Source organism: Faecalimonas nexilis (assembly GCF_059731825.1).
This window is the reverse complement of sequence record NZ_AP029189.1, coordinates 230,687-288,357: the sequence shown is the minus strand read 5'-3', so window position 1 is coordinate 288,357 and position 57,671 is coordinate 230,687. Positions and strand designations below refer to the sequence as shown.

The 57,671-nt window shown below is 41.9% G+C and carries 53 protein-coding genes and 7 pseudogenes (1 of these 60 cut by a window edge); 4 read left to right on the top strand and 56 right to left on the bottom strand.

Annotated elements, in window-relative coordinates; all coding sequences use genetic code 11:
• Positions 1-136 precede the first annotated feature (136 nt).
• The 13 genes and pseudogenes from AC6I5B_RS01380 to AC6I5B_RS01320 all read right to left on the bottom strand — a co-directional run bounded on the left by AC6I5B_RS01380 (position 137) and on the right by AC6I5B_RS01320 (position 7,094).
• Positions 137-655: a ClbS/DfsB family four-helix bundle protein gene (locus AC6I5B_RS01380; protein WP_412364285.1), complete on the bottom strand. Its 519-nt coding sequence runs from the start codon at positions 653-655 to the stop codon at positions 137-139.
• 54 nt (positions 656-709) lie between these two features.
• Positions 710-1,312, bottom strand: coding sequence for a Type 1 glutamine amidotransferase-like domain-containing protein (locus AC6I5B_RS01375; protein WP_117863840.1), 603 nt, complete (start codon positions 1,310-1,312; stop codon positions 710-712).
• A 212-nt stretch (positions 1,313-1,524) separates the two neighbouring features.
• Positions 1,525-1,989, bottom strand: a pseudogene (locus tag AC6I5B_RS01370) (lysine--tRNA ligase); the annotation flags it as partial.
• 270 nt (positions 1,990-2,259) lie between these two features.
• Positions 2,260-3,495, bottom strand: coding sequence for a tyrosine-type recombinase/integrase (locus tag AC6I5B_RS01365; protein ID WP_497773552.1), 1,236 nt, complete (start codon positions 3,493-3,495; stop codon positions 2,260-2,262).
• Positions 3,496-3,527: 32 nt separating this feature from the next.
• Positions 3,528-3,704, bottom strand: coding sequence for a DUF6290 family protein (locus tag AC6I5B_RS01360; RefSeq protein WP_004611640.1), 177 nt, complete (start codon positions 3,702-3,704; stop codon positions 3,528-3,530).
• 134 nt (positions 3,705-3,838) lie between these two features.
• Complete coding sequence (locus tag AC6I5B_RS01355) at positions 3,839-4,051, bottom strand: DUF6462 family protein (protein ID WP_497773551.1); 213 nt, start codon at positions 4,049-4,051, stop codon at positions 3,839-3,841.
• Positions 4,035-4,472 (bottom strand): type II toxin-antitoxin system PemK/MazF family toxin, encoded by a 438-nt coding sequence (locus AC6I5B_RS01350; RefSeq protein ID WP_004611638.1) that lies wholly within the window; start codon positions 4,470-4,472, stop codon positions 4,035-4,037. The genes AC6I5B_RS01355 and AC6I5B_RS01350 overlap by 17 nt, the downstream gene beginning before the upstream one ends.
• Before the next feature lie 2 nt (positions 4,473-4,474).
• Positions 4,475-4,846 carry a recombinase family protein gene (locus AC6I5B_RS01345; protein WP_004611637.1) on the bottom strand — a complete coding sequence of 124 codons (372 nt, stop codon included), beginning with the start codon at positions 4,844-4,846 and terminating at the stop codon, positions 4,475-4,477.
• A gap of 10 nt (positions 4,847-4,856) precedes the next feature.
• Entirely contained in the window at positions 4,857-5,177 is a 321-nt protein-coding gene (locus AC6I5B_RS01340) for a helix-turn-helix domain-containing protein (RefSeq protein WP_004611636.1), read from the bottom strand.
• Positions 5,167-5,388 (bottom strand): terpene synthase, encoded by a 222-nt coding sequence (locus tag AC6I5B_RS01335; protein ID WP_157351020.1) that lies wholly within the window; start codon positions 5,386-5,388, stop codon positions 5,167-5,169. The genes AC6I5B_RS01340 and AC6I5B_RS01335 overlap by 11 nt, the downstream gene beginning before the upstream one ends.
• Entirely contained in the window at positions 5,382-5,789 is a 408-nt protein-coding gene (locus AC6I5B_RS01330) for a recombinase family protein (RefSeq protein ID WP_157351021.1), read from the bottom strand. The genes AC6I5B_RS01335 and AC6I5B_RS01330 overlap by 7 nt, the downstream gene beginning before the upstream one ends.
• Positions 5,790-5,939: 150 nt before the next feature.
• Complete coding sequence (locus tag AC6I5B_RS01325; RefSeq protein ID WP_117582140.1) at positions 5,940-6,287, bottom strand: helix-turn-helix domain-containing protein; 348 nt, start codon at positions 6,285-6,287, stop codon at positions 5,940-5,942.
• Positions 6,288-6,839: 552 nt separating this feature from the next.
• Positions 6,840-7,094, bottom strand: coding sequence for a hypothetical protein (locus AC6I5B_RS01320; RefSeq protein ID WP_077326113.1), 255 nt, complete (start codon positions 7,092-7,094; stop codon positions 6,840-6,842).
• A 292-nt stretch (positions 7,095-7,386) separates the two neighbouring features.
• Between AC6I5B_RS01320 and AC6I5B_RS01315 the strand changes: the two genes are divergently transcribed.
• Positions 7,387-8,562: an IS110 family RNA-guided transposase gene (locus tag AC6I5B_RS01315; RefSeq protein ID WP_117715743.1), complete on the top strand. Its 1,176-nt coding sequence runs from the start codon at positions 7,387-7,389 to the stop codon at positions 8,560-8,562.
• A gap of 171 nt (positions 8,563-8,733) precedes the next feature.
• On the opposite strand, the gene AC6I5B_RS01310 is transcribed toward AC6I5B_RS01315, so the two are convergent.
• Both AC6I5B_RS01310 and dinB read right to left on the bottom strand, forming a co-directional pair.
• The gene (locus tag AC6I5B_RS01310; protein ID WP_077326115.1) at positions 8,734-8,976 is read right to left on the bottom strand and encodes a LexA family protein; all 243 of its coding nucleotides are present in this window, start codon (positions 8,974-8,976) and stop codon (positions 8,734-8,736) included.
• A 42-nt stretch (positions 8,977-9,018) separates the two neighbouring features.
• On the bottom strand, positions 9,019-10,269 hold the full coding sequence (dinB, locus tag AC6I5B_RS01305) for a DNA polymerase IV (RefSeq protein ID WP_497773550.1): 1,251 nt from the start codon (positions 10,267-10,269) through the stop codon (positions 9,019-9,021).
• Between the two features lie 236 nt (positions 10,270-10,505).
• Here dinB and AC6I5B_RS01300 point away from each other — a divergent pair, with 236 nt between their 5' ends.
• Both AC6I5B_RS01300 and AC6I5B_RS01295 read left to right on the top strand, forming a co-directional pair.
• Entirely contained in the window at positions 10,506-11,240 is a 735-nt protein-coding gene (locus AC6I5B_RS01300; RefSeq protein WP_497773549.1) for a helix-turn-helix domain-containing protein, read from the top strand.
• 84 nt (positions 11,241-11,324) lie between these two features.
• Positions 11,325-11,525, top strand: a complete 201-nt coding sequence (locus AC6I5B_RS01295; protein WP_497741023.1) for a helix-turn-helix transcriptional regulator — start codon at positions 11,325-11,327, stop codon at positions 11,523-11,525.
• A gap of 111 nt (positions 11,526-11,636) precedes the next feature.
• On the opposite strand, the pseudogene AC6I5B_RS01290 reads toward AC6I5B_RS01295, so the two are convergent.
• The 12 genes and pseudogenes from AC6I5B_RS01290 to AC6I5B_RS01235 form a co-directional block, all read right to left on the bottom strand.
• Positions 11,637-11,999: pseudogene (locus AC6I5B_RS01290) on the bottom strand (methionyl-tRNA formyltransferase); the annotation flags it as partial.
• 304 nt (positions 12,000-12,303) lie between these two features.
• Positions 12,304-12,822, bottom strand: coding sequence for an O-acetyl-ADP-ribose deacetylase (locus AC6I5B_RS01285; RefSeq protein ID WP_390401473.1), 519 nt, complete (start codon positions 12,820-12,822; stop codon positions 12,304-12,306).
• Between the two features lie 3 nt (positions 12,823-12,825).
• Positions 12,826-12,900, bottom strand: a pseudogene (locus tag AC6I5B_RS01280) (aspartate dehydrogenase); the annotation flags it as partial.
• Between the two features lie 124 nt (positions 12,901-13,024).
• On the bottom strand, positions 13,025-13,189 hold the full coding sequence (locus AC6I5B_RS01275) for a hypothetical protein (RefSeq protein WP_390401476.1): 165 nt from the start codon (positions 13,187-13,189) through the stop codon (positions 13,025-13,027).
• A gap of 15 nt (positions 13,190-13,204) precedes the next feature.
• On the bottom strand, positions 13,205-14,383 hold the full coding sequence (locus AC6I5B_RS01270) for a DEAD/DEAH box helicase (protein WP_497773548.1): 1,179 nt from the start codon (positions 14,381-14,383) through the stop codon (positions 13,205-13,207).
• Positions 14,384-14,873: 490 nt separating this feature from the next.
• Positions 14,874-15,245, bottom strand: a complete 372-nt coding sequence (locus AC6I5B_RS01265) for a metal-dependent transcriptional regulator (protein WP_497773547.1) — start codon at positions 15,243-15,245, stop codon at positions 14,874-14,876.
• A gap of 16 nt (positions 15,246-15,261) precedes the next feature.
• On the bottom strand, positions 15,262-17,010 hold the full coding sequence (locus AC6I5B_RS01260; protein WP_497773546.1) for an ABC transporter ATP-binding protein: 1,749 nt from the start codon (positions 17,008-17,010) through the stop codon (positions 15,262-15,264).
• The gene (locus AC6I5B_RS01255) at positions 17,003-18,811 is read right to left on the bottom strand and encodes an ABC transporter ATP-binding protein (RefSeq protein ID WP_497773545.1); all 1,809 of its coding nucleotides are present in this window, start codon (positions 18,809-18,811) and stop codon (positions 17,003-17,005) included. Before AC6I5B_RS01255 ends, AC6I5B_RS01260 begins: the two co-directional genes overlap by 8 nt.
• A gap of 122 nt (positions 18,812-18,933) precedes the next feature.
• Positions 18,934-20,415 (bottom strand): ABC transporter ATP-binding protein, encoded by a 1,482-nt coding sequence (locus AC6I5B_RS01250; protein ID WP_444342792.1) that lies wholly within the window; start codon positions 20,413-20,415, stop codon positions 18,934-18,936.
• The gene (locus tag AC6I5B_RS01245) at positions 20,415-21,092 is read right to left on the bottom strand and encodes an energy-coupling factor transporter transmembrane component T family protein (protein WP_005423603.1); all 678 of its coding nucleotides are present in this window, start codon (positions 21,090-21,092) and stop codon (positions 20,415-20,417) included. The genes AC6I5B_RS01250 and AC6I5B_RS01245 overlap by 1 nt, the downstream gene beginning before the upstream one ends.
• A 3-nt stretch (positions 21,093-21,095) precedes the next feature.
• Positions 21,096-21,701 carry an MptD family putative ECF transporter S component gene (locus AC6I5B_RS01240; RefSeq protein WP_005423602.1) on the bottom strand — a complete coding sequence of 202 codons (606 nt, stop codon included), beginning with the start codon at positions 21,699-21,701 and terminating at the stop codon, positions 21,096-21,098.
• Positions 21,702-21,818: 117 nt separating this feature from the next.
• On the bottom strand, positions 21,819-22,874 hold the full coding sequence (locus AC6I5B_RS01235; protein ID WP_497773544.1) for a helix-turn-helix domain-containing protein: 1,056 nt from the start codon (positions 22,872-22,874) through the stop codon (positions 21,819-21,821).
• Positions 22,875-22,965: 91 nt separating this feature from the next.
• On the opposite strand from AC6I5B_RS01235, the pseudogene AC6I5B_RS01230 reads away from it, so the two are divergent.
• A pseudogene (locus AC6I5B_RS01230) lies at positions 22,966-23,487 on the top strand (IS110 family transposase); the annotation flags it as partial.
• 275 nt (positions 23,488-23,762) lie between these two features.
• Here the strand turns inward: AC6I5B_RS01230 and AC6I5B_RS01225 are convergent.
• From AC6I5B_RS01225 to AC6I5B_RS01085, 29 genes and pseudogenes are all read right to left on the bottom strand, one after another.
• Positions 23,763-24,686, bottom strand: coding sequence for a DUF6674 family protein (locus tag AC6I5B_RS01225; protein WP_390401497.1), 924 nt, complete (start codon positions 24,684-24,686; stop codon positions 23,763-23,765).
• Between the two features lie 60 nt (positions 24,687-24,746).
• Positions 24,747-25,436, bottom strand: coding sequence for a SpoVG family protein (locus AC6I5B_RS01220; RefSeq protein ID WP_055196149.1), 690 nt, complete (start codon positions 25,434-25,436; stop codon positions 24,747-24,749).
• Positions 25,437-25,439: 3 nt separating this feature from the next.
• A complete protein-coding gene (locus AC6I5B_RS01215) occupies positions 25,440-25,838 on the bottom strand; it encodes a hypothetical protein (protein ID WP_055262767.1) in 399 nt (132 codons plus the stop codon).
• Positions 25,831-26,448: a class D sortase gene (locus AC6I5B_RS01210; protein WP_497773543.1), complete on the bottom strand. Its 618-nt coding sequence runs from the start codon at positions 26,446-26,448 to the stop codon at positions 25,831-25,833. The genes AC6I5B_RS01215 and AC6I5B_RS01210 overlap by 8 nt, the downstream gene beginning before the upstream one ends.
• Before the next feature lie 13 nt (positions 26,449-26,461).
• On the bottom strand, positions 26,462-34,114 hold the full coding sequence (locus tag AC6I5B_RS01205) for a helicase-like domain-containing protein (RefSeq protein WP_497773542.1): 7,653 nt from the start codon (positions 34,112-34,114) through the stop codon (positions 26,462-26,464).
• Between the two features lie 14 nt (positions 34,115-34,128).
• A complete protein-coding gene (locus AC6I5B_RS01200) occupies positions 34,129-34,497 on the bottom strand; it encodes a hypothetical protein (protein ID WP_497773541.1) in 369 nt (122 codons plus the stop codon).
• The gene (locus AC6I5B_RS01195) at positions 34,494-34,712 is read right to left on the bottom strand and encodes a DpnD/PcfM family protein (RefSeq protein WP_119224701.1); all 219 of its coding nucleotides are present in this window, start codon (positions 34,710-34,712) and stop codon (positions 34,494-34,496) included. The genes AC6I5B_RS01200 and AC6I5B_RS01195 overlap by 4 nt, the downstream gene beginning before the upstream one ends.
• A 27-nt stretch (positions 34,713-34,739) precedes the next feature.
• Positions 34,740-35,636: a hypothetical protein gene (locus AC6I5B_RS01190; RefSeq protein ID WP_487077778.1), complete on the bottom strand. Its 897-nt coding sequence runs from the start codon at positions 35,634-35,636 to the stop codon at positions 34,740-34,742.
• Positions 35,637-35,686: 50 nt separating this feature from the next.
• Positions 35,687-37,579, bottom strand: coding sequence for a C40 family peptidase (locus AC6I5B_RS01185; protein ID WP_497773760.1), 1,893 nt, complete (start codon positions 37,577-37,579; stop codon positions 35,687-35,689).
• Between the two features lie 123 nt (positions 37,580-37,702).
• Positions 37,703-40,084 carry a VirB4-like conjugal transfer ATPase, CD1110 family gene (locus AC6I5B_RS01180; RefSeq protein WP_497773540.1) on the bottom strand — a complete coding sequence of 794 codons (2,382 nt, stop codon included), beginning with the start codon at positions 40,082-40,084 and terminating at the stop codon, positions 37,703-37,705.
• A gap of 92 nt (positions 40,085-40,176) precedes the next feature.
• Positions 40,177-40,689, bottom strand: coding sequence for a PrgI family protein (locus AC6I5B_RS01175; protein WP_497773539.1), 513 nt, complete (start codon positions 40,687-40,689; stop codon positions 40,177-40,179).
• A 12-nt stretch (positions 40,690-40,701) separates the two neighbouring features.
• On the bottom strand, positions 40,702-41,112 hold the full coding sequence (locus tag AC6I5B_RS01170) for a DUF4313 domain-containing protein (protein ID WP_006858871.1): 411 nt from the start codon (positions 41,110-41,112) through the stop codon (positions 40,702-40,704).
• Between the two features lie 12 nt (positions 41,113-41,124).
• Entirely contained in the window at positions 41,125-41,967 is an 843-nt protein-coding gene (locus AC6I5B_RS01165; protein ID WP_004611540.1) for a VirB6/TrbL-like conjugal transfer protein, CD1112 family, read from the bottom strand.
• Between the two features lie 54 nt (positions 41,968-42,021).
• The gene (locus AC6I5B_RS01160) at positions 42,022-42,402 is read right to left on the bottom strand and encodes an electron transporter RnfA (RefSeq protein ID WP_173783923.1); all 381 of its coding nucleotides are present in this window, start codon (positions 42,400-42,402) and stop codon (positions 42,022-42,024) included.
• A 267-nt stretch (positions 42,403-42,669) separates the two neighbouring features.
• The gene (locus tag AC6I5B_RS01155) at positions 42,670-43,122 is read right to left on the bottom strand and encodes a VOC family protein (protein WP_147592047.1); all 453 of its coding nucleotides are present in this window, start codon (positions 43,120-43,122) and stop codon (positions 42,670-42,672) included.
• Between the two features lie 93 nt (positions 43,123-43,215).
• Positions 43,216-44,160: pseudogene (locus AC6I5B_RS01150) on the bottom strand (type IV secretory system conjugative DNA transfer family protein); the annotation flags it as partial.
• A gap of 102 nt (positions 44,161-44,262) precedes the next feature.
• Positions 44,263-45,450 carry an RNA-dependent RNA polymerase family protein gene (locus AC6I5B_RS01145; RefSeq protein WP_243097876.1) on the bottom strand — a complete coding sequence of 396 codons (1,188 nt, stop codon included), beginning with the start codon at positions 45,448-45,450 and terminating at the stop codon, positions 44,263-44,265.
• Positions 45,447-46,172, bottom strand: a complete 726-nt coding sequence (locus tag AC6I5B_RS01140; RefSeq protein ID WP_201885414.1) for a reverse transcriptase domain-containing protein — start codon at positions 46,170-46,172, stop codon at positions 45,447-45,449. The genes AC6I5B_RS01145 and AC6I5B_RS01140 overlap by 4 nt, the downstream gene beginning before the upstream one ends.
• 814 nt (positions 46,173-46,986) lie before the next feature.
• Positions 46,987-47,718 (bottom strand): annotated as a pseudogene (locus tag AC6I5B_RS01135) (type IV secretory system conjugative DNA transfer family protein); the annotation flags it as partial.
• Positions 47,719-47,830: 112 nt separating this feature from the next.
• Entirely contained in the window at positions 47,831-49,678 is a 1,848-nt protein-coding gene (gene ltrA, locus AC6I5B_RS01130; protein WP_062807359.1) for a group II intron reverse transcriptase/maturase, read from the bottom strand.
• A 744-nt stretch (positions 49,679-50,422) separates the two neighbouring features.
• A pseudogene (locus AC6I5B_RS01125) lies at positions 50,423-50,950 on the bottom strand (type IV secretory system conjugative DNA transfer family protein); the annotation flags it as partial.
• A gap of 6 nt (positions 50,951-50,956) precedes the next feature.
• On the bottom strand, positions 50,957-52,075 hold the full coding sequence (locus AC6I5B_RS01120) for a PcfB family protein (RefSeq protein WP_118726443.1): 1,119 nt from the start codon (positions 52,073-52,075) through the stop codon (positions 50,957-50,959).
• Positions 52,075-52,479: a hypothetical protein gene (locus AC6I5B_RS01115; protein WP_006858865.1), complete on the bottom strand. Its 405-nt coding sequence runs from the start codon at positions 52,477-52,479 to the stop codon at positions 52,075-52,077. The genes AC6I5B_RS01120 and AC6I5B_RS01115 overlap by 1 nt, the downstream gene beginning before the upstream one ends.
• A gap of 9 nt (positions 52,480-52,488) precedes the next feature.
• On the bottom strand, positions 52,489-53,673 hold the full coding sequence (locus AC6I5B_RS01110) for a hypothetical protein (RefSeq protein WP_497773538.1): 1,185 nt from the start codon (positions 53,671-53,673) through the stop codon (positions 52,489-52,491).
• Positions 53,674-53,702: 29 nt separating this feature from the next.
• A complete protein-coding gene (locus AC6I5B_RS01105; RefSeq protein ID WP_497773537.1) occupies positions 53,703-55,145 on the bottom strand; it encodes a relaxase/mobilization nuclease domain-containing protein in 1,443 nt (480 codons plus the stop codon).
• Positions 55,132-55,464: a plasmid mobilization protein gene (locus AC6I5B_RS01100; protein WP_497773536.1), complete on the bottom strand. Its 333-nt coding sequence runs from the start codon at positions 55,462-55,464 to the stop codon at positions 55,132-55,134. The genes AC6I5B_RS01105 and AC6I5B_RS01100 overlap by 14 nt, the downstream gene beginning before the upstream one ends.
• A 4-nt stretch (positions 55,465-55,468) precedes the next feature.
• Positions 55,469-55,990 carry a multidrug transporter gene (locus tag AC6I5B_RS01095; RefSeq protein ID WP_497773535.1) on the bottom strand — a complete coding sequence of 174 codons (522 nt, stop codon included), beginning with the start codon at positions 55,988-55,990 and terminating at the stop codon, positions 55,469-55,471.
• Positions 55,991-56,383: 393 nt separating this feature from the next.
• A complete protein-coding gene (locus AC6I5B_RS01090; protein WP_497773534.1) occupies positions 56,384-57,361 on the bottom strand; it encodes a DUF3991 domain-containing protein in 978 nt (325 codons plus the stop codon).
• Positions 57,362-57,365: 4 nt separating this feature from the next.
• Positions 57,366-57,671: the 3' portion of a JAB domain-containing protein gene (locus AC6I5B_RS01085; RefSeq protein WP_004611525.1), read on the bottom strand. 234 nt of this gene lie beyond the right edge of the window; only the last 306 of its 540 coding nucleotides appear in the window; its start codon lies off the right edge, out of view; the stop codon is at positions 57,366-57,368.

Here is a 57,671-nt window from a genome sequence, read left to right as displayed (position 1 = left end):
CAAAACCTCCACTTCCTCTGTGATTAAAGTATATGAGGTTTCGGCTTTTTCTTGTAGTTTGCGAATATCCGTAAAAATAGAAAAAGCCCTTTGAGAAAAGATTTCTCCTCTCTCAAAGGGCTTGATAAATGGGAAGTTATAGTGCAATCTTTTTCCATTTTCTAATCTTGGTTCTAAAGGTTCCGAACGGAGCAACTGTATTAACATGTATGAATTTGTATACTTCCCAGACAGCTGTTTTAGTTGCTTCGTCAGCCCATTTTCTCATATGTGGTTTAAATAATTCTTCATCACTCAGAGAATCAATCATTGCATAAATAGAGTTGATATTCTCATTCAATCTGTCTTTCAATTCTTGCAGTGACAGCTGAGCATATGTATCTGTAAACCATTGATATAATTCGCCAAGCTGATTCCACTTAAAATTATCCGAAGGAGTATTGACAGGAATACCCTTTCTTTCGTCTGATTCCCATTTAATAACAAGAGTTGTCCAGCCAACCTGATAAGCAAGATTTTCTGCCGGAGTTCGATCGACCTCATCAATTCTCTTATCTTTTAAATGCTCCAGAATATCATTAAATTCTGAAATATACTTTGCAAAGCTTTTATTTATCTCGTTTTTAAGCTCGTCTTTATTCTCATATGTTCTCAATAGTCTATCTCCTCAGCTTCCGATTTTCCAGTTTCAAAAAAAGGATTTTTCAAATTAGTCTTTGCAAATAACCCTTGAACCTTCACCATCAATTACAATTCCCTGATGGTTGTTAATAGGGCATAGATTCAAATCCGAAAACTCAGTCATTATTTTCTCGGTAACTTTCTTAAATGGTGCTGTAAGATAATGCGGAAGAACATAGAAATCAATCAAATCAAGCCCTGCATCATCTTCTTGTGAGTAGTCCTCTGGCTTTTCATCCATTTGCTCGATATATTGGATGCTTGGAGCGCATATAATTGCGCCTGCCGACTCGCCGATCATCAATTTTCCATTTGCCAATTCCTTTTTCAGTAGCCCATCAGTTCCCGTTTTACGGAGCTGGTCCATAAGAAAGAAAGAATTTCCGCCGGTAAAATATATCACATCTGCTTCTTCAAAAACAGACTGTATCGTTGAATAAGCCTCCGTTGAAATATCAATTTCAGTTACGATTGCTCCCAACTTTTTGAATAATTTTCGAGCCGAGCCGACATAACCGGTGTAGCCTTCACGCAGTGAAGCTGTTGGAATAAATGCGACTTTCTTATTTTCAATTTCTTCCTTTATCAGACTTCCCACACTTGAAAAGTGCGAACATAAAAATAGTTTCATCAATATTCTCCTTTATAAATACCAATTTATCTTTTTCTTTCTGAAAATGGGCAATTCCGCAATGGAACTGCCCATATATCTTTAAAATATGCGATTTTTAAGGCTCTGCACCGTTTCAAGCACCATTTGGTGTAAATTTGGTGTATTTGTGTATTTTCAGAGCTTTTTCGCAAATGAAGTACATCCCGTTTTGTAAGGTAAAACGGTACTTCTTAATAGAGCTTTGCACCTGCCGGAATATGGTCATCTACCATAAGGAGATGAAGCTTTTCTTCGCCTTCTTCTTCGTGTACTGCACTGAGAAGCATACCACAAGAGTCAATGCCCATCATTGCTCTTGGAGGAAGATTTGTGATTGCGATAAGTGTCTTACCAACAAGTTCTTCCGGCTCGTAATATGCGTGAATACCGCTTAAAATGGTTCTATCTGTGCCTGTTCCGTCATCAAGAGTGAACTGAAGGAGTTTCTTTGACTTCGGTACAGCAACGCATTCTTTAACCTTAACTGCTCTGAAATCTGACTTTGAGAATGTATCAAAATCAACATCTTCTTCAAACAAAGGCTCGACCTTTACCTTAGAAAAATCAATTTTTTCCGGCTCTGAATTTGGTGTAGAAACCTCTTTAGAACTTACACCATTTTCGGATTTTACACCACCGAGGGTCTTCATTGTCGGGAGCTTTTTTGATTGCTAAGCCAACTCTTGTATATCCTTGTAAGCCCTTGGAAAATGGGCTTTCCCGGATTCTATATACCTGGATACTCTTGGACGTTTTTTTGACTTTTGTGCGTCCAAAAGATGTCATTCGCCTTAAAATACGTCTTTTTATTTTATGCATGTACTGCTGTGTCAAACACAACAATATTTAGCAAGTATAACATATTTGTCACAGTATGAATAGGTATATTTTTCAATCTTCAAAGAGTTCAATCGCAGGACTCTTTTCTAAAAAATATCCATATTTTTTGATAATTTCTCAATTACTGATTTGGTAACATCTGGGTTTGCTTCTGCATATATGTTCATGGTAGTCGATACATCAGCATGTCCCATTACCTCTTGAATTACTTTGATGTTGGTTTCATTCTCGCAAAATCTTGATGCAAACGTATGTCTGAAGATATGGCAGGAGAATCTTGGAATCATAACAAGTTCTCTCTTCTCCTTTTTAGCAGCCACCTCTTCTTCTGAATTATGTGTATCTACAATTCTCTTGATTGCCCGGTTTACTGCTGCTGGGTTATGTGGCATCCCAAATCGGTTTGTAAATACAAAATTGGTCATTCCGTCCACATTCTCAACACAAAAGCCTTCCTGCTTCTGTCTCTCATATTCTTCCTGAAGCACATCATATACCTGCTGCATCATAGGTATTCTACGATTACCTGCTTCCGTCTTTGGCAAAGATACTCTAAACTCACATTTATATGAATCATCCGCTCTCTGGTAATAGGTCAAGCTATGATTGATATCAATGATTCGATTTTCCAAATCAATATCATCCCAGCGTATCCCAATTGCTTCTCCTATTCTGCATCCAGTTCCTAACAAAAATACAAAGAACGGATACCAGTGATAAAAGAACGGATTCTTTGCTACATACTCCATGAATTTTCTCTGCTGATCCACAGTCAACGCTCGCCTTGTTTTTCTGGCACCACCATTACGCTTTTTTACTTCACAGTATGCTCCGTCTACCGGATTCTTCCTTATGATATCATCTCTGACAGCAAGTTGAAATGTAGGTCTTAGTACTGTGTTAATTGTCTCAAGCGTATTAATCTGTAATCCCTGATTATTAATCAAGTCTGTATAAAAGAACAACACGTCTGAGTATTTCACATCTCTTACTTTCTTCTTGCCAAATGTATCACGAATAAAATGATTCCATGTATACAAATAATTACTGTAAGTAGTGCTACGCAATTCTGTTTTAGTTGATATGTACCTGTCAAACAAAAAGTTCACATCAGCCTTTCCTGCGACATAGACATCAAGTCCATCCAACTGATCTTTTTGTAACTGTTCTTCTCTTTCTCGAAGTTTTACCAAAGACTTTGCATAAATGGTCCTTTTCTTGCCTAATGGATCAATATATACATATGAGTATCTTCCGTCGCCTTTTCTGTAACCCTCACCCTTTCTTAATACTCTGCCTTTACCATCTTTTCTACAAGCCATTATTCTCTCCTTTCTGGAGAAAAGAGCCTGTTCTACTGATTAGCCTGTTGCTTCATTTGTAATTCAACACCCATTCTAATCAATTGCGAAATGGATAGATTATGAGTCTCCGCATACTCAACCATTATCTGGTATTCCTCTTCTTTGAATTTAACAGTCACCTTATGATCAAAAGGTTTATCTGCTTTTGGTCTTCCAGTTCTAGCCATCTGTATGCCTCCTTCATATCTTAGTCATATTATACTTTTGGTCTGACCAAAAGTCAATACATTTTTTCTCTCTTGGCTCATTTTTCTCCATACTTGTTTGTATTTCTTCTATATTAATGCGTCATTTCTCATAATTACTTATAAAACTCGCCATCTACAATATGGAAAGTCTCCAGATATTCATCAATAATATCCAGATTAACCAACACCAGCTGATTCACTTTATAACATGCCTTTGCATCCTTCGCTAACTGCATAAACTTTGACACACTCATTGAATACATCTCTGCTCCTTCTGAATATCTGACAAATCTTTTATTATTAGTCTTTTTAGTTCTGCTGTCCATTTGCTAACTCCTCCATTACCATTTTGCGAGCTACAGGTAACAGATCAAACTGTCGTATCAATGCTCTGTCTATTTCTTCTCTCACGCCGGAATCCTCAATGACAGTTCCACTTTTTGCTCTAATGCAGCCTTTTGAAATTGTCTGTGCATCTTCAGGCATAAAATCAGAGATCTTACTTAATCCAAATCCACTCACATCCTTCGGATTTAAAATCACATGTACCGGAATATCCTTTAACTTACTGCTCAAAGGGACTACTGACACCTGCGGTGCACCATCATGATTACTGGCATCACATGAAATAATTATTCCTGGTCTGATTCCTCCCTGGATGCCATGTGGATTTTTTCCAAAATCTGCATACACGACATCAAATTTATTATACTTACCATATCTTCTTTTTTCTGTTCGTCTGCTCATATCTATGCTCCCTTCTTGATGTGCATATCCAATCTGCCCTCATCTACAGTCACCACAATGCCGCCTGCTTCAATAACCAGTCCTACCTTAAAATAAGCATCCGCAACACTGCTGGATATAGCTGCCATATTCGCAACAACTACTCCACTGATTTGCTTTTTGCGGATCATATTCACAATCTGATTCCACTGGCGATCAACATCTCTCTGCGAAAAGCCATTGCGTCTTATCTTTCCCACGATTGAATATTCTTTTCTCTTTACAAATTCATGTATATATTTGCTCTGCTTGTCTTCAAGCATATTTACTTTTTCCAATGGAGCCTGCACTGAAAGATATTCTATGCAATCCATCTTTTTAATCTTTCTTCTCATTCTCTGCCTCCTATGCTGACTTCAAAGCCTGCTCTATCATAAAATCAAATGTCTTTTTCAAATAATCCTGCTTATCTGCAGGTAACCGCTTTAGCCTCGAATCTAATGAATCCGGTGTACAGTCTATTGCAAGTAAGCTATTTGCGTCTGTTTCATAAACTTCCATAAGCATATACAAATTTTTCATGCTCAGGTTTCTTCCTCCTTGCTCCACCTGTCCAAGTGTCGAAACACTTATTCCAGTTTTAGCAGCAACCTCTTCAATGAGAAGTCCCTTGTCCTTACGGATATCACGAATCACCGGACCAATTTTATATCCTTCATATTTCATCGTCGTACCCTCCAATGTCCTGTGCCATTTCTCTAATCATCTCTACAGCTGCATCTTCTGTCTCGTACTGACCACGCCACTTCCCACTTGAATCATGTACTACTGTTCCGAATGCAGTCTGTGTAAATCTGCAATCCTTCACAGCCGGGACTTGTTTGTCCCGACCGGAATGATTTTCTGTTGTCGCTCTGCCAAAGGATTCCGTTAGCATCCAAAATCCTCTGCATGAGATACAGTAATTGGCACCGGACCGACTTCAAGAGAATAGAGCCATATGCCCATATCTGTGATGGTCTTAACAAATTCTTCCAGATCATAAATGTCATCGGTGATCTCATTCAGGCTTCTGACTACTACAACCTCAAAATCTTCCTCTTTAAGTGTTGCAAAGAAAGCATTGAGTGCTTCTCTGTCATAGTCCCTTGTCATTGAGCGATCACAATACACATCATTGATGATTACTCCATTAGGCATTGCCTGATCACGCATACTTTCAACCATTTGAACTACATTGAGTTCCGCTCTGCGGGACTTTACAAATGCAATTCCCTTAGCGAACTCCTGATTATCTGTACCTTCGTTTCCTACTACGCTAAAATCTCTTTTATTCATTTTGTTGTCTCCTTTACGTTTTCGTATTGGAGAGTTTTGGCGCCTCCACTCTCGTGGTGTGCTGTATCTCAAGCACATGTTCATTCTAGTCTCTTACTGCTTTATTGCCGACCGTGTACAGGCGACAATTATGTCGTGTAAACACGACAATCACTTTCCAACTGACACGCTTTTCATCGCTTTCATCATTGCAAGGCACTGTCTTATCTGCAATTCATCCATATCTGAAAGAACATCCATTGCCTCAGATAATAGTTCTGAATTTTCTTCATTCTTTCCATACATTATGAAATCAACAGATACACCAAGTACGATTGCCAGATTATCTAATGTCTGTGTCTTAAAATCTCCACCATTTTCAATCGCAGATATTGCTTGTCTGCCTATACCTACTCTATGAGCTAACTCATCCTGTGATAATCCTATCGCCTTTCTACTGTCAGCAATTCGTAATCCTCTCTCATAATCCTTTTCTCTTGTCTGTGCTTTACTGCTCATAAATCCTCCTTGCCGCCCTTGGAAACGAACAAGTCGGATTACCTTTACAGCACTAAAAAAGACGCACGAGGAAACCAGTATCATAAATACTGTTCGTTTCCCCTGCGTCTCTGGTGCTTCCATCTTTCGATGTGCCCTTATCAGGTGGGCTGTAATTTAATTGTCAATCATTATATTCTGAAAGTCCCATTCTCAGAATGTTCCTTCATCATTCCCTCGGAATACTTCTTGAGTATCATCACTCGCTTACATCTGTCACACTTAATTCCAATATTCTGAAGTGCTACAGCGGAATCATCACCGCATACAAAGTATTCCATCATTAACTTGTTGCATTTTTTACATCTAATTTCTATAACATTTCCTTTGTTCAATTCAGTTCGCTCCTTATTCATACAAAATCATCACTATCTACAACTTTGTACTCGTAAAGGAAAGGGAAATCACCTTTGCAAGCCTTTTGCCGGGAGTTCCGATGAATGTCTGCACATTCCCCGGCTTTGCTGATCTAAAGCCAACTGACATGTTGTGTGCTGTCAGCACACAATCATATCAGGCTCCGGCTCTTTCCATAAACCACATATTGTTATCTTCATAGAAAAGGAATATTTCCTTTCCATCTACCACACAGGTATAACGCTCTCCAACTCCACCAGCCCTTGTACTGGCTGCTCTGCGCTTGTCTTTTACTCGTGTAATCTCATACTTTCTGCCATCTTCCCATGTTATCTCTTTTGGAATGAGCAGTCCGTCCCTTGAAAACTCTGCAAGTACATCAACATATACCTTATTGCTCAATGTAATCACCTCGTATTATAAAGTAGTAGTTTTTATAGCCCCTCTCCAAGGTCTTCATAACTATTAAGGTCATAGTCTATTCTTTACCTCTTCTGCAGGTTCGACTATGATATATAAGATGCTGTGGATTGGTTTCAATCACCTACCACTTGATGGTTTTAGGAAGGCTCCAACCACAGTCTCTTTGTTCATTTGTTAATCAGTTAGATACCGCATGACGGTTTATTTAGAACGAGGATACAATCGCAAGGAGCACCCTGTGGTTCTAAAACAGCATTAATACATTTCAAAGGAGATTATTATGATTTATGTAGGAATTGATGTCGCTAAGGATAAGCATGATTGCTTTATCACCAACTCTGATGGAGAAGTGTTGTTTAAACCATTTACCATTACTAACAACCTAGATGGTTTCAATGAACTTTATCAAAAAATTGAATCTGTTACGGAAGATGCAACAAAAGTAAAAGTAGGACTGGAAGCCACTGGACACTATAGTTACAATCTTCTCGGATATCTCATTGATAAAGGTTTGGCCGCCTATGTTATCAATCCGTTACATACCAATCTGTACAGAAAAAGTCTAAGCCTTAGACAGACGAAAACGGATAAAGTAGATGCCCGCACGATTGCTTCCATGCTCATGTCTGATGTGAACTTAAAGTCCTACTCAGACATATCTTACCATAACGAAGAGCTAAAGTCATTAACTCGTTATCGTTTTGATAAAGTAAAAGAACGTGCCAAGCTAAAGTCTTCCGTCTCAAGACTTGTCTGTATCTTATTCCCTGAATTAGAAAAGCTTGTGCCAACACTTCATATGGCATCTGTTTATTCAATGCTTTCTGAATTTCCCGGTGCTAAGCACGTAGCCAGCGCACATCTTACCAGACTTACAAATCTTCTTTCGGAAGCTTCAAAAGGTCGATATAGTAAAGATACTGCCATTACTTTCAGAGAAGCTGCAAGGGCTTCTATTGGCTCAAATATGCCAGCTAAATCACTTGAACTAAAACACACCATCAAGTTGATTCAGGAACTTGATTCCGAGATTGATGAAATCGAAAATGAAATCAAAGTCATCATGGATGAAATCAACTCACCGATTCTTAGTATTCCTGGAATTAATTATCGCATGGGTGCTATGATCATTGCCGAGATTGGTGACTTCAGTCGTTTTGATTCTCCTGATAAAATCTTAGCTTATGCTGGATTCTCACCATCAACATATCAATCCGGACAACTGGATGGTGCTTACGCACATATGGAAAAACGTGGTTCCAGATACCTGCGATACGCTTTGTACAATGCCGCCAAGTATGTCTGCCACTGGGATCCAACATTTGCAGGGTATCTTGCCAAGAAACGAGCTGAAGGCAAGCACTATAACGTTGCCATATCACATGCTGTAAAAAAGCTGGTTCGAGTGATTTATCATCTTGAAAAAACAAAGCAACAATACATCAAAGTAGCTTAATCAATTTTAATTCGATACTCCTTTTTGAGCACCTGTCACGATGCTCTTTTTGTCATGCAGTTTTCAAGGTTCATGGAACTCTAACTGAGTTCAAAATATATCTAAAATACATTTCTGTATTTTATTCAAAAAATATCATTTTAAGGCTTGACTTTTAATAGTTAGTCTTCCTTACAAGATTGCTATTGCTCTGGAAGCATCCATCTTCCTTGCTATATAGCCTTTTTCTTCTAATATTTTCAGATGTGCATAAACACTTGAAGTCGATGCCACCCCTACCATCTTGCATATCTCCCTGATAGTAGGAGCATAGCCATTCACACGCTGATATTGCATAATGCTTTCATACACATTCTGCTGCTTCTCCGTCAATGGTGCTCTGTCTACCAGATTAATTCTTGCTGCTTCGCTCATGTTCCGCCTCCCTCTTCTTTACTCTATTGGCACTTCTCGTTGCTAACCTGAAAAGTACCCATGTGGATGTACTGTTTGTTCTTCTTTTGCATTGACTGCCGACAGAATCCTGTCCCGGTACATGAGTCCTCTCTGGATACTGTAAAATCCAAATCTTCTGCGTATATCATCCACCGCTGAATCCATCTTCATCTGCTTTTCACGCTTCTCCACACTTGAGAACAAATCAATCTGTTCCCAATAATTATCTGTTACTAAGTCTGCACCTCGGACACCAACACTGCGGATTGGTTTGCTCCAGTTATAGTTTTCCTTAAATATCTGATAAGCATATGCAGCTATCTCTCCGGTTATATTCGTTGCATGGTCGATTTTTTTCTGACGGGTAAAAGAGAATAACTCATTATCCCTGACACTTATCTCAACCACTCTGCACCGGAATCCATTCTCACGAAGTCTTGCTGCAACACTCTCAGCCAGAATATAAAGAACAATCTTTACATCCTCATCGCATACTAAATCCTTTGGTGTCGTTGTGCTGTTTCCCACCGATTTGATTGGAGCGTGGGTATTCTCCAACTTGACAGGTGAATCATCATAGCCATTAGCAAACGACCATAAGATACTGCCCATCTTTCCAAGATGACTGTTAAGCACATCTTCATCTGCCCTTGCAAGATCACCTATGGTTTTAATACCAAATAATGCAAGCTTTCTGTTCGTACTTTTGCCAACATATAGAAGATCTGCCACCGGAAGTAACCAAGCCTTCTGCTTAAACTCACTCTTATACATAGTTGTGATTGCATCAGGCTTCTTATAGTCTGAACCAAGCTTTGCAAATATCTTATTGAAAGAAACACCAACACTTACTGTGATACCAAGCTCTGACTTCATTCTCCTGCTGATTTCCTGTGCAATAAGCAATCCATCCCCTTTAAGGGAGCTGCTCCCTGTCACATCAAGCCAGCACTCATCAATTCCATATGGCTCCTGCCTGTCCGTATATTCTGCATATATCTCATGTGCCATTCTTGAGAATCGAAGATATAAGTCCATTCTTGGTGAAACAAACGTTATGTCAGGACAGACCTGCTTTGCCTGCCAGAGTGCCATTCCTGTTTTCACACCGTACTTCTTGGCAATATAGTCGGCTGTTAAGACAATCCCATGTCTTGCCTCTGGGTCGCCGCCTACTGCCAATGGCTTTCCTGCAAGCTCAGGATGATGCAGATGTTCAATCGAAGCATAACAACAGTTGATATCTGAATGAAGTATTACCCTGTCTCCCATCTGCATCACCTCCTGCATTTAATCTGTCATTACCATAACCTTTAGTCCAAGTATATGAGTAATGTTTCTTACAGTGCATAGTATAACCCCAAGAATAATCGACTGTCAACGGACACATGTGTCCTTTTTTCTCATTATATTGGATTTTTAGCTTGAATAATTGGTACTGTTGCTATATACTATGGAGTGAAAAGAGACATTTGAAATCAACAAAATGAAAGAAAAGAGGCGTATGTATGTACTCAATCGGAGAAATCATTTCAACATATAGGAAAAAGAAAGGCTTGCTCCAACAGGATCTCGCTGATGAATTAGCTAAGGAAGGTGTTACCATTTCCTACAAAGCTATATCTAACTGGGAAAGAAATCTTGCTGAACCAAGCGTTACCATATTTTACAAAGTGTGTAGAATCCTTGGTATTACTAACATGTATGAAGCATATTTTGGAGTAAATCCTGCCGATCCTTTTTCATCACTTACTGATGAGGGCAGGGAAAAAGCTATGGATTATATCAATCTGCTTCACGCATCCGGAATGTATGAAAAGCAGACTGCTAAGATAATTCCATTCCGAAGCATTGATATTTTTGAAAATGCAGTATCAGCCGGAACCGGTAACTTCCTTGTAGACGGACCGAAAGAGACTGTATGTATAGATGAATCTATCTTACCGGAAGATACTACTTTCGGTGTCCGTATTAGTGGTGACAGTATGGAACCTGAATTCCACGATGGTCAGATTGCATGGGTATTACAGCAGGAATCTGTTGCTAATGGAGAAATCGGCATCTTCGCTCTAAACGGAGAAGCCTATATTAAAAAATTGCAAAACGATACAGACGGAATCTTCCTTACCTCGCTTAATGAAAAGTATGCACCTATCAAGGTTAGTGAAAATGACCGCTTAGACATATTTGGAAAAGTTCTTGGAAAATCTGATGCTTCTGCTATTACAGGGCATTGCCGATAAAATTGCAAGTCCTTTTTATTGGACACATTATTTTGCATAATTGACAATAAGAAAATATCTATAGAACTGAAAGAAGGAATTTTTATGGCGGTTATCAATAATATCAGAGAAATCCGTGAACAGCGAGGCATTTACCAGGATGACCTTGCCGCTGCTATCGGATACAGCACCAAAACTGTCGGCAGGATAGAACGTGGGGACAGCACCCCATCTGCCGAATTTATGCTGCGGATATCAAAGTACTTTAATATGCTGGTGGAAGATGTATTCCATGTGGAAGATTGAGTCGGAGCAGCAATCCGGCTCTCCTTCTATTTTAGACATCTTTTCATATCCTTATCAACAACAACGATAAAATGCCACACAGTTATTAACAACCATGTGGCATTTATACTCTTAATACAATTTTGCACCTGCTGGGATTGCGTCATCTAACATTACCAGATTCAGTTTTTCTTCTCCATTTACATTGTGAATTGCAGAAAGAAGCATACCACATGAATCTATTCCCATCATAGAACGTGGTGGAAGATTTACGATTGCAAGTAAAGTTTTACCTACAAGTTCCTCCGGCTCGTAAAATGCATGTACTCCTGAAAGAATAGTTCTTTCATTCTCTGTACCATCATCAAGTGTAAATCTAAGAAGTTTCTTACTCTTAGGTACTGCCTCACAATTTTTTACCTTTACAACACGGAAGTCTGACTTTGAGAATGTATCAAAATCAACCTGCTCCTCAAATAAAGGCTCTATTTCAATACCTGTACTATTTTCAACAACTGCTGCCACTTCTTCCGTTACTACTTCATTGTTATCCATTTGATTATAACTCCTTTGCATTAATTTCTCATAATAATATGTAATGTCGGTTGAAACCGCATTACTATTAGCTAGTATACCATATACATTCTATTTATGGACGAAATAGGACATTTTTTTCAAATTGGTTGAATTTGACCCTATTTAACCAATCATAACCCCTATTATATAGCAGTTTGAGTACTAATTGGTTTAATAATCGGTTTAAACAAAGAGATCTAACCAATCTTAAACCGATTAATCTTTAATATATCTTATCAACCTCAGATTCATACACCGATTCAGTATGAGTATCAAATAGCACCCACTCCACCAGATCAAAACAATCCGGATTATCCTGTAAGAACCTATTTACTGTATGTATCGCAATCTTTGCTGCCAACTCAACCGGAAAACTATATACTCCCGTTGATATAGAAGGAAATGCAATAGACCTGATTCCATTATCCATTGCTAGCTTCATAGAATTAAAATAACAGTTAGCAAGAAGTTCCTCTTCTCTATTTCTTCCACCATTCCATATTGGTCCTACAGTATGTATCACATAATCACATGACAGATTATATCCTTTTGTTATCTTTGCTTCTCCAGTCTCACATCCGTGAAGTGTCCTGCACTCCGCCAGAAGCCCCGGTCCTGCTGCCCTGTGAATCGCACCATCTACACCACCTCCGCCAAGAAGGGAATTGTTTGCTGCATTCACGATTGCCTGCACATCTGTTACTTTTGTTATGTCACCTTTTATCGTCTTAATCAAATACATTGTTCAATATTCCTTCTCCATCTCATCATCTATTCCATACATTTTCTTGAATGCATCAAGGTCTGCCTGATTCTTAATCCATCCTGCACCTTTTTTTCCGTACCCTGGAATCAAAGCTTTCTTAACAGCTCACTTGGCTTTTCCGGTTGGTCTTGCCTTTATTGATTTCTTTATACTGGGTGTTCTCATTCCAAACTTCATCTTAATCGCCTCCGTTGTTACATAAAAACCACCTATTACTATCTATCAATAATGGTAAAAAGCCAAATTCATTTATATACTTGATTGCTTCATCTACAGAATGGATGCAATCCGGGTTGTCCCACTTCATGCCATGCATAATCCATTCACCTGATTCGTTTCCCATAATATGTGTACCTCATTACTCAGCATACTTGTCAATCCAATTTTCGCCATCATATTCATCAATCTGTTTTACTAATCTCGTAAGATAATCTTGTAACCTGCTATCTTCTTCACTTGCATACCACACATTTGCCCGTCTAAATCCATAAGCCCAACCATTTGATTTTCTTGGGACTTCCCATTGTACCTTTCTTGATCTGTTCCCTGCAGGAAGTAAGACACAATCATATGAGTTTGCAATGTCTTTGACTTCATCATCAAAAAGAAAGTTCATAACCTGAAAAAACTCTGCATAATGCTCATCAAGCTGATTTTCATCTATCTCTTCAAGGGTAGAATACAATTTATATGGTGTAGCCGACAACAGAAGTACCCTTGTATCATGTCCACTAAGGAAACTGTGTGCAAGAATACCAAGCTCACTGTCATCGGATGACAAAAGAAACTTAAATCTCTGAAACTCATCCATGATTACCAGATCCGGCTCCAGCATAGATACACTGATTCTCGCAAACATCACACGAAGCTTATTCATCACATAGTAATTGGGATATGTAAGCTGTTTATTGTATCTTCTTTCATGCAAATGATTAAGCAGCATGTCCCTTATACTTTCATACTCCTGATAATTAAGGATTTTTTCTATCACATTTTGTGGATAGACACCCTTCGTCATCTTTTCGCATTCTGCCACACGATTTTCAAAGTTCCATTTTGCCCATCCATCCCATGCTTTTACAGCATCCATTATCATAAATTTTTCAAGAGATGCTGCATGACCTTTAAAGTCCGGCATTCTCCTTAAAATGGCATACATAAGTGCTCTTTCCTGCACACTTCCGCCTCCTGAGGTCATGCGGAAAGATGTTTCCGGTGTAAGGGGGATAAGCTGTATATAGCCTTCCTTTATCTGCGGATCATTTTCCTGCTCAGAAATCTTTAAATGCTGCATAGACAGTCTGGTATCTGATACTGAGCCGATGGCATTCTTTCCTGTTACATCAAGTTTTCTGATATTCTGATTTGCTATGTTTTGATTAGAGCAGATATAAATTACCTTAAACAGATCATCCTTCTCTTCGATTCTAAGTCTTGCTGTCTTTACAATTGCTCCTCTGGCAATAAGAGTTTTTCCCATACCCACTTCATCTGCTACAAGCACACGATTCTGATTATGCCGGAACAGATAATCCACTCTCTCGAAGATTGATCTTCTGCATTATGTACCTCCATTTCTATTCACGGGTTGACGGGTGAACCGAAATGAAGGCGGTGAGCGACACCTTTCGGGGAAATTCCCGAAAAAACGACAAACAAAAGCGCCAGCATCCGAAGAACGGCGGCTGGCGCTGCTAAAAGAGGACTTATGACGCTTATGGACCAGCCACGATAGTGCCTGTTCATAAGCAGATGGGGACCGATTGACGGTCAGGCTTTTTTTGACAGGTAAATTCCTGCCGAATTATGTCGAAGCGGTCTTTGCTTCACGGCGGCTCCCTCCTAAAGCCGCCGTGTCAGCGTGTAGTCGTCACTCCTTTGTCGAGGGCATAAGGAACGGCGGCCTTGATGTTACTCAAAACCGCCGCAGTACCCTGAAAATCCATTATGGGTGCACGAAGCTACCTGCCCTGCAACGTTTTTTTCTTTCCTCGTCTGTCGGGGCAGGATCGCTTGGCATATTCAGTTTAGTCTTGCTCTTGTTCGACTGCTTCTTTCAGCCGGTCAAAACTCTCATCGCTGATGATGTGTTCAATACGACAGGCATCGGCCTCCGCAGTTTTGGGGTCAACGCCTGCGGTGATAAGCTGCTCGGTAAAGAAGCAGTGACGCTCGTAGATTTTTTCGGCTACCTCGCGGCCCACATCGGTCAGATGGAGAAAGTGTTCTTCGTCCATTGTAAGAAAGTCGCCGTCCCGTAAGGTAGCCACTGCATGGCACACGCTGGGCTTTGACATCTCCATGTGCCGGGCCACATCTACGGAGCGTACCATACCGAGTTTCTTTTGGGGAACAAGGATGGTTTCCAGGTAGTCCTCCCCGGACGCATGAAGTTTCATCAGTACCTTTTATGAATTAAACGCTTAACTTCCAATTTGCAGAAGCTGTCTGCAAATCGACCAGCCTATGATAGAGGCCATTTTCTTTCATAAGTTCTTCGTGAGTTCCGTTTTCGGCTACAATACCATCTGACAATACAACGATGTTATCGGCAGCTTCCACCGTCCTCATTCTGTGAGCGATTATAAGAACTGTCTTGCCTTTTACCAGCCTGGATATTGCGTTTTGAATTTCAGTTTCGTTATCTACATCAAGAGAAGCAGTAGCTTCATCCAGAAGAATAACAGGAGCGTCTTTCAAAAGAGCACGTGCGATAGAAAGGCGCTGGCACTCACCGCCAGATAGTGTTGAACCATTTTCTCCGAGCACCGTCTGATAGCCGTCCGACAATTTTGAAATAAATTCATCACACTGCGCTGCTTTAGCTGCGGCAATCACTTCTTCATCCGTTGCGTCCTTTTTACCGACACGAATATTTTCCATGATGGTGTTATTAAACAGCACAACATCTTGAAAAACGATAGAGAAGTTTTTCATCAACATGGTTGAATTTAGCGGAGCAATATCGGTTCCGCCCAACAGTATTCTTCCTCCGTCCAGAGGATAAAATTTGGCTGCCAGTTTTGCGACTGTACTTTTGCCGCCGCCGGACGGGCCAACCAATGCAGTGACCTGTCCCTGTTTTGCAGTAAACGAAACATCCCTCAGTACCGGTTTGCCCTTTTCGTAAGAAAACTGGACATGATCGAATGTAATATCGTACCCGTTTGTATGGATATTCTTCTCACCGGTTTCTTCCGGGTATTTCTCTATTTCTTTCAAGCGGTTCACCTGAAGCTGTACAGAAAACAGCTCTGCCATATTTGACATCGCCCCGGAAAGCGGATCGTACAGGCGGGAGGCAGCAATCAAAAACAGAATATAGGTAAACAGAGAGGTATCTCCACTTACCACAAGACTATTACCTACTACAATCACCGTTGCCAAACCGAGCCGTAAAAACATCTGGCCGGTTGTCAGCAGACTTGCCGTTGTCATTTCGGATGAAATCTGTGCTTTTTCCGCAGCATCCATCTTTGCGTCCAATTTGCGAAGATAATCTTCTTCCTGATTGCAAGCCTTTATATCCTGTACGGTTTCCAAACATTCCTGAATGCCTTCTGCAAGCTCCAGTCTTGCGTTCATGTGCTTTTTGCTGAGTTTTTCCTGCCATTTCCGTGACAGAATAACGATTGCAAATGAAATCGGAGCTACCCAAAGAAGAGCCAAACCCATTTGCCAGTTGAAAATCAGCAGGCCGATACAAACAATCCCCGTAGAGATAACTGCTCCAAAGAATTGTGGAACCGTATGAGAAAATGCGTGTTCAAAGTTTGCACAGTCGCCCATAATTGTGCTTGTCAGGTCAGCAAGATCACGCTGGTGGAAGAAGTTCAGCGGAAGGGTACGCAATTTTTCCGCAAGCCCGATACGCCGCCTTGCGCTTTCATCATACGTTCCGAGATATGTCGCGGTGTACTGGCAATAATGAAAAATAAAAACAACAGCTAAAATCACAATTCCAATCACAGTGTAAACGGCGGCACTGATTTCTGGCGCACTCGCTCCCAAAACAGGCGCAAGAAGCTGATTGAGGACGATAGCCAGAAGAATAACAGGAAACATAAGGCTGATATTGGCCAGCACCGAATAAACGATCCCTTTTAACAGGTCTTTTGCACCCTGATCACTTAACGCATACTTCTTTTTTAACGCCTTAATCATGCTGCTCATCCTCCTTTCCGACCTTCCAGGCAATCGAGGTCTGGTAATCCTTCCACATAGAAGAATAAATACCATTTAAGGCTACCAATTCTTCATGCGTACCTCTTTCTGCAATCTGCCCCTCCTTGAACACCAGGATAAGGTTTGCGTCTTGTATCGTAGAGAGCCGGTGGGCAATCATCATAACCGTTTTGTTTTGGGTCAGCCGCTCAAAAGCGAGCTGTATCTGATGTTCATTTTCGGCATCTGCAAATGCTGTGGCTTCATCCAGTACAATAATAGGGGCGTCTTTTAAAATTGCCCTTGCAAGAGCAATTCTTTGATTTTCACCTCCTGAGAGATATGTGCCTCCTGTTCCAACGAGCGTATCAAGCCCATCCGGGAGGCGGTCAATAATATCTTTGCATTGTGCTTCATCAGCCGCTTTCAGGACTTCTTCCCTGGTAGCGTCCGGGCGGGCCGCCTTAATATTATTCAGCAAGGTGTCCTTGAACAGACAGGTATTCTGAAACACGAAAGCAACTCTTTTCATCAGTTCCTGCTTCTCAATATTGCGTACATCCACGCCGCCAATCGTAACGGAGCCTGACTGAACATCATAAAATCGGGGAATGAGGCTTGCCGCTGTACTTTTACCGCTGCCGGAGGCACCAACAAGCGCCACTGTTTTTCCTGTCGGAACCTCAAAGCTGATATGGTCTAAGGCCTTCTCTTTGGTCCCTGGATAGGCGAAGGAAACATCCGAAAACACAATCGAAGCATCTGCCGGGATCAGGGGATGTTCCGGCTCCTTCAAGGGCTTTTCCTGCAAAATTTCATCCACCCGGCTGACTGCACTTTTAGCCGCCATAAGCTGCTCGCTGGCAAACATGATACGGTTCATCATAGTTGCACAGACCGGAGTAAACAAACTGTAAAACAGAAAATCCAGCACAACATTTTCATAAGCCGCCTGGCCGCTGACCCCGGACAAAATAAACATGGCGACTGGAATAAGTAAAACAAATGTGCCGTTCAGTGTTACTGTAAATCCTGTAAGAGGAATACGGCATTTTAAGGCATACCCGGAAGCAAATTTTTCGTATTCTTCTATTGCAGCGTGAAAATTTTTGAAGGAATAAATAGTTTGCTGAAATACTTTTACAACAGGAATACCGCGAATATATTCCACAGCTTCTTTATTCATTGTTTCCAGTGCAGTCATATACTTGCCCATAAACTGCGCATTATCTCCGCCCATCATCTGTTTGAGAAAGATGACACTGATTCCCATAGGTATCAGGCAGCAAATTCCCAGCCGCCAGTCAAAAAGGAAAATCAAAATAATAACGGCAACCGGCATAACTGCGGCTCCGGTCAGATCGGGAAGCTGATGGGCCAGAAATCCTTCTGTAAGCCCTGCATTATCATCAATGATGTTTCTGAGCCGTCCGCTTGCATTTTGGCTGAAATACCCCAACGGCAGCGTCACGATATGATGAATTGCAGATTTTCTCATATTGGTGGCTGTACGAAATGCCGCCAGATGAGTACAGTTCAGGGCGATAAAATAAATTAAAATGCTTGCCGCTGCAAACACAACCGCCATCCACGCATAATGGGCGCTCCCCGTTGCAAGAGATATATCCCCGGCAGCAAAAGCCTGGATTAAATCGCGGATGACGAGCCAAATGCAAACAAAAGGCAGCATAGATAAAATGGTACTGATTCCGGAGAGAACACATCCCAAAACAGTCAAAACATGGAATTTCCCTGCATATCCGAACATTCTGGACAGTTCTCCATTTTTTTGTTTCTCCATAAGCAAGTCTCCTTTCGCAATAATAGACGGGTTAGCATTTTATAACCCATCTATTATCATAAAATCATTCGGTTGTTTCTGCCACTCCATACAGAGCGTATCTATCCAATCGGACACATAATTCATTGACACATAAGGCAGGAGTATAAGCGGGACAAATTTTCCTGTAACGGAAATGTTTCTACATGACCTTCATCAACGAAATGCAGAACCCGATTGCAAGTCATAGCGGCAAATTCATAATCGTGGGTAATGATTAAAATGGTCTTTCCTTTTTGCGCCAGAGCTTTCAAATGCTCCGATATTCTCATCATATTTTTGAAATCAAGACCGCTGGTAGGCTCATCCAAAATCAAAACGGGGGTATCTATCCAATCCGATACTGCGAGAGTGAGTCGTTGTTTCTGCCCGCCGGAAAGAGTAGCGGGATGCCGTTCTTTCCATTCAAACAAGCCATATAGTTTTAGCAGATCATCGCGTTGCTCCTGGGTACTGCCTTTTCCGTTTAATAGCAGTTCTTCTTCTACGCTGTCCCCAAACAACTGGCAATCTGTATTTTGCATAACAAAGTAGGCAAAATTCTTCCGTTTGCCTTTAGATACCTTTGTCCCGTTATATATGACCTGACCCTCTTTTTCCTTTTGCATACCACAAAGAATATTCGACAAAGTAGTTTTGCCTATTCCGTTATGACCTACAATCGCAATCAGATCACCAGCATACGCCTGAAAAGATACATCATGGAAAACCGGATGTTTGCGATAGGAAAACGCCAAATCCTTTACCTCCATCGTCATATCTTTTTCTTTTACAGGGGAAATATCTACTTCAATATGGTGCAAATCTGCCGCTCGTATTCCTATGGCTCGTCTTTTTTCTTCTGGAATAGAGCGCAGTTCTCCCGCCGTCCATTTTTCTTTTATGCTCCCGTTTTCCATATAGAGAAAACGGTCTGCAAGGTCAGTAAGATAATAAAGCCGGTGTTCAGCAACAATGATTGTGTGGCCTTCCGCTTTAAGTCCACCCATCAAATTTTTAAGTGCCTCAACGGAATACATATCCAAATTGGCCGAAGGTTCATCAAACACATAAATTTCCGGATCAACAGCATTGACGGAGGCCACCGCTATTTTCTGTTTTTCCCCGCTGGACATCGGATAAATTTCTTTCCCTCGCAGCATATCTCCGTTAATACGCTTGATTGCACTTGAAACCCGCCTATCCAATTCTTCATACGGAACGCCATAATTTTCACACCCAAACGAAATCTCATCCTCTGTAATACTGGCAAAAAACTGGCTCTTTGGATCTTGAAAGATTGAACCTACTTTTTTCCCGATTTCATACAGAGGATATTCCGATATGTTGCGTCCCAACAGTGTGATGCGCCCTTTCAGTGTCCCTTCGTAAAATTGTTCGCCTAACCCGTTTACCAATCGTGTTAAAGTTGTCTTTCCGCAGCCGCTCCCTCCAGTCAGAACAAGAAACTCGCCCTCTTTTACATCGAGGCTGATATGATGGATACTATCTGTTTCGGCTCCCGGATATTCAAAAGATACATCTTCAAACTGGATAACGGATCGCCTTGCTTTATCATTTACCATTACGCTACCATCCTTTCCAGTACAAAATAGAATGCAGTTACACAAACAGCAATCACGCACATAATCCAATCTCTTTTTTGAAATTCTATTTTTCTGCGGCAGGTATGTTTCCCAGGATTGGAAATCCCCCTGCTTTCAGCAGAAGCGGCAAGTTCTTCGGCTATTCTGGATGAACGGAAAATAACAGGCGTAACAATATACTCCATTGCGTCCAGAGGGTGTTTCCATGACAACAGCTTTCGCAGTCGAAGGGAGGAAAACACATCAGAAAATTCACTGCGCACAGTAGGGAAGAAACGCAGCATGAAGGTTACGGGCAGGGCAATTCCATTAGGCGCGTGGATTTTCTTAAAAACTGCTACAACTTCTCCCGGCGGCATACCAATCACGGGCTGCGCAGCCATAACCATCATCAAAATACGCAGCACCATGAACAGGAACATTTCCGGCATAAGAATGGTAATGCCCTGTCCTCCTGAAAGCAACCTCAACACGATAAAAATACCGCAGACGATCAAATATTTTATTGTCTGCCTGCCAAAGCCCTGAATAATCAGATACACGCTCAAAACGCCAAAAAGTGTGTATATCAAAATGTCGCTTGTGAGCACCGCCACAAGCGACATAGTGAGAACTATGACAAGCAATTTGGTTCGAAAATCAAATTTCATGCTCATAGTTTATTTAATCGCACCACTCTTTCTGAAGTGCTTCACAATCAGTTTGTTACTAATCATGCAGCCAAGGACGGCCAGGATAGCGGTGACAGCCAGACTCAAAAGGACGTACTTCGGATCGGTGTAATACTGGGTCTGAACCTGAACCTGCTGCTCGCTGACGCCGGTGGCAAGAAATGCGTCTTTGAAAAACCAAATTTCTGACATACCATGTGCAGCGCGAACCAGTGCCGTAATTACCCACGAAATAGACACACGCTTAATGTCATGGTAGGCATCCTTTCCGCACATGGAAAGCTCTGCGATGATACCGCCGCCCAAAAACCACGGAATCATAAATGGCCCCATCATCAATCCGGCGATAATCGCCCACATGATATTGTAGACAAGAGCGGGGCCATGCTTGCCGACTTTCATGCACATATAAACATAGAACGGTGCGAGGATAAGTGCCGCACCAGCGGCGTTAAAAATCATGGAATAGAACAGTGAAGCGCCGGTCAGGATCGAATAGACCATAAATACAACGAACATGACCGCACAGAAGATACCGATGATTGCCGCGTCTTTGACAGTGTACTTGTTACCTGTCGATTTTTCATTTTCCATTTGGAAATCCTCCTTTGTCTTGCAGAAAGTTAGCAACGTCTAACCCACTATTCAAAAAATAGGCCAGCTTCAAGCGGTCTTTCTGCTTTTATCTGACAAAGGATATTCTAATACAGCTCAGATTTCTTCGCCACTCCATACGGACCCGCTTCTATCCAAACGGACACTCTTTCTAAATTCCGTTGGAGAGCTGCCATACGTTTCTTTGAAGGCAGAAGTGAATTTATTCGGATTTTCATATCCGATTTTACTTGCAATCTCCGTTACTGACGACTCGGTTTCCAGCAACAATTTTTTGGCGACTTGAAGCCGATAGGTACGAAGATAAGAATAGACAGAGGTTCCATAGACGCCTCGAAAGCACTTTTTCAATGCTGTTGTAGAAATCGCGAATTTCTGGGAAAGCTGTTCAATCGTATGATGTGCTGTCAAGTCCTCCGTAATATAGGACGCTACTGCTTTAATCAATGCGACCTGATTTTGATTGAAATAATCCGTCTGTAAAACTTCTTCTGCCGTATTGAGATCACTTAAGAACAGAAGCAGTTCCAGCATTTTGACTTTCATGTATCCTGGTTTTCTTTTTTCCCGGACATGATAGAGTTCCGAAAAAATATGTTCAATAGACGGATTGGCCCGCATGATGCAGCAACGGTTTCCTTCGCAAATATATTTTTGTATGTAGTGCAAATCAATATTCAATAGCTCCATGATTTGCCGTATTTCCGGCAGCAATTCATCCAGATTGATGACGATAGAAATACCGTGATAGTGGTTCAGCGGAAAACACGAATTTGACTTTTTCTTCATCATGGAGCTGATCGACAAATCGCCTTCCGCCATATAGCAGCAACTATTTTTACCAAAGCTACACTCAAAACGTCCTATCAGACAATGGTTAATCTCTATCATGTTTTTAGCTGTGGCTTGATTTTGATTGCAATATCCCATGTGCATATCGTTATAGTAAAGCTCAATACCAGAAAAAACCTGATAGACTGTAATGCGTCCATGCCCTGTTTCATTTGACAGTCGAAAAATTTTACAGTCCTGCCGTAGTTCATCTTCTTCGAGAGAGCCGTATAACTTTGTCCCTTCAAATTCGTCTGGCAATTCAGACCGCAATAATACTTCAATCGTACCAGAGAGTGCTTGTTTTTCATAGGTCAGCACTACCCATTCCTCCTTTCGGTTCGTTATAACTAATCACTCTAAGTATAGGCGCGAATAATGGCAGTGTCAAATGGTTTTCTGACAAAAAGAAAAAGCCAAATCCGATAAAGCTGATGCCGTTAAGATTGCACGATATGCACTTGACAAGTGGCAGAATCTTAAACAGTATAGTGTTATGGATGAATTACGCAATCATCTTAAAACCATGAACCGTCAGTTTGGCTTTTATATGAAGCACAAGACAGCTATGAAGAATAATCTTATTGGCATCCTTGACCATACCTATCCTGGTGTTAATACTTACTTTGACAGTCCTTCACGCAGTGACGGCAGCCAGAAATGGGTTGATTTTGCATCTGCATACTGGCATGTGGACTGTATCCGTAAAATGTCCCTAAATGCCTTTATCGACCATTATCAGTACTGGTGCAAACGCAAGAAGTACAACTTCAGTCAGTCAAAAGCTGAAGAAATCTATGGAAAAGCAAAGGTACTTGTTCCTGTACTTCCAAAGGATGCCATTACAAAACTTATTATCAAGCAAGCTGTAGACCAGCTTAATAGTGCCTCTACAACTGTTGAGTCACTACGCACTCTCATGAATGAAACTGCATGATTCCGTGTAGTTATTGGGTTTCAACTTGTGATGCAGTCTTGCCCTCATGCATGACCTCATATGAGATTTCTGTTCGTCAGACCAGAGATTTGCCCGTGAGTTAGTATGTTCCTTACATCCAGCTTCCTTCAGATTCCATCTCGCAATGTACACCCTTGCCTTCGGCTATATCTTTCCCACTATGGGCGGATTCGGGACTTTTACCCTTTAGAAACGTGCGCCGTTAGGCGCACATCAAAAAAGGACGCAGGATTTCTCCCACGCCCTCACTACTATCTGGCTTTATCTTCTCTTACCTTTGATACTTCTTTTCCTATCTCCACTTTCATATCCGCAGCACCTCTTGCTTCAAAAGCATCGGCATTATACTGATACTCGTGTGTTTCCGCCACCACCGGTGCATATACAATCTCAGCTTCGACTCTCTCAGGTGCTGCTTCTTTCCTATCAGCTTCCATCTGGTCATTATGCTTCATATCATCCTTATTCTTTTCTTTATCCATTCTCACATCCATGGCTAGATTATCAAGCTTATCAATGGATGCGTCCAGATGAATCTCTATTGATACAAACAACTTTCTCACTGCTTTCATCGGAGCAAGCACCGCTTTTGTTATCATATGCTTCTGCTCTTTCTGAAAATAATCCACTTCCGGCTTATCCGCAAAAGTACGGAATGCATTGACTGCTGTCTGTCCTGCTTCACGAAGCCCTTTTCCAAGCAGGGCTGTTCTTGCTATATTCCTGTCAGTTTCCTTGATAGCACTTCTGACATTCTCTCGCACAATAAGAAGCTTATTCTTAATTCCTAAGAACTCCGATACTCGATAAAGTGCAGCTCTGCCCTTTACCTTTGCTTCTGCAACAATGCTTTTGGCTGTCTCCTTGACATGCTCCTTGGCTTCAAAGATCTGCGACTTTATCTGCTCACATCTGGCATTAAGTCGCTCCTGTGCTTCTGACAATGCCTTTTTAGCATTATTGACAAGAGTATCTTCCTGCATTTCTTTGATCTGATTCTGCATATTGGTAAGTTCTTCCGTCATGGAATCAATCTTTTTCTCCAGTCCATCCACATAGCTGCATATCTCAAATACATCGTTTGCCTGCTCTTTCATGGCATTCTTCTTTAGTAATTCGAGAAGTTCTCTTATGACCTCCTCATTGGTAAGTGTTTTTCCTGCTTCCATATCCATTCTGTTTCCTCCATTCTGTAAATGGGGCAGCCTTGGCCGCCCCTGTACTCTGATTACTGATTATCGAAAGGGTGTTGCCTCTTTGTCCTTCTCTTTATCGGGATTGCCATGATGTTTCTCTGCACTCTCCCTCGCCTTTTCGTTGCTCTTATCCTTTGCTTTCTCATATTCCGAGATAATCTCATTGTAGAGTTTTTCCCTGAAATCCTTTGTGACCGGATAGCAGACATCCTGATAGATTGGCTTGCCCTGCTCATCCACCTGCTTTGTCTTATAAGAAGGCATTGATACAAAGATTTTCTCTTTACCCTGCACGATATTGATGTTATTTACGATGAAACTGTTTTCAAAGTAAATACGGGCAAGTCCTTTGATGTTACTGCCTTTCCTCTCATAAGGTGTCACAGTTACGGAAAACTCTGGCATTTCCTGTGTTCTGTCCTGCTTCTGTGTCTCCTCTTTCTCCGGTTCCTTGATTCTTGCATAGGCATCAAGGATATTGGTATAGAGTTCCTCACGAAACTCTGCTGTGATAGGATTACATACATCCTTATAGATCACACCATTGCTTTCATCACGCTCATTAGAGCGGTATCTAGGCATTGATACAAAAAGCTCTCCCTTGTCCTTATTCTCAAGGATTGCAATATTGGTAATCTTAAATGAATCACCAAATACTACTGTTGCAAATCCCTTGATGTTGCTGCCCTCTTTTGCCCTTACTTCGTTTACCTTAATTGAATACTTCATATGCTATTCCTCACTTTCTTTTTGTTCTTTGTTTTGCTCCGGTATGATAAACTCACACCAAAGCTGTTCTATCTGTTCACAAGACAATCTGCCATTTAACCAGTTGCCAAGTGTAACGATCATTCCGTCCTGCTCATAGTAGAGCCATTCCTGTGTTTCGATGTTTCCCTCATACACGATAGTAACATCAAAATCAGGCATAAATAATCCTTCCTCCGCATCCCACACGCAGGATATCCCCTGTCTGAGTGTCAGATTCAGGCTTTCGACATACACAGACCAGCCACTTACGACTATCTGAAATTCATCATCAATCTCCGCAATATCATCCTCGATGTCGATTAGCTCTTCCATTTCCGATATTGCTTCTTCTATATCACCAAGTCGGTATCTCTTATTCATCCATCACCGCCTCCTTATAAATGCACCTAACCACAAAACGCATAGTACCCTTCTGTGAACAGGTAAAAAGAGTTAATTCCTTTTCCTCTCCTTGTGTCTTAATGCTGTTGTCATAAGGATTTACCACCTCTGTGTCTGTTACTTCATAGATATGAGTCTGTCCGTTTTTGTCGATAATTGTCACATTATCTCCTATGGAAATCTGATTTAGTGGTGTAAAAAATGTGCCATATCTGCTGCCATTGTGACCGCATAACACACAGTTGCCACTTTCTCCGATTCCTGCAGTTTCTTCTATATGACCAATCCCGGCATTAAGCACTTTACTTGTGGTTCCTTCCATTACCGGATACCTGATATCTAAGCCCGGTATCTCAATGATGCCGATAACACCGCCTTCTTTAAGAATGGCTTCATCCTCTTTACTAATGGAGGTTTGCTCTTCCTCCACATCTGTTTCTTCATCGTAATCATCCTCCAATGTCTGCTCAAATTCACTTATGAACTGTTCTGTCTGTTTTTCTCCGGTTGTCCGCCAGAAAAAAGGGACTGCCATAATGGCAATCCCTGCTGTAATCAGTAGTCCTGCGACCACTTTTCTTATGCTCATATTATTCACTCTCCTATCGTGTTCTGCCCTCTCTGTCCGCTTGATAAGCACCTTTATCCTCTGCTACAATTACTGCAGCTTCCATCCTGTCATCTGCTTCTCTTTCTTCCTCCGGTCCGCTCAGGTCTGCATCCACAGCCTTTGCGTTCTCAAGGTCAAGCTGGGCATTCAGTTCACACTGTCTTGCCAGCTTTTCTTCCAGCTCCGTGCTGTATGCAAATGGCTTATCATACTCACTCTTTGATGCTTCAAGGTCATTCTGGTACTGCTCAATCTTCTTTTCTAAGAAATCAATGTTCTCATGGAGTCCATTGAACAGGTTTTCAAGCTTCACCATACTGCCGACCGGACTGGTGGAAAGCTCTGCTTTATACTCTGTCTTTCCACGAAGCACCATATAATTGATGTCAAGGAAGTTCTTTTCCACAAGCAGCTCAAATCCATGGAATTTACCGATTGCAGTTGTCTCTCCGGTCTTACACTTGCTGATTGCTTCAAGCATCATCGTTCCGCCATCCACTCGCTCTGTGTAAGTTGCTTTGCCTATGGTGATGGCAAATTCCGGATTATCAATCAGCTCCTTATCCCTTGCCTTTACATCCTCACGGACATTGGCAAGCTTTTCAGTTGCTGTCTTAATGAGCTTCGGGTACTTAATCATAAAGTTATCCTGCAAGCCATATCTCTGATTGTCATAGGATGCCTTTAAGAGCTTTAATCTCTGGACATCATTGTCAATCTCCATCTTTTCTTTGATCAAAGGATTACCTGTGGCAACCGCCTTAATCTCTGCATAGGAAAGTGTTGCCTCGTCGATATCCTCGCAGCTTCGGCTTACTGCCTTGCTTGTCATAACCTGACTGATAAAACGCTGCTTATTCTCGACAAGTGACCAGTTGTATGCATCAAAGGTTCCTTTGGTGACATATCTGTAGATTGCCACCTCTTCATTTTCGTTGCCTTGTCGTATGCCTCGTCCTTCCCTCTGTTCAATAGAAGAAGGCTTCCACGGACAATCCACATGATGCATTGCAACAAGGTGTGTCTGCACATTGACACCTGTTCCACACTTGTCCGTTGAACCGATAAGAACTTTCTTTTTACCTGTCCTCATTTCCTTAAAAAGTGCATCCCTCTGTGCATCCGTTTTGGCATCATGGATAAATGCTATCTCATCTGCCGGAATACCATACTGGATAAGTGTTTCTTTCAGATAATCGTAGATCGTAAAGTCCTTATCCGGTCCCGGTGTGCCGATGTCCGAAAAAATAAGCTGGCAGCCTATATGACCGTTGGCATTTCCTTTCTCATATTCTTTCCAGACATTCTCCGCTACCTTATTGAGCTTTCCATCTGGATTATTTGGTGCATCCTTATCAATCAGTCTTGCATCTGTTCCAAGAAGTCTTGCCTCATGGGTAATCTTTAAGAAGTTATCCTCGCTTGGATCTACTCCACCGCCTCTGATACGCTCTGCCCTCACAACAAAGTCTTCCATGACCTGTTTTACATACCAGTCAGGCTCCGACTCCACAATAATAGGCTTGCCTCCACGAAGAGCCGGCACATCAAGGTCAAGCATGTCTGCGGTCTGCACATCTGCTACTTCACGAAAGATATTCATAAGCTCCGGCAGATTCGTAAACTTATTGAATCTGCTTTTAAAACGGAAACCGCTTCCCTCTACAGTAAGCTCCAGTGCTGTTGTCACTTCACCAAAGTTCGCTGCCCAGGAATCAAAGTGATAAATCCCCATCTCTTCAAGTGCCGCTTTCTGTAAGTAAAGCTGCATGACATACATCTCACACATGGTATTGGATATTGGCGTACCTGTCGCAAACACAATGCCTCTGCCATCATTTATCTCAGACAAATACTGGCATTTAAGCTGCATATCCGTTGACTTCTTAGCTCCACTGCTGCTAATACCTGACACATTATTCATCTTGGAAAAAATCGCAAGGTTCTTAAAATTGTGCGCTTCGTCAACCATGATAGAGTCCACACCAAGTTCCTCAAAGGTTATAAGGTCATCCTTCCTGCTCTCATCTGATAAGGATTTCAGCTGCTCCTCCAGCTTTTTCTTCTGGCTTTCCATCTGTTTTACAGTCCAACGCTCCCCGTTACGCTCCTTCATCTCATCAATCGCATAGCTGATTTCATCAATCTGCTCATTGAGCATTCTTTCCTTTCTCTCTGCTGAGATCGGGATTTTTTCAAACTGCGAGTGCGACATGATGATACAGTCATAGTCACCTGTTGCAATCCTTGATACGAACTGCTTCCTGCGGCTCTTTTCAAAATCACGCTCTGTGGCAACCAGGATATTTGCTGACGGATAAAGCCTTAAAAACTCTGATGCCGTCTGACCGATAAGTGGCTTTGGAACAACCATGATCGTCTTATTGGCAAGTCCGAGTCTCTTCTGCTCCATGCAGGCAGCCATCATCTCAAAGGACTTTCCGGCACCAACGCAGTGTGCCAACAGGGTGTTTCCTCCAAGAAGGATTCTTGCCACCGCATTCTTCTGATGTGGCTTTAACTCAATCGCCGGATTCATTCCCGGAAACTGTAAGTGACTTCCGTCATACTCACGCAGACGGATGTTATTGAATGTCTCGTTGTAATACTCCACATATTTCTGTCTTCGCTCCGGCTCTGCAAACAGCCATTCCTTGAACTTCTCCTTGATCATGTTCTGCTTTTCCCTTGCAAGCATTGTCTCGTTCTTATTGACTTCGTAATGATATTTGCCATCACCGTCATCAATCCTGTCCCTTACTGTTACAGTTTTAAGATTCAGCGTATCCTCAAAAATAGAATAAGCATCCATGCGGCTTGTACCATAAGTCTTAGTAGCTGCCACTGAATGCTTATCCATGCTTTTATTCTCAATGAACCATTCCATGCTCATCTTATTTAAGTGTACCTGAATGCCTGTATTGTAAAACTGGCTTCTGACTTCCCTTGCACGCCTTGGCGTATTGAGAAGTTCATAGATAAACTGCTCATAATCAAGCGGTTCAATCCATGTCGTGCCAATCTTTACATCAATATCCGAGGCTTCAATCCACTCCGGCTGCACCTTTTCAAGTGCTGCCACATTGCCTGCAAATCTTTCTGCCTGCGGATTGTCTGTATCAGCCGCCATAGCCTTTGCTACACGAAGTTTGTCTCTCACATTTCCGGATAGATACTCGTCTGCTGTCTCCCATCCGATGTCGGGATTGTTCTCGTTGTAGCGGTCTGGATTTAAGAAAACCAGTCCGTCCAGCTCTTCCACAAGGACTGCCCTTCTAAGCTCTGCCAAAGCATCGTCACTTAGAGTTATCTCATCCACTGTCTGTCCGGACTTTTCTGCAAGTTCTTCCTTTGCATTTGTAATATCCGGCTCATAGATAGAAAGCATATAGGCAAGATTTACATATCCAAATTCATTGACGGATACATTTAATGCTTCCACAGCGGTCTCCAATCTGTCTATGACTGTCTTTGCCTTAATCGTCTGCTTATAAAACATATCCGCTTTTTTCACCTCCCCATCTTCGTTTACTTCCTCAAGACTGCAAAGAAGTGGATAATCGCTGTCATCCCTGAATGCTATTCTGTTTGCTTTTGAAGTAATGGCTCCATACTGCTTTACGAAGGCATCATATTTTACATTAAGAAGTCTCTGCTTATCAGAAAGCTCCTCCTCGCTGCAGCCATCCATCTGGATATCAATCAGCTCTCTTGTTATCTGTCTGATTTCATCAAGGCTTCGGATTCGCTCCTCGGCAGTCTGTGATACTTCTTTTCTTACCATCTCGGAATTTTCCCTGTAATAGAGCTTTCCTTCAAAAAATGTGTAAGTGTAGTTTCTCACATCCGGATCAGCCGGGATAACTTCCTCCGTCTGCTCCGCCTCATCTGCCACTCTCTCAAAATCTGTCATCTGGGCTTTGATATTACCGATAGCCTTATTGAGAGTCTCATACATATTGAAGTTCTCATCATTATTCACACAGACTGTATATCTGCTGTCCTGTCCGTAAATCCTTGTGTCATACTCCATAACCCCAAGCATCATTTCCGGATGCTCTGCAAAATAAGAGTTGACTGCAATGCCATTCCCAGTTACACCAAGGTGTACCCAGTCAGGCTCAATATCAATTTTTCGCTCTCTCTTCTGCAAAAACAGGATATCTGCTGTCACTTCGGTTCCTGCATTATCTTTAAATGCAGTATTCGGAAGTCTTACTGCTCCCACAAGCTCTGCCCTTTCAGCCAGATACTTTCGGATAGTAGGATTTGCCTTATCAAGTGTTCCCTTTGTGGTGATTACTGCAACCATGCCTCCCGGTCTTACCTGGTCAAGTGCTTTTGCAAGGAAATAATCGTGGATACGGAAGTTATACTTGTTGTACTTCGGATCAAATACCTTATAATCCCCAAATGGCACATTTCCGACAACCACATCAAAGAAGTTATCCGGATAAGTGGTATTCTCAAATCCTGTGATGCTGATATTGGCATTCTGATAAAGCTGCTTTGCGATTCTACCCGATATGCTGTCCAGCTCCACTCCATACAGTCTGCTCTCCTGCATGGCCTGCGGCATGCTTCCAAAGAAGTTTCCAATGCCCATAGACGGCTCCAATATATTGCCGCCTCTGAAACCAAACTGCATAAGTGCCAAGTTGATGCTTGAAGCAATCTCCGGTGACGTGTAAAATGCATTGTTTACTGTTGCCCTTGCTGCAGCATACTCTTCATCCGATAGCAGCTCTTTGAGTTCTTTGTACTCTTTGCTCCAACTTTCATTATTCTCATCAAATGCGCGTGACAGTCCGCCCCAGCTGACAAACTTCGACAAAATCTTCTGTTCCTCCTGTGTGGCAAGGCGGTTTTCTGACTCAATCTGCTTTAAGGTGCGGATTGCATCAATATTCCACTGGTATCTGGTCTTGGGACCGCCTTTTTCCATTTCCCAGAGATTATAGTGGAAGTTGTGCTTCGTCTGCCCGGCAACATTCTTCTCATTTTCAAGACTTTCTACTTGCTGTACTGGTTCCTGCTTTGATGTAAAATCTACAGTTTCCTGTGATTCTGTATCAGCCTGAATATCATCCACAGATACTGATACCACATCATCTGAAACTACATGTCCATTCTCATCAATCTTGGTTTCCCAGCCATTCGCTATTGCTCTTTCCCTGGTTTCAAGACGATTGGCTTTTACACTATCCTCGATATCAAAAAATCTCTTATAGACCGGATTCATCTTATCCCTGTCAGCCTTCTGCTTTGTCTCCTGATAATACCTTTTCTGGTCTTCTCCACAGTAAAATGGCTGTTTTACCATATAGGATAAAATCTCGTATAACTCACGCCAGTCGAGTGCACCTTCCTTACGCACACCATTCCTGTTCTTATAGCTGATCTTCACATAACCGCTTCTGATTGAGTACTCCACAAGACCATACTTATTGTTGGAATATGCTTTTCTTTCTGCATTATCTGTTCCTAATGCAATATCCCTGATAAGGTCAAGTTTATTGGGTATAAATGCAAAATCAGACTGCACCACATCCATAAGGAATGCCCTAAACGGAGTGTAGCAGCTGCAATCTGTTACAAGAATCTCCGCCGCATCACGCAGGTCTTCATCAAGCTCCTCAATACGCTTGGCATAATCAATCGGTGTAATATACTTAAGCTCTGATGGATCTTTTTCAGATGTTTCAGCTTCTATCTCGGCACCATATTCTGCCTGTGTTACCATGCGGTCTTCATCGGCAGTTTCCTGTGGTGTCATGCCTTTTACACTTACATAATCTCTGTTAGAAGCATAGCTCTCCGGCTCATCCGGTATTGCATAATCATCAATCTCTGATTCTGCCTCCTCCGGTTCCACTTCCCGGTATTCGGCATCAATGACCTCATCATCCTCACGGAGTCCGTCCATCGCAAACTCATCAATACGAGGTGTCTCAGGCTGGTATTCCCCTGTAAGAATAAGGACACCAAGCTCTTTTTCGATATCTTTCCACGAAACATATCCTTCAACCTCTCCATCCTCATCTCGCCACTGAAAACGCAGTCCATTCCCATGAAATGTGTCATATCCGTGCAGTCCCAGTCCGTCAACCGGCCAGCCTGCACCTCCCTGACCATATTCTGCTTTGATACGCTTTGCTCTGGTTCCTGCATCAATCTCTGTTTCAAAAATCTTGCATACCCTGCCCTTACCACCGATAAAACCTGTACCTCTCATAAGCACCTGTTTGATATACTCACTTGGTACTGTTGCAGACTTTTTGGGATTCAGGTAATTGTATTTACCTGCTAATGCAGCTTTTCTGTCCTGCTCGAACTGACGCATAAACTGATTATTGTTTTCATCTTCAGTATGAATGGTGCCAATGCTTGCCTGCCCGTTCTGGTCGAAAAAAAAGGAAGCCTGTGTATATTCGGCTTCCTTACTAATACCCAATGAATTGATTTCATCAAGTTCCCTATTCAGTTCTGTATCATCTGATTCTAGTGGAATCGCATCACTATCTGATTCAGTACCACTTCCTCTGCCTGCATCTTCGCCTGCTCTCTTATCTTCCACATCTCCATTGTCGATGACGGATTCTGTGGCTTGTGCTTCGCCAGATACTGCATCTCTAACTGGTCGTACAGCTGATTCGCTTCCTCCTCTACCGCTGACATCTTCTCGTACATCTTCCCGAATCTCATCAGCGTCTTGTATCTTGCCGGCTCGTTCTCCTTTAGATAGTTCATCGCCATCCTTCCGTATTTGCCCAACTTCGTGAGATCCTCCGTCTCGTCCGGCATCTCTATCTGCGGATAAAGCAGTCCGTCCACTTCCTTGTAAGTCATTTCTTCTAACATATCCAATTCTCCTTTCGCTCTCGATTGCCTTTAAGTTACGACTAAATTCTCTAAGAACACTACAGGAGACATCGCATACAATGGAACCAAGACGGTAAATGATCTCTTCGTCTTTGATATTTACGATCTGACTAAAATCCTGTTCTTGCACAGATAAGTCAAATCCGCATCTCGTCCCTACAGCATACATGACACTTGCATATACAAGCTGCTCCATGTCCATTTCCTGCTGTAAGCCATTGCGTTTCTTACTTTCTTCCTTTATCACACTACCTGATAGCTGCATAAGCTCGGTCATTAGGTCTCCGAACTCTTCTTTTATTATAAGCCAAACATCTGTTCCTGTAAACTGTTTTAATATATTTTTTAGAGACTCCCTGTCGCTGTTATCGTACTGCTCAATCTGACCTTCTGACACAAGAAAATCCACATAATCCTTAAGATTTTCTCCCTCAAGGTTCCATGTCAGTTTGACATTCTTCCCTCCGGTATCACTGATATCAAAGATATACCTCATGCGTGGATTCAGTGCCCTCGACGGGAAGATAGCGCAGCCTTTCGCACCACGCTTTACATATCTTCCCACCTTTTTCCAGGTATCATAATCTGCCATGAGTGTGCTTTTTTCCGGAGGTCTCTGAGCTGTTACCATAACGATATTGTCAAATTCATAGCGGTATAACTGACCTGCGACCTTTAACACATCCTTCCAGTTCTTTTCTGATCTGGTGATGTTACCAATCTCAGAATCGTATATCGCTTTGACCTTCATATCAACGCCCATACCTTTGTCCTCCTCTACTTAAACATCTCTGCAAACAATCCTTTAAATAGCTTTAACTCATCCTTATCCAGCTCGATTGCAAATTCATTATCGATTGCCTGTTTTTCGCATTTATCCTTTTTCTTTGCAATCTTACGCACCACACGAAGCAGTACATAGCACTCTTTTGACTTTACAATGCTCTGTTTAAAGGTCAGCTCATCCTCATCGACTGACTTCTGTGTCTGGTAGATAATCTCTTTTAACTTATCATTGATACCATCTACTTCCTCAAGGGAAATAATAACGGATGCCTTAGAAGCACCCGATCTGTCCCACTCCTTATGAAGTTCCTTTACCAAAAACTCCATATTATTAATTATTGTTGTTGAATCACTTTTCATCTTGCTCTTCCTCCGTTTTCTTTTAATGAAGAAGGGAGCTGACTTTCGCTGATAGCTGCAAAATCAACTCCCTTCATGTCCTCTGCTCCAAGGACTATCTGCTCTGCATAATACATATCCATTGCCTTATTGATGGCATCGTCAAGCGACTCTGCCTTTACTTTCTGTACTCGTGAAAGCACTTCCTTTATCTCAACATCAAATTCCTGTTCCATATGATATCGCCTCCTGTAAAAATATCATCACCGGCTCTTTTCTTCCTTTACCTGTTTTTCCTTAAAGCCTCCATCGTACTTTCCATCTTCCAGCCTGTCGTAAAAACAGTCCTCTTCAATCGTTCCAAAATCCTCATACATCTGGTGAAGGAAGTCATTCTGCAGCTTCTTCGGTACATCATCATCCTTTGACATATCCTGATAAAAATAGAACTTCTGCTTTAGCTTTGCCCTGTAATCATAGATATCCTCTATCTTTTCCGGTGTGCCATACTCCCTCTTGTATGCCTTGAAATTCGTGGTTGAGAGTGTGGAACCAAGATAAATGCCATGCTCCCACGATACCCCGATTGTGGTATTGTCCTTTGTAGGCTTCTCATCCTTCGGATAACGCTTATACTCTGTCGCACCAAGGGCGATTGTAAGGGAACCTGACTTCATATCCATCACCACAAGATTCCTTGGTGATAATGCTTCAAGCACCATGTAATCATGGTCATTGAAGTTATGGAATGTCTGTCCCCTTTCAAATAATCTGTCCACACTTTCATAATGCAGGTTAAAATCATCCACCCAGCCCTTATCGGTCATTCCAATCTCCTTAAGCTTTGCAACACATTCAGAAGAACTGGCTTCTTTATCAAACCGAATTTCTTTGGAATCGTTATAAAGTCCCTGAAGAAAGTGTCCCAGCTGAATATCATCCAGACAGAATCTCGCAGATACAGTTACATTTGCTGCCCTGTAATACTCTGCGAAGTTATCTGCTTCACCAAGTGTTCTTCCAAGCTGCAACAAATTGTCTGCAAGCTCTGACATGTCATCAACTGCTATAAAACTCTTATAATCATCCAGAGTCATCAGCATATTTGTCTCTGTTCCCCTGTCGTTTTCTGTTACCAGTATCATATCTTTTAAATCCATTCTTACCTCCAGTCTCAGAGAGGGACTATGCCCTCTCTGCAAATTTCCTGTTATGGTCTTCCTATCACAACAATCTTTCCTGTGCTTGCCACATCCCTGTAGACCACACCAAGACTTTCATTAAGCGCCTCTACCACCTTGCCATTTCCGACGTATACTGCCACATGGCTGATGTTCTTATATCTTCCGTTGCTTGTAAAACTGTAGAAAATAAGGTCTCCCGGCTGTAACTCATCAAAGGCGACTGTCTTTCCGGCTTCATCCAGTCCCTGTGCCTCCGCTGCCGCTGTGGTTGCACCGCCGTAACTAATATCCACGCCTGCATCTTTCCATGAATAATAGGCTAAGGAACTACAGTCATAATAGTTACCGCTGTCTCTTAAATCCTGACTATAAGGAAAGCCAACTCTGTGAAGTGCATAGGAGCAGACTGTTTTCCGCCTGCTGTCTGTAATTTCGTTTAGGATGGCATTGATTTCATCCTCAGTCATGGAGCTTACTCCCGGACTTCCGCCTCCGCCGCCACTTCCGCTTCCGGCATATCCAAGCTGTCCCATAAACTCCGGACTCATGATCTGCTCAAGCATTTCCACATGATCAGAGTTAAACCCATAGACCGAAATCATATCCCTGTACGATTTCAGCGTTACATTCACATACAGAACAGACTTCGTGACAGTAGTCACATTGCCGTCTGCATCCGTTTCTTCCACATCCTTTGTTCCGGTGCTTGTGGTGTATGAACACATGTCATTGACTACAGCCTGCAGCCAACCTTTTGAAGTGTCATTCATAACTGTTGCAGTATCTCCGACACCATGCTTGACCATATAAACTGCCATAATGTCATAGTAATTGCTTGGGTTTTCTTCCATACCCTCATAATCCACATAGACTATCTCGCCCAGGTCATAGCCTGTATGCTCATTTGCCTTCGTATTTACATCCATGTTGAACTCCTGCACATAAGCACTTGTCACAGACTGCACGGTATCTCCCGATTCAAGTGGTGGCAGGAATAATGCAAATGGTGAATTATAGAGTATCGCTATAACTGCAATCACAGGAACAGCAACCATCGCAACTACAAGAACGAGTAACAACAATACCAATCCTACAATCGGTGCTACTGCCTTTATCCACACAAGAGCCTTTCTTACCACCAGATCCTTTACAAGCTTTGCAACGCTGTCAGTCTGATTCTCCTGTGCTTTCATCTTATCCATAAAGAATTTTATCTTCCTGCTCCGGTTGGTCATCTTTTCATCCTTGACCTCTATCGACACACCTGTCGCATATCCGGCTGCCATACCGACTGCAGTACCAACCCCCGGTGCAACCGCTGTTCCTGCCGCTGTAGCAGCTGCCTTTGTAGCAGTTTTCGCTGCAACCTTGGCAGTAGTCTTGGCTGTTTCTTTTGCCGTCTCTTTAGCTACCGTCTTGGCTGTATCTTTGGCAGCTTTCTTTGCTGTCTTTTTTGCCAGCTTCTTTCCTGCCTCTACCTTCTTGATACGCTTCTTTGCCTCGGCTGCCGCCTTTTTCCTGAAAAGTGCAGCACCCTTAGAAGCAGTTCCGGTAACAGGGCGGCTTGCTTCATATGCAAGATATGCTGCCTGCGATACCTCATGCCCACCTTCTACCTGCTCTGTTACTGCCCCGGCTGCAAGTGCTCCAGTTCTTCCTGCAATGTGAAGATTCGTGTTCTTGGTCTTGATGGAAGTGTTGGATTCTTTAAGGTTTCGCTTGAATCTTGATAATCCCTTATTCTTCGACTCCGACTGATGAATGGTACTCTTGCGATAGGACTTCTTTTTATCATCAGATACCTTTGCACCGATAGTCTTAGGACCTCTCTCTACTGTATAGATGTTGCTGCCTTTAATCTTGGCTCCCTTTGGTTCGTGGGCATGAATCTTGGCTTTCTCCTTGGTGTGAATGACCATTGGCTTGTCATCCACTTTCTTTATCTTCAATGTTCTCACCTTCTTTCACTCAAAATGCAAAACAGCCACCCAGCTTCCCGGATGGCTATGCTTTGAGGTCGCAAATTGCGACCTCTATCAACATTATTCGACATTATTCTGCATTTCACGTTTCTTCTGTTCTGCAATCTTCTCGTGAATATTGGTGTTATACAGCCTGTAAAGGTCTGTATCCTTACTAATCTGATTATCAAATGGAATCACCACAGAACCACACTTGATAAGTCCCATTCCCGATGCAGTATTGGTTACGAATCTTAGCTGTGCCTCTGATACCCCGATAACTTCTGCCATCTTGGAACTGTCTGTATTCGCCTGCTTTAAAAGTGCCACAAACTCTGAGTTTGCAAGCATTGTGGTTGCTGTGTAATTCTGCAACAGATCGACGACATTCTGCGTGATACCGGTACAAAGACCTCCCTGCTTTCTTACTTTCTTCCAGAGCTGCTGCAAATATTTTGCAGAATACTCCGAATTAAGCAGGACGTGGAATTCATCAATATAGAGCCATGTTGCCTTGCCTCGCTTACCATTCTCAACAATTCTGTTCTGAATGGACTCCATCATAACAAGCATTGTGATAGGACTAAGCTCTGTACCTAAGTCCCTGATGCCATATACTGTAAATCTGTTATCCACATCCACATTTGTCTGGTGATTGAAGATATTTAGGGAACCATTTACGAAAAGCTCCAATGACAGTGCAATGTCCTTTGCCTCGTCCTCCGGCTGTGCCATAAGGATATCGTAAAAATCACTCATCACCGGGATATACTTCTCTTTGCTTCTTGCAATATCGATATACAGCTTTCTCACACAGCGGTCAATGATTGACTTCTGTCTTGAATTTAAGCTGTCCCCGATACACTGCTCACAAAGTCCAAGCATGAACTCGCCTTTTTCTCTTACCATTCCTTTGGAATCATTCGGATCAAGGCTCCATACATCCATCTCCAGCGGATTCACATAGTTATCCGTGTAAGTAGACATATTTACTACAGTTCCACCATAGGTCTCAGCAATATCAAAGTATTCGTTCATTGGATCTATGACGATTATTTCATCATCTCCCGACAAGAATACGCTGCCCATCTCCATCTTACAGAAGAAGGATTTACCGGAACCCGGCACTCCAAAAACGAAGCCATTTCCGTTGATAAGCTTCTTTCTGTTGCCGATATTCACATTCTTGCTGATCTGGTTAATACCATAATAATTACCTGTGCTGTCATTAAGCTCCTGCACATTGAATGGCATAAGCACTGCAAGTGACTGTGTAAGAAGTGTACGCATTGTCTCCACCTGTCTTACACCAATCGGAAGTGCTGTGTTGAGTGCCTCCCTCTGCTTTAAGTAGTGTGTGTCAATCGTGCAGCTGTTACGCTTTCCGATAGTCTCTACTGTCTCACATACACTCTCAAGCTCCTTCTTGCTTTCTGCCATAAGAATAATGGTTACTCCCACAAAGAAAAGGCACTGGTCATTCTCACGGACATCATCCATGATTTCCTCAATCTCCTTTTTCTCCGTTCTTTTGGCATATGAGATTTCCGTAGAAAAATCGTTATTCTTATTACGGACTCTCTGCTGCTTAATGATATCCGACTCAATACCAAGGTATTTCTTCTGAAGCACCTTTGTTGTCAGATCCTTGGGAACTGGCACCACATCAATGCTCGTGATGGAATGAACCGGAAGGGAAGTAATCTCATTGATGAATCTGTCTGACAAACTGCTCGGATACTTTTTGATGAAAAGTGCCTTGCAGAATTTACTCTCATCCTCAAAATGGTCCGGGAAATATTTCACCATCCCATTGCACAGATCATTTCTAAAATCTGCCCCGACCTTCTTTGCCTTTTTGATCTCAAAATCAAAGCTGCCCTCATCTCCAAGATGATAATAGTCATAGAGCACTTTCAGTCTCTCATTGCCATTAAGTGGTACAATCTCCGCACCAAGCTCAATGAAAGCCTTGTGTATCGTTGCCTCAAGGGTTGCAAACTGTGCCTTTGCCTCCTCGAAGTTCTTTCTCTCAATCGTGATTGTCAGGTATCTCTCCTGCTCAATCCCCTGTCTGCCCTCAATAATCTTCTCCTCAATGATGTCATTGTAGATACTTCTATAATTATTGAAGCCATCGTTTTTCTCAGCAATCAGAACCTTATCACGGAGTTCATCCATGTTTTTGTTCTTATTGTTGATCGTAATCTTATAATTACAGTCCAGCGAATTTAAGAACTTACAGTATCTCTCGAAAATACCGATCTGCTCATCCTCGGTTGCTGTCGTGTAATTGATGTCCTGAAAGCGGTAGCATTTGGAATACTTATTTTTGCTTACTTCAAAAATGCCGTTTTCAGCCACCGCCATAATCTCTATGGTTTCCTGAATGGATTTAGGTGTCTTATACAAAGGCTCACTCGCCTTCTTTAATAACTTAAATCCGTCTGTAAATAAACCCATGTCTCTAACCTCGCTTTCTTATAATGAAAGCCCGCCGGGAACTTCACCCTGCGGGCTATGTTCCCGACCTTGCGGTCAGATACTATTCGTTTCTAATGCATTGCCTTATATGCTGCAATGCCTGCTACTGCCGCCACAATGACTGCGACAAGTCCAACCAGCATGTTTCTCGTCTTTTTCTTCATTGCTTCAAACTCCTCCTGCTTCTTTACAGCCGAATCAGCTGTTACAGTCTCCTGTTCTGCCTTTCTGCCTTTCTTCTTTACCTGTTCATTCTGTTCTGCTTCTAACTGCTTTATTGCAGGTTCTCCCTCTGTTGATACATAGGTAAGCGCCCTGTTGCCAAACATAAAATGCAGTTTCTTTCCCATATACTCATAGAAATTCATCCCATTAAAGGAATAGAAACCGCCAAGTGCAATCGGTGCCACACAGGGAATTGCCACATAAGCAGAACCCGTAAGACCGATATACTTGTAAAGAAGAAGGACGATACCGCCACCGACCACTACGCTTGCAATGGAAAATATAAGCTGCCTTGCAGTAAGTCCCATCGCAACCGATTCCTGATAGCGGTCAATATCCTTGTTTACTTCGATTACCATTGTCCCTACCTCCTATCTTGATAAATCCTTTGTTTCCGGCTTTCTTGTCATTCCAATATTCGCCTCATATTTATCCATTCCATCCGGACACAGTTCCCTAAGCTTATCCACATTGAACAGATAAAGCGGATATTCGCAGAAACCGCTCCTTTGCGTGAATCCTGTAAACTCTCCAAGGTCATTGTCTGTAATAAACTTTTCAATATCCGGCATGTCATTCACATTCAGATATCCGCAGTAATTTGGTGCTGCAACCGACAAATTCACAGTCACATCCCCAAAAGGCTCCTCATATCCATCTTCATTACACATAAGACCGATAAACATTGCCCTGTTATTCATATACTGCTGGATATCAAATGTCACCTGCGTTTCTCCGGTTATGCTTGAATTATAAGTAACCTGTTTCTTTTCATTATCCATTTCTGCCTCCCTCTATAATCCAAATGCCTTGCTTGTAAGTGTCTGTGCACCCTTCACGCTTCCAACAGTCATTGCTATCGTAAATGTCATTTCACACAAATAAATAAGCGTCTGTGCCCAGTCAGCGTAACTTCCTGTAAATGCCGGAAGTCCTGCATTGATAAATGCATTACATACCACAATTGCAAGTGCCATCGTTACTGCCTCGAATACACACGAAAGAAAATATTTGCAGTAGGTAGCCATTGTATGACTGACCATTCTGTTTCCTGCCATTGTGGAGCATGCAATCGCACCAAGCGGCACAATAATCAGTATCTTTAAGAACCTGAAATACACTGTGTAAATGATAAAGAATCCACAGATAATAATGATGATTGCAAGCAAAGCTGTAAGTATCAGCATTACCAGACTCTCACCAAATCCGAGTCCCTTAATGATGTCTGCCTGTGTACTGTCAATGGCAAGCTGCGTCGTTGTCCCCGCAGATATAAGTCCCACCAGATTTCCTATGGAAGTAAAAAACGCTTTCATAATCGTGACATTATTTGCAACAAACCATTCTGCAAGTCCCAGTCGGATAAGCATACGAAATATAGACTCAAACCTCATCTCATCTTTTACATCTATGCTTTCCGAGCAGAAACCGATAACAAAGAACAGCACAACGAGGGAAGAGCCGACCGCTACAAAGACCGGCTCTATACCCTCAATGACTGCCCAGGGACCTCCGCCCTTGAAACTGACCGGTGACTGTCCAAGCATTGCAAAGACCAGGGATATCTGATTGTTCCAAAACCCAAACACTGCCTCAAGAAGTGCAAGGATCTTATCACCAAGCTTAAAAATATCCATACTTGTTATTCACCTCTTTCCTTTTACTAAAAGGGGAAATGCATTTCCCTAATCTTAGAAGCCTAAGAATGTCAGAACTGTTGAAATACCAGCCATCATGACACCTGCCACAATTCCTTTCAGAGCGGAGTTCATGGTAGATGAATCCTGCTGCTGGTAGGCTTGTGCGAACTCCATAACATTCTTTGCAAGAATGATGACACCAACCGCACCAATGACTGCAATGATAAGTGTCTTTAAATTCTCAAGCGGCTGTGTTACTGCGGAAGTACCTGTACCTGCTGCAAAACAGGTAGTGCTCATAAGCATTACTCCCATAAGTGCCCCGGATAATGCCGGAACGAATCTCTTTTTAAAATGAATGAATCTATTCTTCATGCCTTTCTCCTCCATCTGATTGTTGTTTGTTGTTGAAATAACCTGTTCTTTTCTCATGTTGTGTATCTCCTTTTTGATAAAAAAATAAGCCAGCAGGGATAATCCCTAACTGGCTGTTAAAAGTTACTCTATATGATCAGGCAATGCCTGTTGTAATGATTAAATCGGGCTTTTCCCGATATGTTTAGCTGTAACCACCTCCTTTCAAGGTGCAAAAAAAGCACCTTAACCATATTGGCTAAAGTGCTTGTATTAGTATGATATTAAATTGTTGTGAGTCAGACAAACTTGAAGTTTCCACTTTCCTGTACTTATGATTTTTCATCAAAGCGGCTGCATCATTTCAAGAATAATGCCATCCGGGTCTCTAAAATAAAAAGCTCGACTTTCCCCAAATCCATCTGCTCTAAAGTCGAAATACTGCGGTTCAGACAAGCAATCCACATGATTTTCGATAAAGGTTTTGTAGACCGAATCAATATCATCCGTGTAGAAGCACACTTCTGAGATAGAGGTTGTAAACAAATCCGATTGTGCTTTATGGATTTCGCTGTCTACAAACTGAATCAATTCGACTGGTGGTGCTTCAATAGCCTTCGAACCATTCAAATAAGCAACCCTTGCTTTACAATTTTTCTTACGGAACATTTTATCTGTTTCTTCGCCTTCCATAAAAAGTTCGCCTTGAAATTCAAGCCCGAGAATGTCCCTGTAGAAAGCAATGGAGCGATCTATATCAGAAACGGTTAAGCCCACATGATAAATTCTTCCAATCATATTTATAGCCTCCTGAGAAAATTGCGATTTGTAAAACACATTCTTTTTACATAGGCACAGTATACCACATTTCCTGTGCCTATGCGATATCATTTAATGCTTCTTCCGATATGAACTCATCTTCTCCACAGTAACCTCAGGATAGAAGTAAGTAAGAATCGTTGCTTTCGGAACTCCTGCGGCAAGTGCTTTCTTCACTTCCTCTTTCTGCTCCGGTGTATACGACCAGTGCAGCATTCGATTTGTGATGGTATCCTCCCATTTAGGCTTTTCCCTCTCAGGATTCCTTACAGGTTTAGCACCAGCACTTCCACGAGAAGCATTGGCACTCTCTGTTGCTTCCGACTTCTGCGATTCATCGACATACTCAAGCTCATTTGCCTGTTCCCTGTCAATCTTTGCTTTCTGCTCTGCTTCATCCTGCATGGAGAATCTTCTGCTTAATTCCGCATCACCAAGCATCATAAACTGCTCATAAGTAAGAGAATCTATATACACATTCTCGCCCTTATCCTTCAGCTTTTCATAATACTTAACTGCCTTGTCTGAAAGAATCTCAAATGGCGGACCGATAAGATTATCCGTTCCTCTTATCTGATGAACATATGGTTTTCCCTTACCATCTGCCGTCTGGTTAAACATCGGATGATTGAATGGTATAAACTTATTATCCATGATAGGATCAAAACCACGGATAAAGATAATACACTTTTTGTTATCCAGCTTTCTGACTTCATCGGGTGTAAACAATTCTCTTCCTAACACATCATAATTCCTTGATGAGCTTCCCTGTCTGCCCTTTGTCTCTCCACTTGACTTCTTATCAATCGTACCTTTTCCAAGCAACTCAGACACATACTTATGTGTACTCTGCTCATTTCCACCAAGATATATGAAAGTATCGCAGTTGCCGGGAATTGTCTCCCAGGTATCTTTAAAAAGTGCTTTTAACTGGGCAAAGTTCTGAATAATGATAATACTTGAAATCTCACGGCTTCGCATTGTCGATAACAGTGAACAGAAGTCATCTGGCAATGCGAATAGCGATAGGTAAGCCTCTGGCGTTTCCACCTCGGGCTTTTCCCCCGCTCCACACCGTGCGTGATAGTTTCCCATCACACGGCGTTCCACCGACTAAGATTACTTTTTAGTGCCTATATAGTCCTCGAATTGTATTTCCTCCAACTCTCTGTGTTTTCGGAGTTTATTGATTTTATCTTTCATTTCTTCGGTCAACTGTAAGTCTTTAAGCAACTTTCCAATTTTTACAGGATTCGTTGCTCCAACCAGTTCTGACACCTCTTTTGACAGGATAATCAAATTCCTGTAAGTGTCGTTTCGCTCTCCCTTACATGGTTTGATATGCACACATACCATATCTGATATTGACAGGGCATTGTGCGTTACCGCACATTTGCCTTTTTGTGCGATATATCTCGAAAGAGCGTTGTCTGCCATCTCCAACGTAGGGTAGAGATGTGCATTTTCCATCATGTATTTCATAACATCGTAGCTGATACAGTTTTCGATGTCTGAATACTTCCTCACATATTTATTGACTTCACGCCTTTTATATTTGGGGTATTCATAAGCCACATATCCAACAGGGATAATCATTCTTCCCTTTATCCATCGGAACTGCTTAGACTTTCCATACTTTTCCTGAATAAACTTGCTGGTTATCTCGCCTTGACGTTCTATGGGGTAACAGCGGTTATTATGATTCATGCCGTTACTTTTTCCCGTTACTTTAAAGGCGATTTCCGCAAAGTCTGCTGATACCATAGTTGCCATACAGTAATAGTTGTGCATTCCCATAACCATTGCATTATAAAGACTTATATTTCGGTCTATCTCGCTTTGTTTGCTCGGATTCTTTATGTCTTTCCAAACGTCACTTAGCTTTTTAATGACCTTTGCTTTACTCTTGTCTGCCATGTGGGAACGTATTACCCACTTACTGCCTTTTGGTACAACCTTAAATTTGATACCGAGGAAAGTAGTGTAATTCTTCCGCAAGTTTGTGATACCCGACTTTTCTCCACTGGTCTGTAAATGCAGATTTTCTGCCAACCAGAGTTTTGTGGCACACATTACCTTTTTCGCCGTTGCATAATCCCGACAGAATAGCTTAAAATCATCTGCATACCTTACGATATACATTTCTTTCAAATCGGTTTTTGCTCTCAGCTTATTCCATTTCTGCGTTCTGTCTACTGTGAGGACGTTTCCCTCTTTATCAGTCTTGTTAAACTCTAAACCTGTTTTACCCTCTTTGATTTTGAACATTTCCCACTGACTGGCAATCCACCAGTCCAGTTCATTCAATACAACATTTGCAAGAAGTGGGGATAGAATCCCCCCTGTGGTGTACCCGTTTCGGGAGTGATTATAATGTCATTGAACAGGATTTCCGCTTTCAGCATCTGCTTGATTATCATAATCAGCTTTCTGTCCTGTATGCCGATTCCCCACAACTGCCGAATCAACTTACTGTGGTCGATATTATCAAAGAAGCCAACAATGTCTACATCTACTACAAAGTGCAGATTCTGCAACTGTGCCATTTTATAGCATTGTGCGATTGCATTCTGAGTTGACCGATATGGTCTGAAACCATTGTTCCGCTCATGAAATTTCGCTTCACAAATCGGCTCCAGTATCTGTAAGATACACTGTTGTATCAGTCTGTCCCAAATACTCGGAATCCCTAATGGGCGGGTTTTTCCGTTGTCTTTCGGGATTTCAACTCGTCTAACCTTTTTTGGCTGATAATAGTTCAACTTATTTCTGACGGTTTTAATGACCGATTCGATGGGCAGTGACTGTATCGCTACAATCGTTTTCCCATCTGTGCCGGGAGTTTTGCTCCCACTATTTTTACAGATATTTCGATATGCAAGTATGATATTCTGCTCTGACACAATCAACGGCATGAGCCTGTCAAATGTCTTTCCATTCTGGCTGTCCTCAAATAATCGGTAGCCTGTTTCTTTAGCGTCATACCTTTCTGCATTTCGCTCTGCTTTGTTTACAATTCGTTTTGCCATAGTAACCAGCTCCTTATCAGAGAATGATTTTTTCTTAGTCGCACCACGACAGCTATGAAAATCTCCATTTTGGTGATTACTATATAGGCATGAAAGAAAATCTTAGTATCGGCTTGAGGCTATCCCTCCACCGCTTATTGTTACGGCTTCACAGGTACTGTGCCTCTACTCTCACAGCCACTAATGCACTTATTATAGAAAGGCTCTTTCAATCCCTTTCCTTTTCGATACAACTACGGTACTTTTTCCGCTGATACAGTCAGCTCCCGTATTGGCTGCTTTCCACGTTCCGCATAACTTAGGATTGTTGCCACTTAGGTCGTTCCTTTAGCCCTGCAAGCATTATCTTCGAGCGAATCCCTCAAGATACCTGTGTCCTGTAAACACAGAGGGCATTTCATACTAACAACTTTTACTTTGCCCCGCTTGCGTACCCATTGGTACACTTGCATTTCTGCAAGCCATTCGTTTAGAGCCGTACATTCGGAATCTTTGTCAGACCGCCTTTTTGGTCATTCTAACCATATGGCAACCCCACCCGCACCGTCACACACAACCCGTACCTCTACGAATCTTTCCTCGCCATTAAGCGTTAGGGTGTGCTTCGCACGACTTCCCCGAGCTTATAACCCCAACCGTCTGTATTCGGCTGACGCTATTCGGAGTATTAGTGAATCCCCTTCAGGGCGTTACCCCGTCATTTGAGATTTCAGTTATGCAGTTCTCTAAAACCACATTTATTTAATTGTTTGTGACTTTAGGCTACGCTTTTGTCGGTTATTCCCACCGTTTTAGGCGTAGAACGTGTCACACCATTCGCAAATTCATCTAACATAAATGTCACATGGATAGGCAATCTGCCTCCACAGTTAAAGTCCGCCTGATAGTACAATTCCTGAAATATCTGCGTGTATAACATACCGATAATGAAGTTATAGGATTTGTCACTATCAGGGATTACACAAAAGAGTGCTGTCTTTGTCTCTCCATCCCCATTCACTCCAATACCGATATCGGACAGATTAAGCTCATCTTTTGAGAGTAGTCGTAAAACCTGCTTATTCTCAAGAAATGCAAGTCTTGAGTTTGCACTTATGATAATGGAACGGACTGTATCTCCTGCACCTCTCATACATTTGTTGTACTGCTTGACTGCCGGATGATTGGCTCCAAGTGGTGAACTTTCCTCTAAAAACTTCATACGCACATCCAACTTCGATGCTTTTCCCTGTTCTGTAACCTCTGCTTCTCCAAGAAGTTTAAGTACTGTCTCAAAGTTTCTCTTTGCCGGCTGTACCTCCAGCCACACATAATAAAAGATAGCCTGTAAGAACAATCCTTCCGCCTTTTCCCAGAACGGATCACTTGGTGTCGCTCCCTTTGGTGTCGTATTGCTGATAAGGTTTGTAATCAGCTTGACCACATCTGTTTCCTCTCTGATATAGGAAAATGGATTGTAACAGTCTGATTTATCCATCTCTAACAGATTAATGACTTTCAGGTTATATCCGTTATTTTTTAACATCTGCCCGCAGCTTCTAAGGATTTATAGCGATAGGTAAGGCTTTGAAGTAATCTCCACCTTTTCCCCCGCTCTACACCGTACATGATGCTTTCGCATCATACGGCGTGCCATCATACTCAAGTAAATTTATAAGTTATCTTTTCTTAATTGGTAGTAATCCATAATTTTCACGCAATCGGTTGAATCTCCGTCTTTGCTTGTCGTCCATATTGAATCTCTTCATTATTCTGATAGTTTCTGAAATATCCTCTGTCATAACAGCTCGCCATATTTCCTCTGAAATAAATGCGATATTAGTATGCTTGTCTGTACCACCTTCACCTACTGGAATTTTCCTTATACATTTCATTTGATGTACATTCAGCCTATTTCCCATGACATAGCAGTTCCCCTGTTGCACGAGGTATGCAGAAATACTATTATCATTAAATTCAATGCTTTCATTAGGATTCCTATACTTCATCACATTTCGTAATTCCTGTGTTTCTACACATTGGACAGATTTATGAATCTTTTCTCTTCCTTTTGCTGTATAGCTGGTAATATCTTGTGAGAAATTTATAGGATGTTTGTGATGAACTCCTGTAAGTGGCAGTAGTGGCATTTTGCCTACTGTTATAATTTTGGTTTCTTTCTTGATTCCTACAGTTTTCTGTTGAAATTCATAGGGCGTTTCCGCAAACGGAATTGTACTTCCAATACATGATAATCTGGTTCTAAAGGTTGGTAAGAGAGCGTAATTAACATCCGTTAGATTGTTATATATGTTGGTAGCAATACAGTAATAATTCTGTATCCCTATCACTGCCATGTTATAGGCATTGATTCTACCAACAGTTGTGTGTTTCCTTATATTAATCACTTTTGCCTTTAATTCAGCAGTAATCTTTTTGATGGCTTTATCGCTCATATCAGTTTTAGCAATGTATCCATATCTGGTCTTGCCTTTTGGCAGGACTTTAATTTTGAATCCCAGAAAATCAGAAGAGTTCTTTCGGAGATTAACAACTTTGGACTTCTCCGGACTAATGTCGAGTTTTAATCTTGACTTTAAAAAGTCTATTGTCGCATGATAATATCTTTGTGCATCAGTATAACTTCTGCACATAATTTTAAAATCATCAGCGTAACGCACCACATACCCATCTTTTAGATTTGTATATTTTCGTGCATAACTCAACCAGCCCTTACTTCCTTTCATGTTGCCTTTCTTCACTCCATTTGGTGTAAAAGTCTCCCACTGGCTACTTACCCACCAATCAAGTTCATTCAGCACAATGAGCGAAAGTAGCGGACTAATCAGCCCACCTTGCGGTGTACCCTTGTCCGGTATTCCTTCTCCTTCAATTTCTGATTTTAATATTTTGCTAATGATACATAGCAATCGTTTATCTCGTATACCTAATGTCCATATCTGTTTTAGCAGCTTTCCGTGGTTTACATTATCAAAGAAGCCCTTGATGTCCACATCCACACAATAATAATGTTTATACATATTTACCATGCTGACAACTCTGCTGACCGCATGGTGGGCATCTCTATTTTGCCGGAATCCATATGAGTGATTATGAAACTTAGGTTCACAAATCGGCTCTAACACCTGTAGGATACACTGTTGTATCAATCTATCCCAGATACATGGAATCCCTAACGGACGCTTTTTATCGCTTCCGGGCTTAGGAATAAAGACCCTCCTGACTGATTGCGGATGATAATCTGCTAATTGTTTTCTGACAGTTTCAATTACTTCCCTGTCCGATAGACCTTTGATATCCTCGATTGTTTTACCATCTGTACCAGCGGTTTTACTTCCGCTATTGGTTTTTAGGTTTCGGTATGCCAGGCAAATATTCTGCTCTGAACCGATAATTTCTAATAACTTATAAAAGTTGTTACCATTTTTGCTCTGCTGATACAACTCATCGAATGCTTTCTGCATATCGTAATATTCGTTGTACCGGAGCTTAGCTTTCTTTTGTATGGTCTGTAACCTCCTATCTGGGAGTTATTACATCTCTTAGTCTTACTCGAACCCATACCATTTGTAACTTATTTACTCTAATATATGACTAGTGGCTATCCCTCCACCGCTTGTTATCACGGTTTCATCGGTACTATGCCACCGCTTTCACTGACATTATCTCCCTTATATCATCGCTAATCTCACGATGACTTTCCCGTTCGATACGTTTCATAGACAGTAAAATCTCCACGCTGTCAGCTTACGACGTTCCGAATGCGTTATCTGTTCCTATATACCCGTAGGTTCCCATCTCTGAGCCTGCTACCACATCAATGCCTGTAACATTGCACGGATTTTCATAAAGGCAGAAGTCTTACTCACCCGCAGTAGCAACACTAGTTGTGTTACTAAGCATTTATACTTAGTCCCGATATAGACCCGTACATTCGAGGGTTCGTCAGTGGATTATGTAACATCCACCATTCTAACCATAGGTATTTTATAGACTCCCGGCATATAGGATACACCATCCACCTCTGGACAGCTTTCGTCAACTACTATTGTTACGGTATCTCTCTGCCGACTTCACCGGGCTTCTGACATTTCAATGTTTACTCATTTCCATGCCAGCCGGAGTATTAGAGTAGCCTTTCAGGGCGTTACCCCTTCATTCGACTATTCACGCATTCAGTTCTCCAACTCGAACTAATTTCATTACAATAAACAATGATTCAGTTGAGATGTGCCAGTCCTTTTCAGACTGGAACGTCTCGCACCTCCCTTTGGATCGGTACAGATAAAGGAACAGTTATGCGGCATCTGCATCAGATTCGGCTTTACTTCATAAAATGTTTTTCCTGCTCCGGAACCACCACAGATAAGGATATTTCCATTGAGCTTGAGTCTCCTGAAATCCAGCGACATCTTCACATTCTGGCTGAGTATCCGGTTGAAATTTTCATCCTTATCTGCAAGTATCTTGTTGACCTGCTTCGGATTTTCAAATCTTGCCGTACCAAATTCTTTGCCAGGCATATAGTTTCTCTGACTGGTGTAATACATGACAATAGCCATCGCATAGATACCTAATGCAATGGCTACTGCTTTTACTGTATTGGAATTGTAATAATTGGCAAAAGGAACAGCACATACTTCATTGAATCTGTCCATAAATTCATTAAAGGCAATCCCTTCCGTCCACGCACCATTTATCAGATAACCAAGATACCCTGCTAACACTGCACCCACAAGGATGAATATCAGTGACGGCATTTTCTTTGTTGTCTGCATAGGCTGCTACCTCGCTTTCTTTGTGGTAACAGTTTTCTTCTGTGTGGTCTTTTTCTGCTGCTTCTGCACTTTCTCGTAACGCTCCCTGACAGATGACTCCACCTTGTCGTAGTGAGTATAAAGCTCGGTTCCTTTCTGGGTTGTCACCACACGATTCTGCTCATCGTAGAGCTTATAATCCTTGGTTGAATCAAGGAAGGTAAGCATTGTCTTTCCACCATGAATCTCCATGATGTTTTCCTTACGGAGCCATACATATCTTGCCTCTTCTCCCCATGTGCCGGGAACTCTGGTCTTAACAGCATGGTCATTTTCTTCGATAATCAGCTTCTTGCTGATTGTCACATCTGACAGGTTCGCATTTTTTGATGCTGCAACTGCCCTCATTCTCTCAGCAAGGTCCTGATAACCTCTGACACGATTGATAAATGCATCCTTGTCCATCATGACTGTATGGGTGCCATCTTCATTCTTGCTGCCAAGCACACCGATTGTCTCAAGCTGTCTGATAACACTTTCAGCCTGCTCACCATTGATACTGAAATTCTCCTTGACCTGATCCACACTGATAGCTTTCTTTTCCATTGCAAACATTCCGACCTTTTCGATCAGTCCGTCAATAGCGGTATTAACCCTATCCCCTTCTATCGTGTGGCTTTTCTCGTTTCCCTGCTGTTTCTTCAAAAAATCCATCAGCTTGCCAAGGGATTTTTCATCTCCATTCTTCAGATAATCGTCAAATGTGGCAATCTTACCAAACTTGAGCTTCTGTATCATCATATTCACACGGGGAACTGCCTCTGTATGAAAGATTACCTCACTCAGTCCATCTTTCCTGTTACAGTCTGGAAGTACCGAATACAGGATTCCATACTTCTTTGCCATCTTTTCAACCTTTTTCATATCTTCGGTATTAAACTGCAACACCTGTAAATCGCCACCTTTTAAGATCAGCTTTCTCATGGATGTCTTGCCAAGTGACTTTTCATAATCAAGCATCCCTTTTAAGAAATCTATTGCCTTCTGCATGGCAGCAATGCCGCCGCTTCCTACCTTCATGGCAATCTCAATGCCATCATAAGCTACACGGATGATCTGCACCGCTTCCTGAATCTCTTCTGCCATTATCGCACCTCCACTTTCTCTCTGACTGTTGTTTTAAGTGTTTCTGTCTCTGTAGTACGGATTTCCTCGGCTGATACATCAATACCATAAGCAGTCAAAATATCTGCCAGATGATTGATTGCTTTCTCCTCCTCGATACGATACATTTCAAGTGCCACAAGCAGGTTTTCCACCTGTTCCACCCATGCAGGCTTCATATCATATTTAGACCTGTATGTGACCATAATCTCGTCCGACTCAGCCTTATCCGCTGAATGTGCCAAAGCTTCAATAAGAGAAATCGTGTCTTCCTTGCTGCCACTTCTGAATGCGAACTGGACAACAAAGTTTTTCTCTTCCTCTGTAAACTGATGCTCCACACCATTCATTTCTGTTACTGCTTCATTTACTACTGCTAAATTCATAAGTTCCTCCTAATCTGCCATGCTGTTTTCAAGCACAGCAATCTCAATGATCTCCTTCATCTTTTCCGCTGAAATGTTGTTGTTTATAAGCTCTACAAGCTGTGACTCAGTAAGTCCCTTTTCTATTGCACTCTTAATCTGCACAAGCTGCGCCGGAACAAGGTCTCCCGATGCAACCAGCTTTACAATGTCTGCTCTTGACTTTTTCTTAAATGACAGTCTTGCAAAAAGACTTGCCACTCCGCTGTTGCTGCTCTTTCTCACACTTCGCTCAATCGGAAGTCTCTGCACCACATTTCCAGTACCATCAACTACCGGAATCTGATAATAGACCGGAATTCCATTTGCCACAGCCTGCATATTCTGAGGAACTGCAACTGTATCAACCATCTTTTTATCTGCCTGTAATACGGACTGGCTTTCCTGCGGCTCTGCCTTACTTTCTGCCTCTTTCTTATTCTCTGTGGCAACACTTATGATCTTATCTTCCAATGACTCTATTCTGTCTCCCATACGCTTCATCTCCTTATCCTTTTTCTCAATATCATCCCTGAGTCTTGCAATCGTACTGCTTGCCTTATTCAGTTCATTCTGCTGACTGTTGATAAGAGCGTCCTTATCCTGGTTCTCCTTGACCAGACGCTCCCTGACTTCCTCGTCATCTTTGGAAGTTTCTATTTCAGAAAGCTTCTTATTCAGGGCATCATACCTTTCATTCTGATGATTGATCTTTGCAACCACTTCATCCATCTGAGCTACAAGACTTTTCACATACTCTAAATCCTGTGGCATCTGCTCTTTGGCTTTATTAAGCTTTTCTAATACCACATCAAACATCCTGCGCATGTTTACTGCTGTATCATCTTTTTGGACTACCTCTCTGATTGCATCAATCGGCACACCTTTTTCATAGTAATCCAATGCTGTCTGCATCTTAGGTGCTGCCATCCTGCTATCTTTCAGCAGCGTTAACAACTCTTCTGATACACCCTTATGCAGACATTTTGATAACACCTTCATCTGCTCAATGTCATAACTTTTGTTCAGATACAGACCAATTTCATCATCAGTCAGTCCATATTCATAATCGCTTTTGACAAGAGCAATGACCTCACTATCCATATGCTTATTACGAAGAATCTGTATCTTTCTCTCAATCGCCATTTCACTTAATGGCTCTCTTTTTTCTTCCATATATGCCTCCTAACCACTAAAAAAACAGCCTAACGTACCGGCTGTTCTTTTCTGTCTCTTATTATTTCTTTGTCATACTGCTTCTCTTCTGCCGAAGCTGATACAGTAAGTTCCTTCCATATTGATCTTCCAAGGCTAAGTTCTTTTGATACTGCCCGTTCTGCCTTACAGTCCTGTGCATACTTGCTCTCATATTTCTTTCTAAGACTCTCGACCTCTTCCACACTGTATCCCTGTGCTAAAAGCTCTGTGTTAAGCCTTTCCCATGCATTATGCTCATCTTCAAAGAAGGTATCCCCACTCTGATAACACGATTCCGCATCATCAAGCTCCCGGATCTGTTCAGCCTTCTCAAAAATATCTTTGAATCTTTCCTTAGCCTTATAAGTCTTACTCTTTTCCTTTGATGCTTCTTTTTTCTTATCCGTCAGATTACCAAGTACCGACACAAGTTCTTCCGCACTCTCAATCTTATGCCTTACCAGAAATAGATACTGCTCCTGCAGCTTATGCATCTTTCGGATATCATCCTTATACTTCCATACCTGACTATATGGCTTCTTTTTCAGCTTTCCAATCCGGTAAAGCTTTGCATAATATCTTTTCTGCAAGCCTGACATCTTTGCCCGGCGGTATCTTTTGACATAGCACTTTACTATCGCTACCTGTTTTTCCTCATTCTGTGACTGGTAAAAAGATAAATCTTCCTTAGCAATACGCTCCACAATAGCTTCCTGTGAATAATTCTCGCCAAGAGTCTTACATCTTCTGAATCTTGTCATCCCCTGTGGTCTGACTGCCAGATGCTTTCCCTGCTTGACCTCATATCCTTTTTCCGACAGCAGCTCCAGAAATCCACTGAAGTCATTTGCCTGTAAAATGCAGGCATCAAGATCTCTTTTTATCATATCTGCCCACACAAAGCTGCCTTCACGATATTCGCTCCAGTCCTTATAATTCTCGTGCTGTTTCTCTTTGCTGCCATCCTCCACATCTATAATGGAAAGACCATACTCCTGACACAGCTTATTGGTAATCGGTTGGATATACTTTGCCCAGTCACCTTTCTCGTAGCGATACTTTTTCCCATCCACAAAGCTTACACTGTTAAATACAATGTGTGAATGAACATGGTCTGTATTATCATGAACCACAAATACCGCTTCATAGGCATTACCAAGATATTCTGCTACAAACTTCTGTGTTATCTCAAAAGCCCTGTCCGGTTCCACCTCATCCTCTTTGAAAGAAAGAATGATATGATACCCCTGCCGCTTGTCTGTTTTTCCAAACTGCTTCTTTGTATCCATCATCTGCTCAAAAGCCATATCTGTCTGGCAGTTTATGGCTCCCACAAGTCTTCCTCCCTGCGTTTTCTCAGGATTCATCACATAATCCAGTGCCCGCTTTAAATGCCTTGCATGAAAAGAATTCCCGCTGTCCTTCATGTGAAGTATCTTACTGATTGCCAATCTTTACCACCGCCTCGCTGACAGACTGAATCAGCTTTTTCATATATGCCACAAGCTGTTCCTTATCTTTCTTGGAATACAGCTGTGCATTGCTGTTAAATACAATCTGATTGATGTTAATGCCGATACGGTTTACCTCATTAATAAGCTCTTTAAGAAGTTTCCTTACTTCCGGATAATCATTTGGTTTCTGACTGATTAGAAGCCTGATATATTCGGCTTCATTCATTCCATTAGCCTTTGCCTTATCAGAAAGCACCTTCGCTTCCTGTGGCATAAGTCTTAGTGTTTTCCTTATACAATGAACTTTATCCGCCATAGAATCACCTTCCTCTCTTACCCGTACTGTATTCTCTTACTCCTTCTGCTACTGTTACAGCAGCTTTTTCCAGTTCTTTATTACCCAGCTGGGCAATAACCCTGTCTGCAAGCTCTGTGGCAACTTCTATAAGTTCCTTACCATAACTGGTTTTATCAAACAATCTGTCCAGTCTCTTTTCATCTGCTTTCAGACTTTCATACCTGCTCTGATACTCGTTATAGTCGTTAAAATCCTTTGGATCACTCCTGTGTGCTTCCGCATCAAGTATCAGTTCATAGTTCCATTCACAGACAATATCTATAACATCATCAATTGGATATGGTTCTATCTCGCCATTTTCTTCAGCAATATCCTGCCTGTACATCTTCCCATCTGAATCTATGCCAATGGCATAATCATGTCCTTCCATATAGTTAAGCAGAATTGCAGCATCTTCTATCGAAGGGTTTAGTAAGATATCAAATGTGTCTGCCCAGGCAATAAGTTCCTCTGGTTCTGCGATTATTGTAAGTTCTTTATCCATTGCTTTCCTGCACCTCCCTTATCCGTGTTTTGTATATCTCTTCCACCCACACGCCTGTCTGAATCTCTTAGGTTTACGGCTAGATACGCATTAGAGACATCTCTGTCCTAATGCCATCTAGTTAGGGAGAAAATCTCCCTAAAACCCTCTGTTTATGAAAGTGGGGGCGCTTTTTGCCCCCACTTTGCTACTTTGGGGGCGCTTTCTGCCCCCACTTTGTTATTTTGGGGGCGCTTTCTGCCCCCACTTTTATTTTTACTTCAGTCCGGATTTTGTCGTGTCCAAATTGTGGGGGCGCTTTTCGCCCCCACTTTGACATTTTGGGGGCGCTTTCTGCCCCCACTTTGCTGTTTTGGGGGCGCTTTCTGCCCCCACACATCAAAATCCGGTTTCTCATGCCCTGACTGGTTCATCTGCTAGCTTATTCATCCTGTTCAGATTAAGCTTTGCCGCTACAAGCCACTCGTTGTAATCCTTATATCCGGCAGGTGGCGGACAGTCTTCTACCTCATATCCAAGCTCATAATACTTTCTCATAAGTTCAGCTGCTGCTTTTCTCCCCGGCTCATCTCCATCAAGGCAGAACCGGATGGAAGTAATCTGCGGATGTTCCCGAAGAAAAGTCTCAAGTGGGGCATCTGCAAGCATCCCAAGTGCCAGCTTATTCGATTCATAATCTGTGAAAATATCCACATAACTCATAAGGTCGATTGCAGCCTCAAATACTACAAGCTCTGTACTGTTTTCATTTACCACATTAAATCCATAGTTCTTATCATTGCCTGTGACATCACACTTGAATGGCTTGCCCTGCTTATCAAACACTCCACGCATACTTGCAAACCTTGTCACTCCATTCTTATCGTTTCCCTTGAAAACGACATTATGGTAATGCCTGCTCTCATAAATCAGTCCTTCTTTTAAAAACAGATCTATGACTGCCCTGCTGATTCCTCTCTCCTGATTCAGATATGAAATAAGATAGGAATTATCTCCTGCCGGTCCTGGTAGTACAAACTGCTTTCTCTCCTCAGCCTGCTTTTTCGCTACCTGATGAACAAGAGGCTGCTTTACAGGATTCTCGATTCTTCTGTATCCTGCAAAATCTAAAAGCCAGAACACAGCCTCTTTTACACTCATTCCACAAAATACCCGTAAGAAATCTATCTGTGAGCCGCCATTGTTGCCTTTGTCAAACTGCCTTGACCATCTGTACCAATGGCTTCTGTTATAGATACGAATGGAATCCATCTCCTTTAAAGTGTGGTATTTGCCAATCCTCTTTACTGTATACCCAAGGCTTTCTGCAACTGCACACAGGTCAACACTCTTTGCTATGGCAAGCTCTTCATCCGTAAATCTTCCATCCATGCTTTCACCTTGCCTTTCCCTGCTCTGCTACAAGCGGTGACTTGATATCAAGTGTCCGGTAATCAGTGCTCAGGGTAATCTTAGGATTATCAATCATGCCTTTTTCCCTGAAACTGAAAAATTCACGATTGTCTCCACCAACTATGATATGGTCAATGAGCGGTATTCCCATCAGTTCACACAGCTTGTTCATGCGGTCTGTCATCATCGTGTCTGCCTTGCTTGGGAATACATTCCCGGATGGATGACAATGGATTAACATCATGCTTGCCGCATTGCTTAGGATACTTGATTTAAACAGCTCTCTCGG

What these genes read in the sequence shown, in the direction of transcription:
- AC6I5B_RS01375 (WP_117863840.1), bottom strand. Translation starts at nt 1,312, where the DNA reads ATGAAACTATTTTTATGTTCGCACTTTTCAAGTGTGGGAAGTCTGATA.
- AC6I5B_RS01365 (WP_497773552.1), bottom strand. Translation starts at nt 3,495, where the DNA reads ATGGCTTGTAGAAAAGATGGTAAAGGCAGAGTATTAAGAAAGGGTGAG.
- AC6I5B_RS01360 (WP_004611640.1), bottom strand. Translation starts at nt 3,704, where the DNA reads ATGGCTAGAACTGGAAGACCAAAAGCAGATAAACCTTTTGATCATAAG.
- AC6I5B_RS01355 (WP_497773551.1), bottom strand. Translation starts at nt 4,051, where the DNA reads ATGGACAGCAGAACTAAAAAGACTAATAATAAAAGATTTGTCAGATAT.
- AC6I5B_RS01350 (WP_004611638.1), bottom strand. Translation starts at nt 4,472, where the DNA reads ATGAGCAGACGAACAGAAAAAAGAAGATATGGTAAGTATAATAAATTT.
- AC6I5B_RS01345 (WP_004611637.1), bottom strand. Translation starts at nt 4,846, where the DNA reads ATGAGAAGAAAGATTAAAAAGATGGATTGCATAGAATATCTTTCAGTG.
- AC6I5B_RS01340 (WP_004611636.1), bottom strand. Translation starts at nt 5,177, where the DNA reads ATGAAATATGAAGGATATAAAATTGGTCCGGTGATTCGTGATATCCGT.
- AC6I5B_RS01335 (WP_157351020.1), bottom strand. Translation starts at nt 5,388, where the DNA reads ATGCTAACGGAATCCTTTGGCAGAGCGACAACAGAAAATCATTCCGGT.
- AC6I5B_RS01330 (WP_157351021.1), bottom strand. Translation starts at nt 5,789, where the DNA reads ATGAATAAAAGAGATTTTAGCGTAGTAGGAAACGAAGGTACAGATAAT.
- AC6I5B_RS01325 (WP_117582140.1), bottom strand. Translation starts at nt 6,287, where the DNA reads ATGAGCAGTAAAGCACAGACAAGAGAAAAGGATTATGAGAGAGGATTA.
- AC6I5B_RS01315 (WP_117715743.1), top strand. Translation starts at nt 7,387, where the DNA reads ATGATTTATGTAGGAATTGATGTCGCTAAGGATAAGCATGATTGCTTT.
- AC6I5B_RS01310 (WP_077326115.1), bottom strand. Translation starts at nt 8,976, where the DNA reads ATGAGCGAAGCAGCAAGAATTAATCTGGTAGACAGAGCACCATTGACG.
- dinB (WP_497773550.1), bottom strand. Translation starts at nt 10,269, where the DNA reads ATGGGAGACAGGGTAATACTTCATTCAGATATCAACTGTTGTTATGCT.
- AC6I5B_RS01300 (WP_497773549.1), top strand. Translation starts at nt 10,506, where the DNA reads ATGTACTCAATCGGAGAAATCATTTCAACATATAGGAAAAAGAAAGGC.
- AC6I5B_RS01295 (WP_497741023.1), top strand. Translation starts at nt 11,325, where the DNA reads ATGGCGGTTATCAATAATATCAGAGAAATCCGTGAACAGCGAGGCATT.
- AC6I5B_RS01285 (WP_390401473.1), bottom strand. Translation starts at nt 12,822, where the DNA reads ATGTATTTGATTAAGACGATAAAAGGTGACATAACAAAAGTAACAGAT.
- AC6I5B_RS01275 (WP_390401476.1), bottom strand. Translation starts at nt 13,189, where the DNA reads ATGGGAAACGAATCAGGTGAATGGATTATGCATGGCATGAAGTGGGAC.
- AC6I5B_RS01265 (WP_497773547.1), bottom strand. Translation starts at nt 15,245, where the DNA reads ATGAAACTTCATGCGTCCGGGGAGGACTACCTGGAAACCATCCTTGTT.
- AC6I5B_RS01260 (WP_497773546.1), bottom strand. Translation starts at nt 17,010, where the DNA reads ATGATTAAGGCGTTAAAAAAGAAGTATGCGTTAAGTGATCAGGGTGCA.
- AC6I5B_RS01255 (WP_497773545.1), bottom strand. Translation starts at nt 18,811, where the DNA reads ATGGAGAAACAAAAAAATGGAGAACTGTCCAGAATGTTCGGATATGCA.
- AC6I5B_RS01250 (WP_444342792.1), bottom strand. Translation starts at nt 20,415, where the DNA reads ATGGTAAATGATAAAGCAAGGCGATCCGTTATCCAGTTTGAAGATGTA.
- AC6I5B_RS01245 (WP_005423603.1), bottom strand. Translation starts at nt 21,092, where the DNA reads ATGAGCATGAAATTTGATTTTCGAACCAAATTGCTTGTCATAGTTCTC.
- AC6I5B_RS01240 (WP_005423602.1), bottom strand. Translation starts at nt 21,701, where the DNA reads ATGGAAAATGAAAAATCGACAGGTAACAAGTACACTGTCAAAGACGCG.
- AC6I5B_RS01225 (WP_390401497.1), bottom strand. Translation starts at nt 24,686, where the DNA reads ATGGATATGGAAGCAGGAAAAACACTTACCAATGAGGAGGTCATAAGA.
- AC6I5B_RS01220 (WP_055196149.1), bottom strand. Translation starts at nt 25,436, where the DNA reads ATGAAGTATTCAATTAAGGTAAACGAAGTAAGGGCAAAAGAGGGCAGC.
- AC6I5B_RS01215 (WP_055262767.1), bottom strand. Translation starts at nt 25,838, where the DNA reads ATGAATAAGAGATACCGACTTGGTGATATAGAAGAAGCAATATCGGAA.
- AC6I5B_RS01210 (WP_497773543.1), bottom strand. Translation starts at nt 26,448, where the DNA reads ATGAGCATAAGAAAAGTGGTCGCAGGACTACTGATTACAGCAGGGATT.
- AC6I5B_RS01205 (WP_497773542.1), bottom strand. Translation starts at nt 34,114, where the DNA reads ATGGGCGTTGATATGAAGGTCAAAGCGATATACGATTCTGAGATTGGT.
- AC6I5B_RS01200 (WP_497773541.1), bottom strand. Translation starts at nt 34,497, where the DNA reads ATGAAAAGTGATTCAACAACAATAATTAATAATATGGAGTTTTTGGTA.
- AC6I5B_RS01195 (WP_119224701.1), bottom strand. Translation starts at nt 34,712, where the DNA reads ATGGAACAGGAATTTGATGTTGAGATAAAGGAAGTGCTTTCACGAGTA.
- AC6I5B_RS01190 (WP_487077778.1), bottom strand. Translation starts at nt 35,636, where the DNA reads ATGGATTTAAAAGATATGATACTGGTAACAGAAAACGACAGGGGAACA.
- AC6I5B_RS01185 (WP_497773760.1), bottom strand. Translation starts at nt 37,579, where the DNA reads ATGGTCATTCACACCAAGGAGAAAGCCAAGATTCATGCCCACGAACCA.
- AC6I5B_RS01180 (WP_497773540.1), bottom strand. Translation starts at nt 40,084, where the DNA reads ATGGGTTTATTTACAGACGGATTTAAGTTATTAAAGAAGGCGAGTGAG.
- AC6I5B_RS01175 (WP_497773539.1), bottom strand. Translation starts at nt 40,689, where the DNA reads ATGGTAATCGAAGTAAACAAGGATATTGACCGCTATCAGGAATCGGTT.
- AC6I5B_RS01170 (WP_006858871.1), bottom strand. Translation starts at nt 41,112, where the DNA reads ATGGATAATGAAAAGAAACAGGTTACTTATAATTCAAGCATAACCGGA.
- AC6I5B_RS01165 (WP_004611540.1), bottom strand. Translation starts at nt 41,967, where the DNA reads ATGGATATTTTTAAGCTTGGTGATAAGATCCTTGCACTTCTTGAGGCA.
- AC6I5B_RS01160 (WP_173783923.1), bottom strand. Translation starts at nt 42,402, where the DNA reads ATGAGAAAAGAACAGGTTATTTCAACAACAAACAACAATCAGATGGAG.
- AC6I5B_RS01155 (WP_147592047.1), bottom strand. Translation starts at nt 43,122, where the DNA reads ATGATTGGAAGAATTTATCATGTGGGCTTAACCGTTTCTGATATAGAT.
- AC6I5B_RS01140 (WP_201885414.1), bottom strand. Translation starts at nt 46,172, where the DNA reads ATGGCAAAACGAATTGTAAACAAAGCAGAGCGAAATGCAGAAAGGTAT.
- AC6I5B_RS01120 (WP_118726443.1), bottom strand. Translation starts at nt 52,075, where the DNA reads ATGGCAGAAGAGATTCAGGAAGCGGTGCAGATCATCCGTGTAGCTTAT.
- AC6I5B_RS01115 (WP_006858865.1), bottom strand. Translation starts at nt 52,479, where the DNA reads ATGAATTTAGCAGTAGTAAATGAAGCAGTAACAGAAATGAATGGTGTG.
- AC6I5B_RS01110 (WP_497773538.1), bottom strand. Translation starts at nt 53,673, where the DNA reads ATGGAAGAAAAAAGAGAGCCATTAAGTGAAATGGCGATTGAGAGAAAG.
- AC6I5B_RS01100 (WP_497773536.1), bottom strand. Translation starts at nt 55,464, where the DNA reads ATGGCGGATAAAGTTCATTGTATAAGGAAAACACTAAGACTTATGCCA.
- AC6I5B_RS01095 (WP_497773535.1), bottom strand. Translation starts at nt 55,990, where the DNA reads ATGGATAAAGAACTTACAATAATCGCAGAACCAGAGGAACTTATTGCC.
- AC6I5B_RS01090 (WP_497773534.1), bottom strand. Translation starts at nt 57,361, where the DNA reads ATGGATGGAAGATTTACGGATGAAGAGCTTGCCATAGCAAAGAGTGTT.